Here is a 56,316-nt window from a genome sequence, read left to right on the forward strand (position 1 = left end):
GGGTCCGCTTCGGCCTCTGAAAGGTCCGCTGTCCTACACGGGCACCCTCGTGTAGGACAGCGGATGACGCTCTTTGAACCCGCCGGCTACCTGATCGCGAAACGGCGCATTGGACTAACCTTAGCCTAACCTTCCGCGTCGGTGTATTACAGGCCCCGCCCCTCGCGCCCTGCAAGATCAACGACATACTGCCAGGCTACCCGGCCCGACCGGCTCCCCCGCCGGGTCGCCCACTGCACCGCATCGGCGGCGTCGAATGGCAGCCCGTGCGCCTCGGCATAGCCACGCACGATCGCCAGATACCCGTCCTGATCGAGCACGTGGAAGCCCAGGCTCAACCCGAACCGGTCCGCCAGTGCGAGATGATCGTCGACCGCATCGCGCGCGTTGATCGCACTCTCCTGCTCGGCGATATCGCGTGGTTGCAGGTGGCGGCGATTGGCCGTCACGGCGAGGCGGACATTGCCCGGCCGCGGCTCCGCCCCGCCCTCCAGCATCGAACGCAGCGCCCGCGCCTCGCCCGGCTGATCGACGCCCAGATCGTCGATGAACACCACGAACGCGCGCTCCACGGACCCCAGCCGGGCGAACAACGCCGGCAATCCCGCCATCTCGCCCGCCGACACCAGCGCCAGCGCGCCGCCCTCCGCCTGCACCGCTGCGACCGCGCTCTTCACCAGCGCCGACTTGCCGGTACCGCGCGCACCCCACAGCAGCACGTCCTGCGCCGCGAATCCCTTCGCCAGCCGCCGCAGATTGCCAAGCAGCGAAACCTTCTGCCGCTCGATGCCCAGCAGCCGGTCCAGCGGCAAAGGTGCGAACCCCCGCGCCGCGACCAGCACCCCGCCCTCCCAGCGATAGGCGGGATGCGCCAGCGGGTCGGCGGGCTCCCCCGGCGGCGGTGAAAGGCGCTCCAGCGCCGCGGCGATCCGTTCCAGCGGGTCCATCCCGCCGCTCTGGCGACTGGCCCGGTTTGGCGCAAGGCTCAGCCGAGCTGCCGGCGATGGTCCGCGATCACGGCATCCCCCGGCGCCAGTACCACCGCCTTGTCGAGCAGTTGGCGCGCCGCATCGATCCGCCCCGCCGCCGCCAGCGCGACGCCGTACGCATCGGCCGCCCCCGCATGCATCGGCTGGGCCACGTACGCCGCCCGCCCGTAACGCACCGCGACGTCGCCATCGCCATCGCCGGCATAGGCCAGCGCCAGATCGCACAGCAGCGCGACCTCCCCCGATCCGACCCGGCGTCGAACGCCCTCCAGCGTCTCGATCGCCGCATCCCACTGCCCGGCCGCGACCTGAAGATGCCCCAGCAGCCGCTGCCCCGCGACGCTCTGCGGGTTTTGCGCCAGATACAACGAAAGTGTCGCCGCCGCCGCTTCCGCCTGCCCACTCCGGCTACGGGCATCGATCAGCCGCAGCATCGCCGGCTCGTCGAACTGCAGGTCCGCGGCCCGCGCATAGGCGGCATCCGGCCGCTGCCCGACCAGCGCCAGCACGTCGCCATACGCGGTCTGCGCCGCCGGCGTCCCTGCGCCGTCTTCGACCAACGCCCGCGCCTGCCCCAGCGCCCGACTCAGATCGCCGCTACCGATCAGCCCCCGAATCACGCCGACCGCATAGGTCGGATCGCCCGGAGCCGCCGCCGCTCCGGCCTGCAACGTCGCCAGCGCATCGTCGGTCGCGAACGCCGCCGAGCCGCCGCGCCCCACCGCCGCCGCCCGGTCGAGGAACATCGCCGCCGACACCCGGTCGCCGGTGGCCTCGAACGCCCGCGCCGTCAGCGTCAGTGCATAGGCATCCGCATCGCCCCGCACCGCCAGCGGCCGCAGCACCGCCAGCGCCCCTTGCGCATCGCCCGATCGCAACAGCGCCGCCGCCAGCAACCGTCGCGCCGTCAGGTTCATCGGCTGGTTCTCGCTCAGCGCCCGCCACGATGCCGCCGCCCGCTCCCACTGTCCGCCGGCATAGTCGATCGCCCCGCGCAACAACTGCGCACCCGGCAAGCCCGACACCGCGCCGTTCCGCTCCAGCAACGATCCCGCCAGTTCCAGCTTCCCCGCCCGTGCCGCCAGCACGGCGTACAGGTACAGCACCCGCGCATCGCCCGGCCGCGCCTCCGCCGCCCGTCGCAGCGACGCCAGCATGTCCGCGTTCCGCCCTGCCTCACCCAGCGTCGCGGCATAATCGATCAGGGTCGGCATCGCATAGGCGTCGCGCCGCAACGCCGCCTCGAACCAGGGCAGCGCCGCGACCAGCCCATACCGCGCTCGGACGACCTCGCCCTCCAGTGCCAGCGCGTGCGGATCACGCGGCATCAGCCGCGCCGCCGCGCCCGCCGCCTCGCTCGCACCGCCCAGATCGCCGCCGGCGAAGCGCAACCGCCCCAGGTCCAGCCACGCGCGGCCATTGCCCGGATGCTGCGCCACCAGCGTCTCCAGCGCGGTCTTCGCCGCCACGGGCTGACCCTGCACCGCCAGCGCCCGTGCCCGGATGCGCTCGGCGAAATCGAAATAGCGCGACTCCGCCTTCGCCGCTTCCGCCAACGCACCGTTCGCATCACCCTGCAACAGCCGCGCCTCGGCCCGCAGCTGATGCAGCCGCGCCGCCGGAAAGCCCACCGCCTCCGCCCGCGTCAAGGCTGCTTCCGCCGCCAGCCCGTCGCCCAGTTCCAGATAGGCGCGCGCCAGCACCGCCTGTGCCGCCCCGTATTGCGGCGCCGCCGCCGCCGCTGCCAGCGCGTTCGAACGTGCGGCGCTGTAATTGCCCGCCTCCAGCGTCACGAGCGCATTGCCCAGCAGGAGCCGCGCATCGACCGGCGCCGGCCGCAGCAACAGCTTGGCCGTGCCGCCAAGCACCAGCAGCGCGCACACCGCCAGCACCGCGATCGACCGCACCCGCGGAGATACGCCAAGTCCTCGGCGACGCCGTCGCTGCCGCATCATCGGATAGAGCATCGCCGCATCAGCCATGAAGGTGGTAGCTTTTCAAAAGGTCGTACAAGGTCGGCCGGCTGACGCCCAGCAAGCGCGACGCGCCGGAGATATTCCCCTCGGCCTGCGCCAGCGCCCGCCCGATCGCCCGCCGGTCCGCGGCCTCGCGGGCGGTGCGCAGGTTCAGCTCCACCACGCCGTTGCTGTCCCCCAGATCAAGGTCGGCGGCTGTGACCAGCTTGCCGTCGGCCATGATGACCGCCCGCTTCACCCGATTCTCCAGCTCGCGGACGTTGCCCGGCCAGCGCCATGCATCGACCGCCGCCCGCGCATCCGCCGCCAGTCCGGTGACGGCGGGGTTCAGCGCCTTGGCGTACCGCCCGACGAAATGCTTCGCGAGCAGCGCCGCATCGCCCGTCCGCTCCGCCAGCGCCGGGATTTTCACCACGATCTCCGCCAGCCGGTAATACAGGTCTTCGCGAAACCGCCCCTCGGCGACCATCGCATCGACATCCTGATGCGTCGCGCAGACGACGCGCGTATCGACCGGGATCGCCTTGCGCCCGCCGATCCGCTCCACCACACGTTCCTGCAGGAACCGCAACAGCTTCACTTGCAACGGCAGCGGCACGTCGCCGATCTCGTCGAGGAACAGCGTGCCGCCCGCGGCCTGCTCGATCTTGCCCTCGGTCGTCTTCACCGCGCCCGTGAACGCGCCCTTTTCATACCCGAACAGTTCCGCTTCCAGCAGCGTCTCCGGGATCGCGGCGCAATTGATCGCGACGAAACTGCCCTTCCGCCGCGGGCCCGCCTCGTGGATACCCCGCGCCAGCAATTCCTTGCCCGTCCCGCTCGCACCCAGCAGCATCACCGATACGTCGGCCGGCGCAACCCGCTCCAACTGGCGCGCGACGCGGCCCATCTCGGGCGATGCGTAGAGCAGCCCGCCGAACGCACCCGGCACGACCTTCGCCTGCAACCGCCGGTTCTCCGCCTCCAGCGCATGGACGTGAAAGGCGCGCGACACGATCAGGCCGAGCGCATCGATATCGATCGGCTTCTGATAGAAATCCCATGCTCCGTCGCCGATCGCCGCCAGCGCACTTTCCCGCGCGCCGTGCCCCGATGCGACGATCACCTTCGTCGTCGGCGCCATCGCCAGCATGGCGTGCAGCGTCGCAAAACCTTCGGCGGTGCCGTCCGGATCGGGCGGTAAGCCCAGGTCGAGCGTCACGACCGCCGGCTCGTGCAATCGCAGCGCGTCCAGCGCCGCGGCCCGGTCTCCGACCACGACGACCTCATACGCCTCGTACGTCCAGCGCAATTGCCGCGCCAGACCGGCATCGTCCTCGACGACCAGCAACACCGGACGACTCATGCCGCAACCTCCAATGCAGGGGCGACGGGCAGCACGATCCGGAACCGCGTGCCCTCCCCGACACGGCTCTCCACCGTCAGTTGTCCGCCCATTCCCACCACCAATTGTCGCGCCTCATAGGCGCCGATTCCGAACCCGCCCGGCTTGGTCGACACGAACGGCCGGAACAGCTCGTCACGCACGAAGTCGGCGGACATGCCGCTCCCCCGGTCTGCGACGACGATCGCCACGTCGTCTTCCGTCCGCTCGATTGCGATCGTCACCGGCCGATCGGTCGCGCTCGCTTCGACCGCATTCTGGATCAGATGGCTCAGCACCTGCTCCAGCCGCAACGGCTGCGCGAGCACGAGCGGCGCGGTCGCGAGATCCGACGTGACGGGATGCTGTGCACGCCGCGCCGCGACGACGCGGCCGATCAAAGTCGCCACATCGACGGGCTGCGTTGGCTCCGGCCGCGCGCCATCATGCTGGCCCAGTCGCGACAGCAACGTCGCCATGCGGCCAGACGAATCCTTCAGCGTCGCGACCATGTCGGACCGGAACTCGGCATTGTCCGCGTGCCGCTCGGCGTTGCGTGCCACCAGCGTCAACTGGCTCGCGACGTTCTTGATGTCATGCAGCAGGAACGCGAACCGGCGATTGAACTCGTCGAACCGTCGCGCCTCGTCCAGTGCGGTGCGCAGCCGATCCTCCGCCAGAAAGCTCGCCGCCTGACGCCCCGCCACGCGGAGCAGATCGAAATCCTCCCAGTCCAGCGCCCGCTCCACCGGCGGCCTCGCCAGCACGATCGCGCCGACCAGCGCCTCGGCATGCAGCAACGGCAGCACGAACCACGCATCGGCGTTGGTCGTCAGCCATTCGGGCACGCCGGCCGCGACGACATCCATGACGTCGTCGACCACCACCAGCCGACCCGTGTCGCGAAGGTAGCGGGTCATCGTCTCGCCCCCCTCGCCGCTCGCCTCCGCCCAGTTCCAGTCGCCGCCCGGCACCAGCCCGCCGTCCTGCGCCCTCAGCAACAGTCCTGCGGGCGCATCGACCAGATCGGCCAGCGCCTTGATCGTTCGCGTCGCCAGCGGCGCGGTACCCTCGCCGGACGCGCCGAGCGTCGCCGTCACCCGCTGCCACTCGACGCGGTAGTCGTACCGGTGCGTAAACAGATGCTTGGCGACCTTCACGCGGAACCACGCGCGCAGCCAGGGTGTCGACATCAGCGTCAGCAGCGCCGTCGTCGCCCCGATCACGATCGCGGTCTGGACGATGCGGGCATGATCCGGAGCCAGCAGGCCGGCGACATGCGCCCCGAACGCGGTCAGGCCGGCATAGAGCACCAGTGCGATGCCGCCGATCGCCCGAACCGCGACGCTGCGCGACAGCGTCGGCTCCCCCGCGCCAAGGCGATTGGTGGAAAGCAGCATCGCCACCCCGACCATCGCCAGCCCGCGCGCCAGGAACAATCCCGGACCCATCGCGGCATCCGCCATCTCGCCCAGCGCGACGATCAGGTCGCTCGTCCACATCGCGGACAGCGCGATGACGATCACGCGGGCGCTGCCTGTCTTCGGGCTGCGCGGATCGCGCACGATCTGGTGCAGCAGGACCAGCGCGCCGGCCGCGCCCATCATCGCGAACACCGACCGCGCATCGCCCAGCGCGCGCGCTGCCTCCGGGACGTCGACTGCGGCACCGGCAATCGCGACCAGCGCCGTCCCGGCCATCACCGCCGCGACGATCACGTACAGCGCGGCCAGCGATCCGTGGCCGCTGCCCGACCGGCGGACCGATACCGCCATCATGCCCAGCCACGCCAGGTTGCGAATCGCCGCCGCCAGGTCTGGGCCGACCTCGTGCGCGTCGATCCCCGCGACCGTCAGCGCCCACAGGCTTGTCAGCAACAGCGTGCCCGCCATCATCCGTTGCAGCGCGCCGCCACGCCGCCACGTTGCCAGCGCCGCCATGCCGAACAGCAAGGCAGCCAGCGCATAGGTCCACAGAACCAGCGCGCCGGCGATGGTATTGGTCATGGTCGTACGTTCATCGGAACGATGGGAATCACCGCGCGCCCGACGGCCACAGCACGACCTTCAGCGTCTGGAGCAGGATCAGCAGGTCGAGGAAAGGCGAGTAATTCTTCGCGTAATACAGGTCGTATTCCAGCTTGTGGCGGGCGTCGTCGACCGATGCGCCGTACGGGTAGTTGATCTGCGCCCAGCCGGTGATGCCCGGCTTCACCATGTGCCGTTCGGCATAGTATGGGACCTGCTGCTCCAGGTCGGCGACGAATTGCGGTCGCTCCGGTCGCGGTCCGACGAAGCTCATCTCGCCCTTCAGCACGGTCCACGTCTGCGGCAGCTCGTCGATCCGCAACTTCCGGATCAGCCGGCCCACGCGCGTGATGCGCGGGTCCCGCTCCGCTGCCCACACCGCCTGCCCGGCGATTTCCGCATCCTGCCGCATCGATCGCAGCTTCAGGATCTCGAACGACTGGTTGTACAGCCCGACGCGGTGCTGCCGGTAGAAAGCCGGTCCCCGCGACTCCAGCTTGATCGCGATCGCGGTCACGATGACGATCGGCAGCGTCAGGATCAGCAGCATCAGGCTGGCGACGATGTCGAACGCGCGCTTGGCCGCACTCGACAGCGCCCGCCCGGATGCGAACCCGTCGGAAAAGATCAGCCAGCTCGGATTGACGCTGTTCAGGTCGATCCGGCCCGTCTCCCGTTCCAGGAAGGTGGAGATATCGCTGACGGCCACGCCGGTCGTCTTCACCCGCAATAAATCCTGCAAAGGCAGCGCGTTGCGCCGTTCCTCCAGCGCCAGCACGACCTCGCTCGCGCGACAGTCGACGACGTGTCCGGCCAGATTGGCGATGGCGCCCCGCTCGACCGCATCGGGCATGACGACCTTCGGCTCGTTCATCGCGACATAGCCTGCAACGACGAAATTGGCACCGGGCTTGGCCGCCAAGGCGCTGATCCGTGCCGCGCGTGCACCCGCGCCGAGGACAACGATCCGCCGCTTGAATGTCTCGCCGCCCAGTATCCCGCCCAGCAGAGCGCGGGTACCGACCAGCAGCACGGCCGCGATCACCATCGCGTACAGCAGGTTGGACCGCCACAGCGTCAGGCCGGGCACCAGAAAGTACAGCAGCGACAGGAACAGCACGCCCAGCCCGATCGCGACCGCCAGCCGCGCCGCCGCGAACCGCAGCGAGACGAACGATCCGACGCCATAGGCGCCGACCGCCACCAGCGACACCTGCAACGCCGCCGCGAAGCTGATCAGCTGCGGCAGGCGATTGGTGGCCGCGTCGACCGCCATGTCGATCTGGTGCGCGCGGACGATCCACGCGATCTCCGCCGACGCCATCAACAGCACGGCATCGACCAGCCCCAGCAGCAGGACGACGTGCGGCACGTAATGCTTGAACAGCCGGATCATGGCCAGAACTACTCCGCCGGGCAGGTGTGAAAGTGCCCGACCGCGACGTTTCGCAGCTTTTCCTCAACAAAGGCTGAAACCCGCATCTCGCTTGCGCGCTTGGGTGTCGTGCCGGTCCGCGCTACAGGCCGGCGCTTGCAGGAGGAAACATGAGCAGAACTATCGTCCCGGTGATCCTTTCGGGTGGCTCCGGTACACGCCTCTGGCCGATGTCGCGGCCGGAGCGGCCGAAGCAGTTCCTCGCACTGACCGCCGACGAGACGATGCTGCAACTGACTGCGAAGCGCGCTGTCGGTGCGCAGTTCGCGCCGCCGATCGTGGTGGCGAACGCCGCGCATGCGGAGGAGGTCGAGACGCAATTGGCCGCGATCGGCAGCAGCCCGGCCGCAATCATCCTGGAGCCGGCCGGCCGCAATACCGCGCCCGCGATCGCACTGGCAGCGCTGACCGCGAGCAGTGGGGAGGATGCGCTGCTGGTGATGCCGTCCGACCACGTCATCGCCGATGTGGAAGCTTTCCATGCCGCGATCGCCCGCGCTCTGCCGCTTGTGGATGACGGCTGGCTGGTGACCTTCGGCATCGCTCCCGACGCGCCGGAGACCGGCTATGGCTGGATTCAGGTCGGCGATCCGGTCGTGGACGGCGTTCACCGCGTCGTGCGCTTCGTGGAAAAGCCGCCGCTCGACCGGGCGGAGGCGATGCTGGCGTCGGGCGATCACGCCTGGAACGGCGGTATCTTCCTGTTCCGCGCGGACCGCTATCTGGCGGCGCTCCAGATCTATGCGCCGGACATCGTCTCATCGACGAAGGCGGCTATGGATGCGGCGCGGCACGACGGCGTGCGGGTCTACCCCGACGCGGAGGCGTTCGCCGCGTCGCCATCGGAGTCGATCGATTATGCCGTCATGGAAAAGGCGGAGCGCGTCGCGGTCGCGCCGGTGTCGATGGGGTGGAGCGACGTCGGCAGCTGGGACGCGCTGCACGCGGTCAGCGGGCGCGACGCCGATGAGAACAGCCATCGGGGCGAGGTGCTGGCGATCGATACCCGCAATTGCCTTGTCCAGAGCGACGGCGCCCGCGTGTCGCTGGTCGGCGTCAGCGACCTGATCGTGGTCGCCAGCGGCAACGACATCCTGATCATGCCCCGCGGCCGTAGCCAGGAGGTCAAGAAGCTGATTGAGGCGATGAAGCGCGGCTGAGGGTCAGTCGCGAGCGAATATCTCGGCGAACGGAAGGCTGAGCTTCAAGGCAGGCAAGTCGACATCGTGCGGCTGCGCGAAAAGGTCATCGCGCCACGATGTCGGCCCCAGTCGCTGAAATACGCGGCTGAGCTCATTATGCGGGTCGACCAGTACGATCGTATCGACGGTGGGGAGGCGGCGATACTCCGCCAGCTTTTCGCCTTCATCGATCTTGACCGTGGATGTTGACAGAACTTCCACGATAACGACCGGATCAGTGTAAAACCGCTGCTCTTCTCGCTCGAATGAAGCAGGGTCGCCGCAGAATACGCTGACATCCGGGTAGCGCAAATTCGATTCCGTGACCGCGACCGCCATGTCCGAATTATAGGCCCGGCAACCGGTACCCCGTAACTTGTTCGCCAAGTAGACGAGAATGTTTGTGGCCACGCGTGAGTGAGCCGGCGTGCCGCCGGTCATCATCCGGATTACGCCGTCAACCAGCTCGTACTTGCGACCGTCAGGAAACTCGATGTCCAAGAACTGACCGACCGTGATCGGCTGGTATAGAGGATCGTGGCGCATGGACACTGCATATCACGGCCAGCGAAACGGACAAAGGGCCGGGGGATCGCTCCCCCGGCCCTTCGTTTCGAAACGGACAGCGATTCCGATTCCATATCGGGCGGAGCCATCGGCTCCGCCCGACCGAAATCAGAAGTCCATGCCGCCCATGCCGCCCATGCCGCCGCCGCCGGGCATGCTCGGAGCCTTGTCCTCCGGCAGTTCCGACACGGTCGCTTCCGTGGTGATCAGCAGGCCGGCCACCGAAGCGGCGTTCTGCAGCGCGGTGCGGACGACCTTGGTCGGGTCGATCACGCCGGCGGTCACCAGGTTTTCATACGTGTCGGTCGACGCGTTGAAACCGAACGACGTGTCGTTCTGGTCGAGCAGCTTGCCCGACACGACGGCACCGTCATGACCGGCGTTCTGCGCGATCTGGCGAACCAGAGCAGTCAGCGACTTGCGGACAATGTCGATACCGCGGGTCTGGTCCTCGTTGACGCCCTTCAGGCCGTCGAGCGACTTGGTCGCGTACAGCAGCGCCGTACCGCCACCGGGGACAATGCCTTCTTCGACGGCTGCACGGGTCGCGTGCAGTGCGTCGTCGACGCGGTCCTTGCGCTCCTTCACCTCGACCTCGGTCGAACCACCGACCTTGATCACGGCAACGCCGCCGGCGAGCTTGGCGAGACGCTCCTGGAGCTTCTCACGGTCGTAGTCGCTGGTGGTGTTCTCGATCTGCGCACGGATCGCCTCGGTACGTGCCTTGATCGAGTCGGCTTCACCCGCACCGTCGATGATGGTGGTGTTGTCCTTGTCGATCGTGACGCGCTTGGCGGTGCCGAGCATGCCGACGGTCACGTTCTCGAGCTTGATGCCGAGGTCTTCCGAGATCATCTCGCCCTTGGTCAGGATCGCGATGTCTTCCAGCATCGCCTTGCGACGATCACCGAAGCCCGGAGCCTTGACCGCTGCGACCTTCAGGCCACCGCGCAGCTTGTTGACGACGAGCGTGGCCAGAGCCTCGCCCTCGATGTCCTCGGCGATGATCAGCAGCGGGCGACCCGACTGGACGACGGCTTCCAGGATCGGGAGCATCGCCTGCAGGTTCGACAGCTTCTTCTCGTGGATCAGGATGTACGGATCGTTCAGCTCGACCGTCATCTTCTCCGGGTTGGTGATGAAGTACGGCGACAGGTAGCCGCGGTCGAACTGCATGCCCTCGACGACGTCGAGCTCGAAATCGAGACCCTTCGCTTCCTCGACGGTGATCACGCCTTCCTTGCCGACCTTCTCCATCGCTTCCGCGATCTTCTCGCCGACTTCACGGTCGCCGTTGGCCGAGATGATGCCGACCTGGGCGATCTCGCTGGTGCCGGCGACGGGCTTGGAGCGCGCCTTGATGTCCTCGACGACCTTCAGGACGGCGATGTCGATGCCGCGCTTCAGATCCATCGGGTTCATGCCGGCCGCGACCGACTTCATGCCCTCGCGGACGATCGCCTGGGCCAGAACGGTCGCGGTGGTCGTGCCGTCACCGGCGATGTCGTTGGTCTTCGAGGCCACTTCGCGCACCATCTGCGCGCCCATGTTCTCGAACTTGTCCTTCAGCTCGATCTCCTTGGCGACGGTGACGCCGTCCTTGGTGATGCGGGGAGCGCCGAAGCTCTTGTCGATCACGACGTTGCGGCCCTTCGGACCCAACGTCACCTTCACCGCGTCGGCGAGGATATCGACGCCGCGCAAGATGCGCTCACGCGCGTCGCGGCCGAATTTTACGTCTTTGGCTGCCATGGTGGCTACCCTTTCAAACTATCGAAGTGGAGGAAGTGGAGGCGATCGGACGGATCAGGCGACAATACCCAGAATGTCCGATTCCTTCATGATGAGCAGGTCTTCGCCGTTCACCTTGACCTCGGTGCCCGACCACTTGCCGAACAAAATGCGGTCGCCCGCCTTCACGTCGAGCGGGGTGATCGTGCCATTGTCGGCGCGCGTGCCGGTGCCGGCGGCGACGACCTCGCCCTCCTGCGGCTTTTCCTTGGCGGTGTCGGGAATGATGATCCCGCCGGCCGTCTTCTCTTCAGCCTCGACGCGGCGGACGAGAACGCGGTCGTGCAACGGACGAAAGTTCATCGCTGAGCCCTCTTTTCAGTGTGTGTGACAGATTTCTGGCACTCACCGGGGGCGAGTGCCAACGCCGGGGATATGTGCCCGACATGATGAGTCGTCAACGGGGGAGTTGGAACTATTTCCGGTGGACCGGTGCCGGAGTCAGACCGAACCCGTCGCGCGCCGCCCACCGCCACAGCAGCAGCCCGGCGACCGCCGCCAACCCGCTCGCCAGCCCGATCCAGATGCCGACGCCGCGCAGGTCCGTGTAGAAGCCGAGCAGGATCGCGACGCCGAACCCGACGATCCAATACCCGCCCGCCGCCACCAGCATCGGCACGCGCGTATCCTGAAGTCCGCGCAACGCGCCCGCCGCGACGACCTGCGCCCCGTCGAACAGCTGGAACAGCGCCGCGATCGCGAGGAAGCGGATCGCCAGCGGCACCACCGCCGCGTTCTCCGGTGCATGCAGGTCGAGATAGGCGGACACCACCAGCCGTGGCGCGATCCACAATCCGACCGTGGTCAGTGCCATGAAACCGATGCCCAGCACCAGCGCCGCCGCCCCCGCCCGTCCGATCCAGACCCGGTCGAGCGCGCCATAGGCCATGCCGACGCGGATCGTCGCGGCCTGCGCGATCCCCAGTGGCACCTGAAACGACACCGCCGCGATCTGGAGCGCGACCGCATGCGCGGCAACGTCAACGACGCCGATCAGCCCCATCAGGAATGCCGCGCCGCCGAACAGAGCGCCCTCGAACGTCATCGTCAGGGCGACCGGCACGCCGATCCGCACGATCTCCGCCATCCGCGACCATTCCGTCCGCCACCAGCGGCCGAACAGCCGATAGCGGCGCAACTTCGGATCGAACGTCAGGATGGCCGCGTAAGCACCGGCCATCGCGCATGTCGTGACGACGCTGGCGATCGCCGATCCTTCCAGCCCCAGTGCGGGAAAGCCGGCATGACCGAACACCAGCAACCAGTTGCCGAGGATACCCAGCCCTAGCGCCATCGCCGTGACCGCCATCGCCCAGCCCGGCCGCCCCAATGCGGAGGCGGCGTTGCGCATCACCACGGACACGGTGAACGGGACCATCGCGAACAGCAGGATGTCGAGGAACGCGCCTGCACGAACCGCGACCGCAGGGTCCTGATGCGCCAGCCGGAACAGCGTTTCCCCGTTCGCCAGCAACAGCATGAACGGCACGCTCGCCGCGACCGCCAGCCATATCGCCATCCGGAACGTCCGCCGTACCTCCCGCACCGCATGGCGGCGGCGACCGAGTTCCGCCGCCATGACCGGGGCCGCCGCCCCGACCAGACCCAAAAGCGCGAACGAGATGATGCTGTAGAGGTAAACGCCCAGCGTCGCCGCCGCGAACTCCACCGTGCCAAGCCGCGCGACGAAGATCACGTCGACGGCGTAGACGCCCATCTGCAACAGGTTGGCCGCCACCAGCGGCGCGGCGAGCCCCAGCGTCGCGCGCATCTCCCCCGCCCACGTCGCGGGGGCGGCAGTCGTGGGGCGGGTGACGGGCGCGTGCATGATGGCGGCTGTAGGGCGATGGGCCGTCCAACGCCATGCCGCCCGGCCCCGCGGTGTCCAAGGAGCCGTCCCGTGAAGGCCGGCCGGCTGCTATGTTTGTCGTCATGCCGAGCGTGTCCCGCCATTTACCGTGGCGATGAACCCTCCAATGTCTCGTCGTGCGGAGACGTGAATGCCGGAACGAGCCCGGCCCAACAGCGTGAGGTTCTGCCGGCTCGGACCTCGCTTGCCGCGTGATCCCGAATCCGTTGCCAGCCTCTTGCGCATCCTCTAGCCGTATTAGTCATGACAGACACCACCGCGCCGCAGCCGTCCTTTTCCGATGGCCGCCCTTCGTTCACCGACGGTCAGCCACGCCGGCGGCGCGGCGGCTGGCGGCTGGTGCGCGGCGCGTGGAAGCTGCTGGTGGCGGTCAAGGACCTGCTGGTCCTGATCCTGGTGCTGTTGTTCTTCGCAGTCCTGTTCGCGGCGCTGACCGCCCGGCCGGGTACGAAGGCGATCGGCAGCGGTGCGTTGCTGCTCGACCTCGACGGATCGGTCGTGGAGCAGCCAGAGGAGCCGGCGGCGTTCGCGGCCCTGTCCGGTCAGGCGACCACCCGCCAGTTCCGCCTGCGCGACGTGCTGCGCGCGATCGACACAGCCCGTACCGACACGCGGGTGAAGGCCGTCGTGCTCGACCTCGACCAGTTTTCAGGTGCCTATCCTGCCGCGCTCGGCGAGATGGCGGATGCGCTCGTGCGCGTGCGCCAGTCGGGCAAGCCGGTACTGGCTTATGCGACCGCCTATACCGACGGCAGCTACCGTCTGGCGGCGGCCGCGAGCGAAGTGTGGGTCGATCCGATGGGCGGCGCACTGTTCCAGGGCGCAGGCGGAACCCAGCTCTATTACAAGGGCCTGATCGACAAACTCGGCGTCAACACGCATGTCTACCGGGTTGGGCGCTACAAATCGTTCGTCGAGCCTTACACCCGCGCCGACCAGAGCCCCGACGCTCGCGCCGCTTCGCAGGCGCTGTACGGATCGCTGATGGAGCAATGGGTGCAGGGCGTGACGCGTGTCCGGCCCAAGGCGCAGGTTGCGCGCTTCCTTGCGGACCCGCAGGCGGCGGTCCTCGCGACCGGTGGCGATGTCGCGAAGGCGAACGTGGCGATGGGCCTTGTCGACCGGCTCGGCGACCGGATCGCGTTCAACAAGCGCGTCGCGGCGTTGGTCGGCGGTGACAGCACCAAACCCGCGATCGGCTTCGCCAATATCGGGTACGACGCGTGGGTTGCGGCCAACCCGATGTCGACGACGGGTGATGCGATCGGCATCCTGACCGTCGCGGGTAACATCGTCGACGGCGAGGGCGGCCCCGGTACGGCGGCGGGCGACACGATCGCCAAGGCGATGCTCGACGGACTCGCCACGAACAAACTGAAGGCGGTCGTGCTGCGCGTCGACTCGCCCGGCGGGTCGGCGCTGGCGTCGGAGCGCATCCGACTGGCGGTGCTGGAGGCGAAGAAGCGCGGCCTTCCAATCGTGGTATCGATGGGCGGTCTGGCGGCATCCGGCGGCTATTGGGTCTCGACTGCGGGCGACACGATTTTCGCCGAGCCGAACACGATCACGGGGTCGATCGGCATCTTCGGCATCATCCCGACCTTCGAGGCGACGCTGGCGAAGATCGGCGTCACCACCGACGGCGTCCGCACCACACCGCTGTCCGGGCAGCCGGACGTATTTGCCGGCACGACGCCGATGCTCGACACGATCCTTCAGGCCGGCATCGAGCATGGCTATCGCGAGTTCATCGGTCGCGTCGCGAGCGCGCGTCGCATGACGCCGGCTCGCGTCGACGAGATCGGTCAGGGTCGCGTCTGGGACGGCGGCACCGCTCGCCAGCTCGGGCTGGTCGACCGCTTCGGCGGCCTGGGCGATGCGGTGGCCGAAGCCGCCCGCCGTGCGAAGCTCGACCCCGCGAAGGTCCACACCGTGTATCTGGAGAAGCAGCCGAGCTGGGCGGCGCAGCTGGCGCAGGCGTGGAACGACAGCGAGCGCGACGACGAGACCGGCGGCGGCGACGCCTTCGCGCGCATCGCCCTGCAACAGCGGGCGATCGTCGGGCAGGTGCTCGGCGACATGAAGCGGCTGGCGAGCGGCGGCTCGATCCAGGCCCGCTGCCTGGAGTGCGGCGGCCTCGGCCCTAGCACGGGTGCGGTCAGCGATGCCAAGCTGTTCGATCTGGTGCTGGCGCGGTTCGGCCTGTGATCGCGATTCGCGCGGCGACGGCGGCGGACGCGGGCGCGATCGCCGCGATCTATGCGCCGCACGTGCTGGTCGGCACCGCCTCGTTCGAGGAGGAAGCGCCCGACGGCCGGACGATGGCGCGGCGGATCGCGGCCAGCGACGGCTTGTATCCTTGGCTCGTCGCGACGCAGGGGCCGGAAGGGACCGGCATTCTCGCCTATGCTTATGCCACCGCGTTCCATCCGCGGGCGGCCTATCGCTGGGCGGTGGAGACGACGATCTACGTCGCCGACGCGGCGCAGCGGCAGGGCGCGGGAAGGCTGCTGTACGAAGCCTTGGTCGATACGCTCGCGGCGCAGGGCTTCACGCAGGCGATCGCCCGCATCGCCCTCCCCAACACAGCCTCGATCGGCCTGCACGAGGCGACGGGCTTTCGCCGCGCGGGCGTGCAGCGCGAGGTCGGGTACAAACACGGGCAGTGGATGGACGTGGGCCTCTGGCAGCGCGAACTCGCCCAGCCCACCAAGCCTCCAGCCGAGCCGCGGCCGTTCGCGGATGTCGGCGTGGTGCGGGTCTAACCGCCGCCGTGCGTCCGCGAAGGCGGGAGCCCGGTATATCTTCGATCAGCCGCAGTCCGCTGGGCTACGGGGTTCCCGCCTGCGCGGAAACAAACACGAAGAGGTCACGGCGCTAAATCGATAGATCCGTCGTGTCCGCTCCCACCTCGACCACCAGCTTCCCGATCGCACCGCGAGCGGCCATCTTTGCGATCGCGTCTCCGCCACGCGCCAAGGGAAACGTCTCGGTCACGCGGGGCGAAATGCGGCCCTCTCCCCACAGCTGGAACAGCGTCGCGACATGCGCCGCATTGGCGGCCGGATCGCGCGCGGCGAACGCGCCCCAGAACACGCCGCACACGTCGCAGCTCTTCAGCAGCGTCAGGTTCAGCGGCAATTTAGGGATGCCCGCGGGGAAGCCGACGACCAGATACCGCCCCTCCCACGCGATCGACCGCAACGCCGGTTCGGCATAGTCGCCGCCGACCGGATCGTAGATCACGTCCGCGCCATCCTTGCCCACTGCCGCCTTGAACTGCTCCGCCAATGCCTTCGACTGATCCTTGTCGAACGGCGCGCGCGGATAGATCAGCACCTCGTCGGCACCGGCCGTCCGCGCGGCCTCCGCCTTCTCCTCCGACGAAACCGCCGCGACGACCCGTGCCCCGAACGCTTTGCCCAGTTCGATCGCCGCCAGCCCGACGCCGCCCGCGGCCCCCAGCACCAGCAGGGTCTGACCCGCTTGCAACCGGCCCCGATCGAGCAAGGCATGGATCGTCGTTGCATAGGTGAGCAGCAGCGCCGACCCCTCCGCGAAGCTCCGTCCCTCGGGCAAGCGATACAGGCGCGCGACATCGACGACCGCCTTCTCCGCCAGCCCGCCATTGCCGATCATCGCCAGCGCGCGATCGCCGACCTGCCAGTCGCCAGCGGCATCGCCCACCCCTGAGATCGTACCAGCGATTTCGCCGCCGGGCGCGAAGGGGCGCTGAGGTTTGAACTGGTACTTGTCCTCGATCACCAGAACGTCGGGATAGTTGATCGCGCAGGCGCGGATATCGATCACGACCTGCCCCGGACCCGCCACTGGATCGGGCGCCTCGGCCAGTTCCAGAGTTTCAGGTCCGCCCGGCGCCCGCGACAGCAATGCCTTCATAACCGCGTTTTCCCTCTACCCAGGGGCGCGTGCTCGCCGCAGCGCCTTCGAAATTCGAAATCTGGGTATCTCTTGCCAGTGTCAGGCCGATCTCGTCCAGCCCCTCCATCAGGCAGCGGCGACGGAACGGGTCGAGGTCGAAGGAAAAGCGATCCTGATACGGCGTGGTGACGGTCATCGTCTCCAGATCGACGGTCACGTCCTGATCGACGGCGGTCTCCAGCAGGCGATCGATCGCCTCTTGCGGCAGCACCACCGGCACGATGCCGTTCTTGACCGCGTTGCCCGAAAAGATGTCCGAGAAACTGGGCGCGATCACGGCTGTAACGCCCATGTCGGCCAAGGCCCACGCCGCATGCTCGCGGCTGGACCCGCAGCCGAAATTGTCGCCGGCGATCAGGATCGGGGCGCCGGCATAACGCGGATCATCGAACAGATTGCCCGGCTGCGCGCGCACCGTCTCGAACGCGCCACGGCCGAGCCCGACGCGCGAGATGGTCTTCAACCAGTGCGCCGGGATGATGACGTCGGTGTCGACGTTCTTCGCACCCCAAGGATAGGCGCGCCCCGAAACGCTGGTGACCGCCTGCATCAGCGGTCGCGCTGCGCCGCTGCGGGGCGAGCGATGCTGGCACCATAGGCGGCGAAGCCGCTGACCAGCGTGCCGACGACCAATAATACGAGAACCTTCTTCATGACATCACTCCCCCGAAATCATTGTTATCACGCGGCATCAGGTCGCGCACGTCCGCCAATCGCCCCGTGACCGCCGCCGCCGCCGCCATCGCCGGCGACAACAGATGGGTGCGCGCACCCGGCCCCTGCCGCCCGACGAAATTGCGGTTGGAGGTCGAGGCGCAGCGTTCGCCCGGCGGCACCTTGTCCGGGTTCATCGCCAGGCACATCGAACAGCCCGGCTCCCGCCACTCGAACCCCGCGCCGACGAAGATCCGGTCGAGGCCCTCGGCCTCCGCCTGACGCTTGACCAGACCGGACCCCGGCACAACCATCGCGCGGACGCCGTCCGCGACGCGGCGCCCCTGCGCGACGGCGGCGGCGGCGCGCAGATCCTCGATCCGGCTGTTGGTGCAGCTGCCGATGAAGACGTGCTGGACGCCGACGTCCTGCATCGCCGTACCGGGTGCGAGACCCATATAATGGAGCGACTTGCGCGCCGCATCGCGCTTGGCCGGGTCGGCGAAGCTGTCCGGATCGGGGACGATCCCGGTGATCGCGACGACATCCTCGGGACTGGTGCCCCAAGTCAGCGACGGTGCGATATTGGTCGCGTCCAGTGTCACGGTTCGGTCATACGCTGCGCCCGGATCGGACGGCAGCGTCCGCCACCACGCGACCGCCTTGTCCCAATCCGCACCCTCGGGCGCCATCGGCCGCCCCTTCAGATAGGCGAAGGTCGTCTCGTCCGGCGCGACGAGGCCGGCGCGCGCGCCACCCTCGATCGACATATTGGCCATCGTCAGCCTGCCCTCGATCGACATCGCACGCACGACCTCGCCGGTATATTCGACGACATAGCCGGTGCCGCCCGCCGCGCCGATGCGGCCGATGATGGCGAGGATCACGTCCTTGGGACTGACGCCGAAGCCAAGCGAGCCGTCGACGCGGATTTCCATCGTCTTCGATTGTTGCAGCAGCAGCGTCTGCGTGGCGAGCACATGCTCCACCTCCGACGTGCCGATCCCGAACGCCAGCGCACCGAGCGCCCCGTGCGCGGAGGTGTGACTGTCGCCGCACACCAGCGTCGTACCGGGCAGCGTAAAGCCCATTTCGGGCCCGACGACGTGGACGATCCCCTGCTCCGCCGCGGTCGCGTCGATATAGTCGATGCCGAATTCCGCGGTGTTGCGGCGCAAGGCGTCCAGTTGCTGCGCGCTTTCGGGATCGGCGATCGGCAACAGACGCCCATCCGGCCCGATGCGCGGCGTCGTCGGCAGATTATGGTCTGGCACCGCCAGCGTCAGTTCCGGCCGGCGCACGCGGCGACCAGCGACGCGAAGCCCCTCGAACGCCTGCGGGCTGGTGACCTCGTGAACGAGGTGACGGTCGATATAAATCAGACACGTGCCGTCGTCGCGCCGTTCGACGACATGCGCGGCCCAGATCTTCTCGTACAAAGTGAGCGGACGGCTGGCCATGATCGCGCGGCGTTAACGCAAACCGGCCGGGTCGCCAAGGCCGATGCAGTTTAGTTGTCCCTCGTCACCATCAACAGCAACTTTCATGAAGAAGCGTCGTTGCCGCCGACATATCCCTCCATCAGGCGACCGACCCGATGACCACGATGGCAGTCGCCCATCCCTCCGGCCGCGAGGGTGGCGGACGCAAGGACGGACAGGATCGTAACGGTCGCGCGCTGGACGCGATGAACCTGTTCCTGGCCGACGTTCGCGACGGGCTGGGTCCTTACCTCGCCATCTATCTCGTCGCGGTGCGCGGACCGACGCATGGCTGGAACGAAGCGACGGCCGGGCTGGTCATGACGATCGCCGGGATCGCCGGCCTGCTCGCGACCACCCCTGCGGGTGCGCTGATCGACCGCGTCCACGCGAAACGCGCCGTGCTGGTGACGGCGGCGGTGCTGGTGACGCTGGCGTCGGTGTCGCTGCCGTTCGTCGGCGGCTTCGCAGCCGTCACGGCGACGCAGTCGCTGGCGGCCGCCGCGGCGGCGGTCTTCGCGCCCGGCATCGCGGCCGTGTCGCTCGGCATCGTCGGTCCCCGCGCCTTCACCCGGCGCGTCGGCCGTAACGAAGCTTTCAATCACGCCGGCAATGCCGTCGCCGCCGCGCTGGCTGGTCTGCTGGCGTGGAAGTTCGGGCCGGTCGTCGTGTTCTGGCTGATGGGCGGACTCGCGGCGCTCAGCATCGCGGCGATCCTGCGGCTCGACGGCACCGCGATCGACCACGCCGCCGCCCGTGGGTGCGGGGATGACGAGGTTCAGGACGACGCGCGGCCGCCGCAGTCGCTCCGCCAGTTGCTGATCGGCACACCCGCGCTGGGCATCTTCGCGATCACGTGTTTCCTGTTCCACCTGTCGAACGCGGCGATGCTGCCCTCGGTCGGACAGTTGCTGGCCCGCGAAGTCGGCAGCGCGCAGGCGACGTCGCTGGTCGCGGCCTGCATCGTCGGCGCGCAATTGGTGATGGTGCCGGTCGCGATCCTGATGGGGAAGTTCGCCGACCGTTGGGGACATCGACCCGTGCTGCTCGTCGGGCTGGCGGTGCTGGCGCTGCGCGGCGTGCTCTACACGCTGTCAAATGCGCCGGGGTGGCTGTTGTTCGTGCAGTTGCTGGACGGCGTCGGTGCCGGTATTTTCGGCGCATTGCTGCCCGTCATAGTTGCGGCGATCACCCGCGGGACCGGGCGGTTCAACGTCGCACAGGGCGCGGTTGCGACCGTGCAGGGCCTCGGCGGCGCGTTCAGCACTACGCTGGCGGGTGCGGTGATCGTGTGGGGCGGATACTCCGCCGCCTTCCTGACGCTGGCGGTGATCGCCGCCGGGGGCCTCGCGCTGGTAGCGCTGAAGATGCCGGAGACGAGCGAAGGGTTAGGGCCTCAGCCGGTGCGGTGATCCTCGGTCACCGTACCGCACGCATGCAGCTCCGCCTCGTGCCCGGCTTCTCGCCAGCTTTCGGCCAGGGCCGCGGCCTCCCATTCGCGCGCAGCGGGGTGATCGAGCAGGCGCTCCACCCACGCCTGCCCCGCAGCACCGACATCGATGCCATAGGTGCGGACGCGGTAGGCAACCGGCGCGTAGAACGCGTCCGCGGCGGTGAACGCCGGCCCTGCCAGCCACGGCCCGCTGAACCGCGACAGCCCCTCGGCCCAGAGCTCGACAATGCGTGCCACATCCCGCGTCAGCGCCGCCGATCCCGGTATCGCCGCGACGCGGACGCCGACGTTCATCGTCCGCTCGTTGCGCAACGCCGAGAACCCGCCGTGCATCTCCGCCACCGCGCTCATCGCCCACGCGCGGGCAGCTTCGTCACGCGGCCAGACGCCCTCGTGCCGCTCCGCCAGATACAGGACGATACCAAGCGAGTCCCACACCGTCCGCTCGCCGTCGATCAGCACCGGCACCCGACCGGTCGGCGAAAAGGCGCGGAACGCCGCGTAGTTCTCCGGTGCCCCGAACTGCTCGATCCGATCCGCGAACGGAATGTCGAGAGCACGCATCAGCAGCCACGGGCGCAGCGACCAGCTCGAATAATTCCGGTTCGCGGTAACGAGCGTGTAGCTCACGCCGTGTACGCTGCCGTAGTCTTCGTCCGTACCTCGTCGGCGGTGACGCCCGGCGCACACTCGATCAAGCGGAACGGATTATCGTGGTCCGGACGCTGGAACACCGCGAGATCGGTGACGATCATGTCGACGACGTTCTTCCCCGTCAGCGGCAGCGTGCAGGCCGGGATGAACTTCGGATCGCCGTTCTTCGACGTATGCTCCATCACGACGATGATCTTCTTCACGCCCGCGACGAGGTCCATCGCCCCGCCCATGCCCTTGATCATCTTACCGGGGATCATCCAGTTGGCGATGTCGCCGTCCTGGCTGACCTCCATCGCGCCCAGCACGGTCAGGTCGATATGGCCGCCGCGGATCATCGCGAAGCTGTCGGCGCTGCTGAAATAGACCGACGACGGCAATTCGCTGATCGTCTGCTTGCCGGCGTTGATGAGGTCCGGGTCCTCCTCGCCCTCGTACGGAAACGGACCGATGCCGAGCATCCCGTTCTCCGACTGGAGCGTCACCGTCATGCCGGGCGGAATGTTGTTCGCGACCAGCGTGGGGATGCCGATCCCGAGATTGACGTAGAACCCGTCCTCCAACTCCTGCGCAGCGCGGGCAGCCATCTGGTCGCGGGTCCAGCCCTTCACGTCCTCGGACATCAGTTCAGCTTCCCTTCCTGGATGGTTTCGATCTCGCCGAACTGCTCGCGCAACTGCCGCCCCAGCCCGTCGACGATTGCCTGTAGCGCGGCATCCTCGCCGATCGCCCACGTGCCGGCATAGGCACGCGCGGCGTGGCGGATCGTGTCCGCCATCAGATATCCGAACACGGTCGGGTCCTCCAGCAGATGCGCGGCGATCCACACGCTCGCGCCGCCATTGTTCGTGATCCAGATGCGCGCCACCTCCGCGGCGTCGGCGGTCAGCACATCGCCCTCGTCCAGCGAGATTTCGCCGGCATGCGCGGGCGTACTCACGCTGCCTCGCGCGGGCGGGTCAGGCGGAACTCGATCTTCTTGTCGTAGGGTGCGCCGACGATCATCCGCTTCACATAGATGCCCGGCAGGTGGATCGCATCGGGATCAAGCGAGCCGACCGGCACCACCTCCTCGACCTCCGCGACGCAGATGCGGCCGGCGGTGGCCATCGGGTGATTGAAGTTGCGCGCGGTCTTGCGGAAGATGAGGTTGCCCGTCTCGTCCGCCTTCCACCCCTTGATGATCGACAGGTCGGCGCGGATGCCGCGTTCCAGGATGTAATCCTGGCCGTCGAACGTCTTGACCTCCTTGCCCTCGGCGACCTGCGTGCCGACGCCGGTCTTGGTGTAGAAGCCCGGGATGCCCGCGCCGCCCGCGCGACACCGCTCCGCCAGCGTCCCTTGCGGGCAGAATTCCACCTCCAGCTCGCCGCTCAGATACTGGCGCTCGAACTCCTTGTTCTCGCCGACATAACTGGAGATCATCTTCTTCACCTGCCGCGATCGCAGCAGCTTGCCGAGACCCTCATTGTCGATCCCGGCATTGTTGCTGGCGATCGTCAGGTCCTTCACGCCCGACGCCTGGATCGCGTCGATCAGCCGTTCGGGGATACCGCACAGGCCGAACCCGCCGGCGCAGATCGTCATGCCGTCGTGGAGCAATCCCTCCAGCGCCGCGCCCGCATCCGGATAAAGCTTCCGCATCCCGCAATCCTCCTGATCCTGGGCGGGAGCGATAGGCGGCACCCCCGCCGCTGGTCAACGCGGGATGGCGCATTGACTTTGGCCCGCAAACCGTTAGTGGCACCCCCGCATCCGGCAGGTTCGCCCGCCGGATTCCGTCCTAGACAGCAGGTGCCGGGGATTTGCCCGGCTTAATGCCCTGCCGAGACGGGGATAGGTTTTTTCCTGCCGCTTTTCCATGCGGCCGGTCCCCCATTCCCTCGTCGACTGGACAAGCCGGTGCGCGTCGCGTGCCGGTGGTAACCGGACATGGCCCTCGGGGCATGTCCAAACGTGGAGAATGGCATGGATCGGACTGAAAAGGCCGCGGCCGTCGCCGAGTTGAACCGTAACTTTGCCGAAGTCGGCGTGGTCGTCGTGACCCGCAACCTCGGCATGACCGTCGCACAGTCCACTGTGTTGCGGAACAAGATGCGGGACGCCGGCGCGACCTACAAGGTCTCGAAGAACAAGCTTGCCAGGATCGCGCTCGACGGGACCGACTATGGATCGATCGGCGATATGCTGACCGGCCCCGTCGCTCTCGCTTCCTCGATCGACCCGGTCGCCGCAGCCAAGGTTGCGGTCGACTTCGCGAAGACGAACGACAAGTTCGAAATCGTGGGCGGTGCGATGGGCTCGACGCCCCTCGACCTCGCGGGCGTTCAGGCACTCGCCACGCTGCCGTCGCTGGACGAACTGCGTGCCAAGATCGTCGGCCTCATCGTGGCACCCGCCACGAAGCTGGCAACGATCACGCAGGCTCCCGCGGCACAGATCGCACGCGTGCTGTCCGCCTATGCGGAGAAGGAGGCGGCGTAAGCCGTCGACGCATTTCCTGGTTTCAATCGTACTTTGGGGGCCGATGCCCCCGCATGGAGAATACACATGGCAGACCTGAACGCGCTTGTTGAGAGCCTGAGCGAACTGACCGTCCTGGAAGCAGCCGAGCTGTCGAAGCTGCTCGAAGAGAAGTGGGGCGTTTCGGCCGCAGCAGCGGTCGCAGCACCGGCAGCAGCCGGCGGCGCAGCCGCACCGGCCGCTGAAGAGCAGACCGAGTTCGACGTGATCCTGACCGGCGACGGTGGCAAGAAGATCAACGTCATCAAGGAAGTCCGCGCGATCACCGGCCTGGGCCTGACCGAAGCGAAGGCTCTCGTCGAGGGCGCGCCGAAGGCCGTCAAGGAAGGCGTGAACAAGGACGAGGCCGCGAAGCTGAAGGCTCAGCTCGAGGCCGCCGGCGCGACCGTCGACGTCAAGTAAGCCGCACAGCGGGGTGGCGTACTGCCGCCCCGTTCGAGGCCGGCCGGCGGCACACAACGCTGTCAGACGACATGGGCTTCGCCCATGTCGACCACCGGCCCAGCGACTGACAAAAGGGGCGGCTCCGCAAGGGGCCGCCCCTTTTCGTTGTAGCGATCGGACGTTCTGACACCCACTGCGCAAACCAAATCGTCCGCCGGGCTGTCGTGCAGCCGGACTACCCCCTCAACCCAGAATGCCGGCTTCCGTCGAGATGACGGTGGATCATCACCCCCTTCACTCGCAAAACTGCCTAACGTACGCAGCAATGGCCCGGACAAGCCCTTCCTTCCTACCGGCACCGCTGCTATCGCCGCCCCAAACCCATCGTACAGTCCCCGCGCCCGCGGCTTCGCCGCCTTCGCTCCGCGCCGGGACGACAGGCAAAGGACGCTTATGACCGCCATCGGCCAGGACACGCTGAACACCCGCTCCACGCTCACCGCCGGCGGCAAGTCCTATGATTATTACAGCCTGTCCAAGGCCGCGGAGCAGCTCGGCGACATCAGCCGCCTGCCCTTCTCGATGCGCGTGCTGCTGGAGAACCTGCTGCGTTTCGAAGACGGCGTGACCGTCACCCGCGACGACATCCAGGCGATCGTGGACTGGCAGCAGGAGCGTCGCAGCGATCGCGAGATCCAGTATCGCCCGGCGCGCGTGCTGATGCAGGATTTCACGGGCGTGCCCTGCGTCGTTGATCTCGCCGCCATGCGCGACGCGATGACCGCGCTTGGCGGCAATCCGGAAAAGATCAATCCGCTGGTCCCCGTCCACCTCGTCATCGACCACTCGGTGATGGTCGACGAGTTCGGCACACCGCAGGCGTTCGGCGAGAACGTCGATCTCGAATATCAGCGCAACGGCGAGCGCTACGAGTTCCTGAAGTGGGGATCGAAGGCGCTCGACAATTTTAAGGTCGTCCCCCCGGGCACCGGCATCTGCCATCAGGTGAACCTGGAATACATCGGCCAGGCGATCTGGTCCTCGCAGGAGGTCGGCGACCACGCGAAAGACAGCGCGATGATCGCCTATCCCGATACGCTGGTCGGCACCGACAGCCACACCACGATGATCAACGGTCTGGGCGTCCTCGGCTGGGGCGTCGGCGGGATCGAAGCGGAGGCGGCGATGCTCGGCCAGCCCGTGTCGATGCTGATCCCCGAAGTCGTCGGTTTCAAGCTGACCGGCGAACTCGGCGAAGGCATCACCGCCACCGACCTCGTCCTGACCGTCACGCAGTTGCTCCGCGCCAAGGGTGTGGTCGGGCGCTTCGTGGAGTTCTACGGCCCCGGACTGTCGACGATGACGCTGGCGGACCGTGCAACGATCGCCAACATGGCCCCCGAGTACGGCGCGACCTGCGGCTTCTTCCCGATCGACGAGAAGACCATGGAGTATATGCGCCTGACCGCACGCTCCGAGGACAACATCGCGCTGGTGGAGGCCTATGCGAAGGCGAACGGCTTCTGGCGCGACGCGGATGCGCCGGACCCCGTCTTCACCGACACGCTGGAGTTGGACATGGGCACTGTCGTGCCGTCGCTCGCCGGCCCCAAGCGCCCGCAGGACAAGGTCGCGCTGACCAAGGTCGACGAAGTGTTCAACGGTGACCTGTTCAAGATCTACCACAAGGAACAGCCGCAGCGCGTGGCGGTGGCGGATCGCGACCACGACATCGGCGACGGCGACGTCGTGATCGCCGCGATCACCAGCTGCACCAACACCTCCAACCCCTCCGTCCTCGTCGCCGCCGGCCTCGTCGCGCGCAAGGCGCGCGCGCTGGGGCTGAAGCCGAAGCCGTGGGTCAAGACCTCGCTCGCCCCCGGATCGCAGGTCGTCACCGATTACCTGAACAAGGCGGGCCTTACCGAGGACCTCGACGCGATGGGGTTCAACCTCGTCGGCTATGGCTGCACGACCTGCATCGGCAATTCCGGCCCGCTCGCCGCACCGATCTCCGCCGCCATCAACGAGAATGATCTGGTCGCCGCCTCGGTTTTGTCGGGCAACCGCAACTTTGAGGGCCGCGTATCGCCGGACGTCCGCGCGAACTTCCTCGCCTCGCCGCCGCTGGTCGTCGCCTATGCCCTGAAGGGCACCGTCACGCAGGATATGCGCGAGACGCCGATCGGTCAGGGCACGGACGGCAATGACGTGTATCTGAAGGATATCTGGCCGACGAACGCCGAAGTCTCGTCGCTGATGACCGCCAATATCGACGACGAGATGTTCCGCTCCCGCTACGGCAACGTCTATGCCGGCGACGAGAAATGGTCGTCGATCGACGTCACCGGGTCGGACACCTATCAGTGGCGCGCCGGCTCCACCTATGTCGCCAACCCGCCCTATTTCGAGGGCATGTCGATGACGCCCGCTCCCACGGCGGACATCATCGAGGCGAAGCCGCTGGCGATCCTGGGCGACTCGATCACCACCGACCACATCAGCCCGGCCGGCAGCATCAAGGCGGACAGCCCGGCGGGCAAGTACCTTCAGGAGCATCAGGTCAGCCGCGCCGACTTCAACAGCTACGGCGCGCGCCGCGGCAACCACGAAGTCATGATGCGCGGCACCTTCGCCAACATCCGCATCCGCAACGAAATGGTGCCGGGCGTCGAGGGCGGCATGTCGAAGTATAACGGCGAGATCATGCCGATCTACGACGCGGCCATGCGCTACAAGGCGGACGGCACGCCGCTCGTCGTCATTGCGGGCAAGGAATACGGCACCGGTTCGTCGCGCGACTGGGCGGCAAAGGGCACCAACCTGCTCGGCGTGCGCGCGGTGATCGCGGAAAGCTTCGAGCGTATCCACCGCTCCAACCTCGTCGGCATGGGCGTGCTGCCGCTCCAGTTCGCCGAGGGACTGGATCGCCAGACGCTGAAGCTGGACGGGACGGAGACGTTCACGATCCACAACGTCGCCGGCCTGCGCCCGCGTCAGGACGTGGAGGTCACGCTGACCCGGGCGGACGGGAGCAGCGAGACGTTCATGACCCGCTGCCGGATCGATACGGTCAACGAGCTGGAGTATTTCTTGAACGGCGGCATCCTGCAGTACGTGCTGAGAAAGCTGGCGGCGTAAGGATTTGGCGGGGTCGAGGACTCGGGCCTTCGACCCCGCTCAGGCCGAATGGGCGGGGAGACTGGCGCCCTTGCCCTCTACTCGTCGTCACCCGCCACTGCCCATCCGTCACCCTAGCGAAAGCTGGGGTCCTTCCCAGGCCAGCGGTCCAGCGCCATCACTCAAGATCCCAGCTTTCGCGAGGTGACGGACGGGGGTGATGACGCACAGTTGATCAGGCCTGAGCGCCACCCTCACCCAAAACCCGGCCCGCCACCGCATCCAGCTTGGCCGCAAGTCCAGCATCCCGCGCGCCCGGCGCGGTGATGATCGCGGCATCCAGCACTGTATCGATCGGGGACGCGGGCCGCTCCTCCGGCAGCCCCTCCAGCAAGCGACTCACCGTCTCTCGCGCCAGAACTCCGTTCGCACCGACTTGCGAGAGTACGGCAGCGACATCGACCGCGGCCTCCCCCTCGCGCCACGCGTCGTAATCCGTCACCATCGCAACCAGCGCGTACGGCAGCTCGGCCTCGCGCGCGAGCTTCGCCTCCGGCATCGCAGTCATGCCGATCACGTCCGCGCCCCAGCTTCGGTACAAACGGCTTTCCACGCGCGTCGAGAATGCGGGGCCTTCCATCGCCAAATAGGTGCCGCCCGCGTCGACGCACGCGCCGACATCCCGTGCGGCCTTCGCCACTATTGTGGACAGGCGCGGACAGACCGGCTCCGCCATCGGCACGTGCGCCACCAGCCCCGTTCCGAAGAAACTGTTCGCGCGCGACGTGGTGCGGTCGATGAACTGGTCGACGATCGTGAAGCTGCCCGGCGGCCGATCCTCACGCAGCGACCCGACCGACGAGATCGCGAGCAGGTCGGTGACGCCCAAGCGCTTCAACGCATCAATGTTGGCGCGGGCATTGATCTCGCCCGGCGCGATGCGGTGGCCGCGACCGTGGCGGGGCAGGAACGCGACTCGGGCATGGCCGATCCGCCCCGTCAGGATCGCATCGGACGGTTCACCCCAGGGGCTGTCGACCCGCTGCCACTGCGCATCCTGCAAGCCGTCGATCGCGTAGAGCCCCGATCCACCGAGGATACCGATCGTCCAGCCGCTCATCAGACGGTGAAGCTCTCACCGCAGCCGCACGCGCCCTTGGCGTTCGGGTTCTGGAACACGAAGCCGGCGGTGAAGTCGTCTTCCACCCAGTCCATCGTCGATCCGATCAGGTACAGGATCGATCCGCCGTCGACGAACAGCGTCCCACCGGGCGTGTCGATCCGCTCGTCGAACGGCTTCGCCTCCGTCACGTAATCGACCGAATAGGCGAGGCCGGAGCAGCCGCGCTTGGGCGTCGACAGCTTGACGCCGATTGCGTCCGCCGGTGCGCGGCCCATCAGGTCGGCGATCCGCGCCTCGGCGGATGGCGTCAGGTTCAACGCGGCGGGCCGCGCGCGCAGCGTGGTGGCCATTACAGCATCCCCAGTTCGAGCTTGGCGTCGTCGGACATCTTCTGCGGGTCCCAGGGCGGGTCCCAGACGAGGTTGACGTCGGCGATCGAGATGCCCGGCACGGCTGCAACGCGCATCTCCACTTCGGCCGGCATCGATTCCGCGACCGGACAATGCGGCGTCGTCAGCGTCATCGTCACCGTCGCCTCGCCATTCTCGGTCACGTCGACGCCGTAGATCAGGCCCAGGTCATAGATGTTCACGGGAATTTCGGGGTCGAAGATGTCCTTCAACGCGTCGATCACGGCTTCGTACAGCGCACCGCCCGGCTCGCCAGCCGCATCACCCTGCGGCTTCTGCGCGAGGAACCCGGACAAATAGTCGCGCTCGCGCGGCGCTGACACTGTCGACCCTAGCGCGGCGTCATCGACCCGCGCCTTGGGCGGCGGTGCGACGCCGTCTACCTGTTCGACCTGATAGTCGCTCATCCGAAAATCCTCGTCACTCGCTCGACGCCCTTCACCAGCGCATCCACGTCGGCAGGGCCATTATAGACGCCGAAGCTGGCCCGCGCCGTCGCCTCCACGCCCAGCGCCTCCATCAGCGGTTGCGCGCAATGGTGACCGGCGCGGATCGCCACCCGGCTCTCGTCCAAGATGGTGCCGATGTCGTGCGGATGCACCCCCTCGACCGTGAAACTGACGATGCCGGCGGAGTCCGCCGGCCCGAGCAGCCGCACGCTGTTGAGGCTGCCCAGCCCATCGCGCGCCTGCGCAACCAGCGCGGTTTCATGAGCGTGGATTGCCGGCAGACCGATCGCGTCGACGTAGTCGATCGCCGCGTGCAGCCCGAGCGCGCCAACGATGTGCGGCGTCCCCGCCTCGAACCGGCCCGGCGGCGCGGCATAGGTCGTCTTTGCGAACGTCACGCGGTCGATCATCGATCCGCCGCCCTGCCAAGGCGGCATCGCCTCGAGCAGTTCCGGCCGCCCCCACAGCACGCCGATGCCGGTCGGGCCGTAAAGCTTGTGCGCGGAAAACACGTAGAAATCGCAGCCGAGCGCGGTCACGTCGACCGGCATCCGCGGCACCGACTGGCATCCGTCGATCAGGATCTTCGCCCCGACGCCGTGCGCGAGCGACACCGCCCGCTCCACGTCCAGCACGGAGCCGAGGACGTTGGAGACATGCGCCAGCGCGACGAGCTTGTGTCGCTCGGTCAGCATCGCCGCCATCGCGTCGAGATCGATACGACCGTCGCTGGTCAGCGGCGCGACGTCGATCGCCGCGCCCACGCGCTCCGCCGCCATCTGCCACGGCACGATGTTGCTGTGATGCTCCAGCATCGACAGCATGATCCGATCGCCGGCCTTGAGCTGCTGCGCGGCCCAGCATTGCGCGACAAGGTTGATCCCCTCCGTCGCGCCGCGGACGAACACACATTCGTCCGGGGAGCCGGCACCGATGAACGTAGCGACGCGGCGGCGTGCGGCCTCGTACGCAACGGTCATGTCTGCCGACCGCTGGTACACGCCGCGATGCACGGTCGCGTAGGTCTCGCCATAGGCACGCGTGATCGCTTCGACCACGACCTGCGGCTTCTGGGCCGTGGCCGCGGTGTCGAGATAGGCCCAACCTGCCGGGATGGCGGGGAAATCGGCGAGCGTGTCGAGCGGGGCCGCACTGCTCATGCCGCAGTCTCCAACGCGAAGTGGAGGAAGTGGAGGCGCTGGGCGCTTCTTCTCCCCTCCCTTTGAGGGAGGGGGCGGGGGTGGGTGGAGCCTTGGCGACATACGGCGGTCGCGCGCTGACGGAGCCGTATCGCCAGCACGCTACCCACCCCCGACCCCTCCCTTATAGGGAGGGGAGAAGCAGGGGCACTCTCCCCAGGAGGGAGAAGCGTAACAGCAGTCCCGCTCACAACGCACGCTCCAGCCAGGCATCGGCATCCGCCACGAATGCATCCCGCACCACCGCATCGCCGATCCGGTCCAACGCATCGACTACGAACGCATGCGTCAGCAACGCCTGCGCCCGCGCCGGAGAGATGCCGCGGCTCTGCATGTAGAACAGCGCCCGCGCATCCAGTTCGCCGACCGTCGCACCGTGCGCGCACTTCACGTCGTCGGCGAAGATCTCCAGCTCTGGCTTCAAATTCACTGTGGCGGTGCGTTGCAGCAACAAGCCCCGCAGCGACTGCTCGCCGTCGGTCTTCTGCGCATGCCGTGCGACCTCGACGGCGGCGGCGAGGCTGGCGGCGGAACGGTCGGCCGCAACCGCACGCCAGACCTGCTTGCTCTGCCCGTTGGGTTCGGCATGATGGATACGGACGAAGCATTCCTGCCGCTGCTCGCCAGCGGTCAGCAGCGCGCCGCCGTAATCGGCATAGGCCCCTTCGCCCGCGACGATCCGCGCGTCGATGCGCGTGCCCGCCACACCGGCGCCGAGAAATACCGTGATCAGGCTGGCCCCTGTCCCGAGCGTGGCTTCCTCCCTCAACGAGGTGAAGCCTGCCTCCTGCACCAGCCGCACCGACCGCATCAGCCGTGCGGCGCTACCCAGTGTCGTGCGCGTGAACCGGTTGGCCCAGCCGCTGCCGATATAGGTTTCGACGACCTGTGCGACGGCGTTGTCGCCCAGCACGATCTCGGCCGGCAGATGGTTGGCCGCGCCGGTCGCGACATGGACGATCTGCACCGGATCGGCGGCGGCATCGGCGTCCAGATGCAGCGCCCAGCCGGGGCCGGACGTGCGCGCGGCGAGGGCATGGTCGTCAGCATCGACCTGCCGAAGCACGACGCGGCCGAGATTGCTGACCGCCTGATCCACGACGCCGTCGACCACGACGATCCGCGCGCCGGGCAGGTCGAGGAACCAGCCATCCGTTTCGACGCCCGCAATCTGCGGCAGCGCCGCGGCGGCGGCGATTCCGGCCGTATCCGCCCAGCGCCACGCTTCCTCGCGGGTGGAGGGGAGTTCCATGACGCTCATGCCGGCAACCTCGATGCTCGTGGCGACCGGATCACGCGGTCACCTGCGAATAGCCCGCCCGCTCCAGCTCATGCGCCAGTTCCGGCCCACCCGTGCGGGTGATCACGCCGCCATCGAGCACGTGGACGAAGTCAGGCTTCACGTAATCGAGCAGCCGCTGATAGTGCGTGATCAGCAACACCGCCTTGTCGGGCGCGCGCATGATGCGGTTGATACCGTCGCCGACGATCCGCAGCGCGTCGATGTCGAGGCCGGAATCCGTCTCGTCGAGGATCGCGAACTTCGGATCGACGATCCCCATCTGCACCATCTCGTTGCGCTTCTTCTCGCCACCCGAGAAACCGACATTGACCGGGCGCTTGAGCATCTCCGCATCCATGTCGAGCTTGCGCGCTTCCTCGCGCGCCAGCTTCAGGAATTCCGCGCCCGACAGCGGCTTCTCGTCGCGCTGCCCACGCTGCGCGTTCAGCGCCTCGCGCAGGAACTGCACGTTCGACACGCCGGGGATCTCGACCGGATACTGGAAGCCGAGGAACAGGCCGGCAACGGCGCGCTCATGCGGTGCGAGTTCGAGCAGGTCGATCCATTCGCACTCCCCCGCTCGTCCTGAGCTTGTCGAAGGGCCGGACGCGAGCGCGCCCTCTGTGGCGTGTGCTTCGACAGGCTCGGCACGAACGGAGGAGAGGAAACGCACGCTGCCCGCCGTCACCTCGTAACCGGGACGACCGCCGAGCACGTAGCCGAGCGTCGACTTGCCCGCGCCGTTCGGCCCCATGATCGCATGGACCTCGCCCGCGTTCACGGTCAGCGAAAGACCCTTGAGGATTTCCTTGCCGTCGATCTCGGCGTGGAGGTTTTCGATGTTCAGCATTGTCATCTCTCTAGCCCCTCCCCTTCAGGGGAGGGGTTGGGGTGGGGCGTTCGCCGGTCGGGCAACGCTCGTAGTTCATCCAGAAGCCGTGCCAGCACGCCCTCGATATTCTGCATGACGTCGGTGTTCGTGAACCGCACCGTTCGGAAGCCGAGTACGGCCAGCGCAGCATCGCGACGCTCGTAACTGGCGGCATCGCTGTGCGTATGCCCATCAACCTCGACGATCATCCCTTTCTGCGGGCACAGAAAGTCTACGATGACCATGCCGATCGTCGCCTGCCGCCGAAACTTGAAACCGCCGAGTTGCGATTGCGACAGACGCGACCATAGCCGCTTCTCCGGCTCCGTCGGATTATGGCGCATAGCGGAGGCGTGACCGTGCATACGGTCGATCGTGCTCGCGGAGAGGCCCCACCCCCTGCCCCTCCCCTGAAGGGGAGGGGAGTCAAGGCGACGATCGTCGTCGCGGGGTGTCATCCCACAGATCCTTCAAGGCTGATCCCCAGCAACTTCTGCGCCTCGACCGCGAACTCCATCGGCAGTTGCTGCAGCACCTCGCGTGCGAAGCCGTTGACGATCAGCGCGACCGCCGCTTCCTGATCCAGACCGCGCGACATGGCGTAGAACAACTGGTCCTCGCTGATCTTCGACGTCGTCGCCTCATGCTCGATCTGCGCGGAGGGGTTGCGGACCTCGATATACGGGATCGTGTGCGCGCCGCACTGGTCGCCCAGCAACAGGCTGTCGCACTGGGTGAAGTTGCGGACGTTCTCCGCCGTCGGGCCGACGCGGACGAGGCCGCGATAGGTGTTGTCCGAACGCCCTGCCGAAATCCCCTTCGACACGATGGTCGAGCGGGTATTCTTGCCGAGATGGATCATCTTGGTGCCGGTATCCGCCTGCTGACGGTTGTTGGTCACCGCCACCGAGTAGAACTCGCCGACCGATCCGTCGCCCGACAGCACGCAGGACGGATATTTCCACGTCACCGCGCTGCCGGTTTCGACCTGCGTCCACGACACCTTGCTGTTCTTGCCCTGACACAATGCGCGCTTGGTGACGAAATTGTAGATGCCGCCAAGGCCGTTCTCGTCGCCCGGATACCAGTTCTGGACGGTCGAATATTTGATCTCGGCATCGTCCAGCGCGACCAGCTCGACCACCGCGGCGTGCAACTGGTTCTCGTCGCGCATCGGCGCGGTGCAGCCCTCCAGGTAGCTGACATAGCTGCCCTTGTCGGCGACGATCAGCGTGCGTTCGAACTGGCCGGTATTCTCCGCGTTGATGCGAAAATAGGTGGACAGCTCCATCGGGCAGCGGACGCCCTCCGGAATGTAGACGAACGTGCCGTCGCTGAAGACCGCGCTGTTGAGCGTTGCGAAGAAATTGTCGCGCTGCGGCACGACCTTGCCCAGCCATTTGCGGACGAGATCGGGATATTCGCGGATCGCCTCGCTGATCGAGCGGAAGATGACGCCCGCCGCCTCCAGCTCCTTGCGGAACGTGGTCGCCACCGACACGCTGTCGAACACCGCGTCGACCGCCACACGCCGCGGCGGCTCCGCGCCCTCGACGTTCGCGAGCAGCTTCTGCTCCTCGATCGGAATGCCGAGCTTTTCATAGGTGCGGCGGATTTCGGGATCGAGTTCGTCCAGCGACGCGATCGTCGCCTTCGCCTTCGGTTCGGCGTAGTAGAACGCGTCCTGATAATCGATCGGCGGGACGTTGAGCTTCGCCCAGTCCGGCGCCTCCATCGTCAGCCACAGGCGGAACGCTTTCAGCCGCCAATCGAGCATCCATTCGGGCTCGTTCTTTTTGGCGCTAATGTAGCGAACCGTATCCTCCGACAGCCCCTTGGGCGCGAAGTCCTGTTCGATGTCGGTGGCGAAACCCCACTCGTACTTCTTCGATACGGCCGCATAGGCCTCGGCGTTCTTCATCACGCTTGCTCCAACACCGACAGGCTGGCGAGCGAAACACCCGCCAGCGCGCCGCGCACCGCGCCGTTGACGACGCTCCAGTGCGGCTTGACCCGACAACTTCCGTCGATCGCGCAATCGTCCCGCGTCCCGGAGACGCAGGACGTCAGCGCGATCGGCCCTTCGACCGCCTCGATCACATCCGCCAGGCTGATCGCCGAGGGCGGGCGCGACAGGCGGAACCCGCCACCCGTACCGCGCGCACTTTCCAGCAGGCCCGCCGCGGCAAGGCGGCTGACCAGCTTCTGCGCGGTCGGCAGCGGTACGCCCGTCTCCTCCGCGAGCAGGGTCGCGTTCAGCCGACCCACGCCGCCGCAGTGGCGCGCGGCGGCGGCCATCAGGACGACCGCATAATCGGCTAGAGAAGAGAGGCGCATCGTTCCAATCGGATCGTTTCCGTCCGATTGCAGATGGTGCAGTGCAACGCCGCGATCAACCGCTATCTTTGCAAACGACTCGCAGGGGTGCGATGAGCGTGGCCATGTCCTGGTACCACCCTGCCCTGTTCGCGCTCGATGCGGAGCGCGCCCACGCCCTGACGCTCAGGATGCTGTCGCTCTGGGGCGGCGCGGGAACGCCGCTGGCACGGGACGGGGCAAGCTATCCGCGGCTGGCGACGAGCGTCGCGGGCGTGACCTTCGCCAACCCGGTCGGGCTGGCCGCGGGCGTCGACAAGAACGGCGAAGCGATCTCTGGCTTCTTCGGGCTGGGCTTCGGATCGGTGGAGATCGGTACGCTGACGCCGCGCCCGCAGGCGGGAAATGCGAAGCCGCGTCTGTTCCGCTTGCCGGAGGATCGCGCGGTGGTGAACCGCTACGGCTTCAACAACCACGGTTTCAACGCCGGCCTCGCCAATGCGCGCTCGGCGAAGCGGCGCGGTACGCTCGGCATCAACGTCGGCGCGAACAAGGATTCGGAGGACCGGATCGCCGATTATTCTAAAGGCGTAGCCGCCGCCGCGCCGCTGGCCGATTACGTGACGATCAACATCAGCTCGCCCAACACGCCCGGCCTGCGCGACCTGCAATCCGGACAGGCGCTGCGCGACCTGCTGGCGGCATCCGTCGCGGCGAAGGGCACGACGCCGCTGTTCCTGAAGGTCGCCCCCGACCTCGACCCCGCCGGCGTCGACGACATCGCCCGCGCGGTGATCGAGGCGAAGGTCGATGCCCTGATCGTCGGCAATACCACCATAACGCGACCGGGCCTGCGCTCCTCTAACGGCGCGGAGACGGGCGGCCTGTCGGGTGCGCCGCTCGCACCGCTGGCACGTGCACGGCTGGCGGATTTCCGCACGGCGACAGGCGGCGCGGTGCCGCTGGTCGCGGTCGGCGGCATCGGTTCGGCAGAGGAGGCCTATGCCCGTATCCGCGCCGGGGCGAGCCTCGTGCAAGTCTACACCGCGCTGGTCTATGAGGGGCCGGGGTTAGCGGCGCGGATGCTCGCGGGACTGGACGCACTGCTGGCGCGCGACGGGTTTGCGAACGTGGCGGATGCCGTGGGGGCCTAGCGCGGGATCAACGCGCACGCATCTCCCCTCCCCTTCGGGGGTCGCGGATGGGGCGGTGCCGCAAACCAATCGCTGGTGGAGAGGCCCCACCCAGCCCTACCCTGAAGGGGAGAGAGCCGAAGAATAGACCTGGAACCTTCAGGTTCCAGCATCTCCGACCCGTGCTCCCGCGGATGCCCCCGCGCGGGGGCACCACACAGCCCCTCACCGCACCGGCGCGTCCTCGATCATCACCCTGCCTTCGCGCCGCGGATCGTAACCGCCGTCGAGCATCCCATTCCGCACGATCACACCGTGCACGCCAGAATCCTCCCCCTGCCCCGCCCGCACGTCGACGCCGCGCGCCAGCAACCCGGCGCGCACCGCGGAGGAGAACCGGTCCGCCTCCCCCTGAAAACTCCCGCCGCGCGCGATCAGGTTGGGCAGCGCGATCGCCTGCTGCATCGGCAGTTTCCAGTCGATCGCCGCGACCAGCGACTTGCCGACATAGGCGAGGATGGCATTGCCCCCCGCCGACCCGATCGCGCCCGCGAACCGCCGGTCGGCGTCGAGCAGGATCAGCGGCGTCATCGACGATCGCGGTCGCTTCCCCGCCGCGACGGCATTCGCGGCCGGACGCCCGGCGGCATCGCGCGGCGAAAACGCGAAGTCGGTCATCTGGTTGTTGAGGAAGAACCCGTCGACCATCCGCCCCGACCCGAAGATCGATTCGACCGTCGTCGTCATCGACACGACATTGCCCTGCGCATCGCCGACGATGAAGTGCGACGTACCGACCGGCTCCACCTGCCGGTCGTTCGCCGCGACCGGCGCTCCCGGGGGCGTGCCGGCTTCGGGCGGCGGCCCGGCAGTCGCGCCGATCAGGCGCGCACGGCTGGCGACATAGGTGGGATCGATCAGCCCCGTGACGGGCACCTGCACGAAAGCAGGATCGCCGAAATAGCGGTCGCGATCGGCGTACATCAGCCGGCTAGCGGCGGCGAACAGGTACCACGCCTGCGCATCGTCGGGACCGCGTTCGGCGATGTCGGTCCGCTCCAGCAGCATCAGCAATTGCAGCATGCCCACCCCGCTGGCGGGCGGCGGCGGCACGCACACGGCATACACGCGGTACCGCCCGCACACCGCCTCGCGTTCGCTAGGCGTATACCGGGCGAGGTCGGCGAGCGTCATCGTACCCGCCAGCGGCCCAGCTTGGACGCGCGCTACGATCCGTCGCGCCGTCTCGCCTGCATACAGCGCGTCGGTCCCCTGCGCCGCCAGCCGCCCGAGGAACGTCGCATAGGCGGGGTTGCGCAACCGGTCGCCCGGTCCGACCAGCCCTCCGCCGGGCTTGGCGAAATAGGCCAGCACGTCGGGCGCGTTCGACTCCGGAAACGCGCCGCTCGCCAGGAACTTGCCCAGTCGCGGCGATACCACGAAGCCCTCGCGCGCGGTCCGCTCCGCATCCGTGAACAGCGTCCTCCACGGCAGCGCGCCATGCCGCTGCTGGACGAGCGCGAGCATCTTCACCGCCCCCGGCACGCCCGTCGCACGCCCGCTCAGCACCGCATCGCGGAACGGCAGCGGCTTACCGTTGTCATCGAGGAACATGTCCGGCGTCGCACCCGCCGGTGCCGTCTCGCGCCCGTCATAGACGACGACCTTGCGCGAGGCGGCGTCGTAATAGCTCATGAAGCCGCCGCCGCCGACGCCGGAGCTTTGTGGCTCCACCAGCGACAGCATCGCCTGCACCGCCACCGACGCGTCCGCCGCGCTGCCACCGCGCCGCAGGACAGCCATGCCGGCCTCCGTCGCCAGCGGGTTGGCGGCGATCACGAAGATCTTCGCCTTCGCGATCGGAGCGGCAGGCTGTGCGGCGGTGGCCGCCATTTGACGGTCGGCCGCGCAACCGGACAGGACCAGCGCGGCAGCGACCGCGATCGAACGCAATATCGATGTCATCGGACTGTCCTTAGGTGATCCGATCGCCGATGCGAATGCCCCTGTTAGCGCGGCGAGCGCCGGGATAGATGACGTCCCAAAGCCCCTCCCCTGACGAGGAGCGGATACCGCGCAGGAAAGGATGGCGATGAGCCGCACGCTGGAACACTTCCCCAACCTCGTGACGATGTTCTTCACGCGGGCGCGGGAGAAGGGCGATGCGCCGTTCCTGTGGGCCAAGAAAGGCGGCAAGTGGACCTCGACCAGCTGGGCGGAAGCGGCGCGTCAGGTCGCCAGCCTCGCCGCGGGACTGAACGCGATCGGGCTGAACCGCGGCGATCGCGTGATGCTGGTCAGCGAAAACCGACCCGAATGGTGCATCGCCGATCTCGCGATCATGGCCGCCGGCTGCATCACCGTGCCGACCTACACCACCAACACCGAACGCGATCACCTCCACATCCTCGAAAACAGCGGCGCGTGCGGCATCATCGTGTCGACCGCAAAGCTGGCCAAGGTGCTGCTCCCCGCCGTGCTCCGCTCCAATCAGGGGCAGACCGTGATCGGGATGGAGGAGATGCGCGCACCGGCCGGCTCGATCGACTTCCACCTCTGGCACGACCTGATCGCGAAGCATCCCGCCGATGTCGCGAAGGCAGAGGCGGCGGCGGACTTCCAGCGCGGCGACCTGGCCTGCATCATCTACACCAGCGGCACCGGCGGCGCGCCGCGCGGGGTGATGCAGCATCACGGCGCCATCCTGCACAACGCCAAGGGCTGCGCGACCGTGATCTCGGAGGATTTCGGCTGGGGGGACGAGGTGTTCCTGTCCTTCCTGCCGCTGTCGCACGCCTATGAGCATACCGGCGGCCAGCATTTCCCGATCGGCCTCGGTGGGCAGATCTATTACGCCGAAAGCCTCGACAAGCTCGCCGCCAATATCGAGGAGGTGCGCCCGACGATCATGTTCGTCGTGCCCCGCCTGTTCGAGGTGCTGCGCACGCGGATCGGCAAGGCGATCGAGAAACAGGGCGGCATGTCGTCCTATCTGCTCAGCAAAGCGCTCGACATCGGTGCGAAGGAGAGCGAGGGGCGCATGCGGCTGCTCGATCGGCCCGCGCAGTTGCTGGTGCGGACCTTGTTCAAGCCGAAGATTGCGAAGAAGTTCGGTGGGCGGATGAAGGCGATGGTGTCCGGCGGTGCGCCTTTGACGCCGGAGGTCGGGCTGTTCTTCCAGTCGCTCGGCGTCACGTTTCTACAAGGATACGGCCAGACCGAAGCCGCACCCGTCATCTCCTGCAACCGCCCCTCGGCCGGCATCCGCATGGACTCGGTCGGCCCCGCGTTGATCGACACCGAGGTGCGGATCGCGGAGGACGGCGAAATTCTGGTGCGCGGCGAACTGGTGATGCACGGTTACTGGCGAAACGAGGCGGAAACGGCCCGCGTCCTGAAGGACGGGTGGCTCCACACCGGCGATATCGGCGAGATCGACGATCGCGGCCGGATCAGGATCACCGATCGCAAGAAGGACCTCATCATCAACGACAAGGGCGACAATATCGCCCCCCAGAAGGTCGAGGGCATGCTGACTCTCCAGCCCGAGATCGGTCAGGCGATGATCGCCGGCGACCGGCGGCCCTACATGGTCGCGCTGATCGTGCCAGACCCCGACTGGACGCAGGAATGGTGCGCCAAGGGCGGCGGCACCTGCGACTTCCAGCGCTTGGCGGAAAACCCGGAATACCGCGCCGCGCTGATGGCGGCGGTAGAGCGGGTGAACAAGGACCTGTCGGTCACCGAACGCGTCCGCCGCTTCATCCTGGCGGACGGTCCCTTCACCATCGAGAACGAACAACTGACGCCCAGCATGAAGACGCGGCGACATGTACTGAAGCAGGTATACGGGGAACGGCTGGACGCGTTGTACAAGGGGTAGGCTGGCGCGTCGTGCAGTGCTGGCTTACTCAAAAACCATCCCACTTCGGCCTGCCGCGGCGAAGGCCGGGGCTCGGTTTCGGTGAGGCCAATGAGTGCCACCACGTGAGCGGCAGATAGGCCTCCCCCCAGGGGGAGGTAGCTGTGGGACGCACCGGGCGACAATGATAGGTGCTCCCGCGAAGGCGGGAGCCCAGTCACTGGGTCACCCCCTTCGCGGGGAAACATCAATCCGCCGTGCGGCTGGGTGCAACAGACACCGGAGGCGTTGGAGCAGCAACCACCCCGCCCCCCTTCGGCACCACCGCCAGCGTCCAATCCCGGTCCGGCCTCAGGTACCGCGCCGCGACCGATTGCAGGTCGGCCGGCGTCGCCTGCACCAGATCGGCCAACACCGTCCGCACCGCCGATATCCGCCGCGGATCATACGCGCCGCCACCCATCTGCGAGAGCCAGAACTGGCTCGACGTGGACGCCCGCATCAATTGCTGCTTCATCGGACCGACGATCCGTTCTAGCTCGTCCGCGGCGATCGGCGTTTTCACCAGATCGGCCGCGATCTCGCGCGACAGGCGGAAGAACAGGTCGACCTTGTCCGGCTCCACCTGCCCGATCGCCATGATCCGGCCGCCGGTCAGCCTGCCGACCGGCCATTGGCTCTGCACCGATGGGCTGTAGCTCGCGCCCGCCGTCTGCCGCAGCCGTTCGAACAACCGGTCGCCGAACACCTGCGCCAGAATGTCGAGTTGCCGGCTGGTGCGGACCTCCGCGATTCCGCCCCCCGTCGGCCACGCGATCACCGCCGCCGCCTGCGTCGCCGGGCCGTCATGCGTCAGCGTCACGGGCGTCGCGACATGCGCGGGGAAGCGTACCGGCGGTTTCTCCAGCGGCACCGGCTGGCGCGGCTTCATCGCGCCGAAACTCGCCTGCGCCGCGGCGATCACCTCGTCGACCTTCACGTCGCCGAACACCGACAGCTCGATCGCCCCCGACTTCATCAACGGCTTCCACAGCTTGCGGAACTTGCGCCGCGTCAGGGCATCGATCTGCTCCGGCGTCGGCGTCGCCCAGCGCGGGTCGCCGTCGCGCAACAACCCCTCCAGATCGCGCTGGAGCACCCCCGTGGGCGACGAACTCGCGGTCGCCTGCGCCGCCAGCGCTCCGGCCTTTGCACGCAGGATCGGCGCGCGGTCCCACCGCGGATATTCCAGCTTCGCCGCCATCAGCCGCAATTCGTCCTTGTAGTCGGCGGGCGAGGTCATCGCCGCCAGCAGGAATGCATCCTCATCGATCCCGAAGTCGAGGCCGATCCGCCGGCCCGCCGACAATTGCTCCAGATCGCCCTGATCCAGCTTGCCGACGCCCATCGCAACCAGCGCGAGGTCGGCCGCCCAGGCGTTGCTCGGCCGGTCGGTCGGCAGCGCGGCATAGCCGCTGCCGAACCGCGTGCGGACATAGACGCGGCCCGTCTCACCAGTGTTGGCGAAGATCAGCAGCCGCACGCCGTTGGCGAAATCGACCTGCTCCAGCCCCAGCTTCTCGATCGTCCGGCGCGACACGATCGCGGACGGCGCACCCAGCTTGGGCAGATCGTCGAAGGTCACCGCCGCCTGCACGCGCCGCTTGCCGATCAGGCCCGACACGTCCGCCTTCAACGCCGCGTCCAGCCGCGCGGTCGATCCGCCATCGGCGGTCGGCGTCGTCACGATCGCACGCGTGGCGTCGCCCTGAAAGATGCGGCGGGTCGACGCCAGCACGGTTTCGGGCGTGAACATCGTCTTGGCACGCGCATCCTTGAAGATCGCGTAGCTCGTCTCCGGCGACGTCGTCGTCTCGCGGATGTCGAGCGCGGACGCCATGTCGTCCGCCTGCTTCGCCCCCGCCTCGACCCGCGACGTCTCGACGATCGTCCGCATGACGGTATCGTAGTCGGCGAGTTCGCGGTCGATCTCGACCTGCGTCGGCGCGGTCGCCATCGCGTCGGCGATCACCGCGCGCACGTCCTTCAGCGCCGCTTCCCATTGTCCGGTGACGGGTACGATCTGGGTCGAGGTGACGTTGGCGGAGCGTGACTCGTCGTCGACCGACACCTGCGCCTGAAGAAAGCTGCCGCCGAAGCGCGCGCGCTGCTCCAGCCGCCGGCTGACGAGCCGCGCGGCAACGGTGTCGACCATCCGCTTCTGGTTGAACAGAATCGTGTCGTCCTGATATTTCCACGGCCGCAGCACTGCCGTCGCGACGATCGCGGGCATCCCCGGCTCGACCAGCGACGAGGTCGCCGGCTTCGTCGGATCGGGCTTGCCGAAATCGGGCGCCGGCACATCCGGGCCGATCGGCTGCCAGCCCGCGAAGTTCTTGACGATCAGGCGCGCGAACAGCGCCGGGTCCATGTCGCCCGAGACGATGACGACGGCGCGGCTCGGCCGGTACCAGCGGTCGTGGAACGCCTTCACCGTCGCGCCGGTCGCCGCGCCCAGCGTCTTCTCGGTGCCGATCGGGGAGCGTTCCGCCAGCGGTTGGCCCGCATAGAAGGTTTCGCGCAGCGCGTCGGCGAACTTCACCTGCGGCCCCGGCTGCTCGCGCCGCTCCGCCAGCACCACCGGCCGCTCGGCGGCGACGGAGGCGTCGCTCAGCACCGGCGCGGCCATCATGCCCGACAGAATGTGAAGCGACTCGTCCAGCCCCTGCTCGGTCGCGGCGGGCAGATCGAGCTTGTACAGCGTCTGCGTCGGCGTCGTCGTCGCGTTCGAATCCGATCCGAACGTCGCGCCCAGCCGCTGCCACACCCGCTTCGCTTCGCCGTCCGGCACATAGGCCGAACTGCGGAACGATAGATGCTCGATGAAATGCGCGAAGCCGCGCTCGCTGTCGGTTTCGTAGAGCGAGCCGACATCCATCGCCACGCGCACCGCGACCTGCCCCGGCGGCACCCCGTTCTTCCGAACTGCGTAGCGCAAGCCGTTGGGCAAGGTGCCGAACGACCAGGCCGGGTCCGGCGCGATGTCGCTGCCCTTGTAGAGCCACGCCGCAGTATCGACAGGCACCGCGGGGGTCGAAGGGTTGACCGCTGCGGGCGCCGCGGTGGGTGCCTTCTGCTGAGCCGAAAGGGGAGCCGTCAGGAATGCGACGGCCAGAGCGGAGACGCGGAACACGCGCGTGGGGAACGCCATGCCGGGTCCTTTAGCGATCGACGGTCCGCCCGCCAAACAACTAATCCTTCATTGCTCCCCACGAGCGGGGAGGATTTAAGACGCGCGCCGCTTGATCCCCCGCCCCGCGCGCGCCACATGCCGCGCATGTTGATCGAGACCGAAGCCACGCCCAACCCGGCGACGCTCAAGTTCCTGCCCGGCCGCATCGTCATGGATGCTGGCACGCGCGATTTCGCCACCCCCGAAGAAGCGGAGGTGAGCCCGCTGGCTGACGCCCTGTTCGGCCTCGGCGACGTGTCCGGCGTGTTCTTCGGCCGTGACTTCGTGTCGGTGACGCTTGCGCCCGGCGCCGACTGGCGCGACGCGAAGCCCGACGTACTCGGCCTGCTGCTCGATCATTTCTCGGCCGCGATGCCGCTGTTCCGTCAGGGCAGTGCCGGCTTCTCCGTGCCCCCCGCCGACACCGACTTCGCCGAAGACCCCGCCGATGCGGAGATCGTCGCACAGATCCGCGAACTAATCGAAACGCGCGTGCGCCCGGCGGTGGCGAACGACGGCGGCGACATCGTCTATCGCGGCTTCGACAAGGGCAAGGTCTTCCTGCAATTGCAGGGTGCCTGTTCCGGCTGCCCCTCGTCCAGCGCCACGCTGAAGCAGGGCATCGAGCAGCTGCTGCGCCATTATGTCCCCGAAGTCACCGAAGTGAGGGCGATCTGATGCCGGCGATCGACGACACGGCGCTCGACCAGCTCTTCCGCGAGGCGCGGACGTTCAATCACTACACCGACGAACCCGTGCCCGAGTCCGATCTTCACGCGATCTGGGACCTGATGAAGATGGGGCCGACCTCGGCGAATCAGCTTCCCGCGCGCCTCGTCTGGTGCGTCAGCGCGGAGGCGAAGGAGAAGCTCGCCGCCGCCGCCAGCGACACCAACGCCGACAAGATCCGCAAGGCACCGGTCAGCGTCATCGTCGGCATGGACAGCGAATTCCACGAGCATCTGCCCGAGCTGTTCCCGCACGCCGATGCGAAAAGCTGGTTCGATGGCAATGCCGAACTGCGTCAGGCCTCGGCGTTCCGCAACTCGTCGCTGCAGGGCGGCTATCTGATCCTCGCGGCCCGCGCGCTCGGGCTCGATGTCGGGCCGATGTCGGGCTTCGACGGCGGTGCCGTCGACAAGGCGTTCTTCCACGATACGCCGGCGGTGAAGACCAACTTCATCGCCACGCTCGGCCACGGCGACCGTTCCACGCTGCACGACCGCTCGCCACGCCCGGTGTTCGAGCGCTTCAACCGGATCGCGTGAGCGGCGAATCCGCGGCGCGTACGCTCGTCATCGAGACCGCCACCGCCGCCTGCTCCGTCGCGCTGATTGAGGATGGCCGCGTCGTCGCCGCGCGCCATGAAGTGGTCGGACGTGGCCATGCCGAACGGCTGGTGCCGATGATCGCCGAACTGCCGGACGGTGGCCGCGCGGCGCGCATCCTCGTCGATGTCGGCCCCGGCAGTTTTACCGGCGTCCGCGTCGGCATCGCCGCGGCGCGTGGCCTTGGACTTGGCTGGGATGCGACGGTGCGCGGCTTCTCCTCGCTCGCGATCGTCGCTGCCGCCGCATTGAAAGCCCAGCCGCGTCAACGGATTGCGGCGGTGCTGGAGGCGGGGCATGGTGAGGTCTTCATGCAGAGCTTCGCCGCCGACTTGACCCCGCTCGACGCGCCCGTGTCGCTGCCCCCGCTGGATGCGGCGGCGGTGCTCGGCGAAACGTTCGCGATCGGCAGCGGCACGTATCGCCTGCCCGATCACGTCACCGCCCGTGCCGATGCGCTGCCCGATGCGTCGGACCTGCTCCTGCTGCCGCCCGCGCTGGCCGACCTTGACCCCCGCCCGCTCTACGGCCGCGCCCCCGACGCCAAGCTGCCGACGAAGAAGGTCGTCGGGTAATGGCGACGCGCATCCTCTCGCTTCGCCACGGAGACGCGCGCGATGTCGCGACCGTCGATGCGCTGATGACCGCCGCCTTCGACCCCCGCTATGGCGAGGCATGGACGCGCAGCCAGTGCCTCGGCGTGCTGGCGATGCCCGGCGTTGTGCTGACGCTCGCCAGCTATGACGACGAACCCGCGGGCTTCGCGATGGTGCGTGCGGTCGCCGACGAGGCCGAATTGCTGCTGCTCGCGGTCGCGCCGAACCACCGGCACCGCGGCGTCGGCGGCACATTGCTGCGGTCGGTCGTCGCGGAAGCGCAGGGCCGCGGCGTCGTGACGATGCATCTGGAGGTGCGCGCAAACAACGACGCCGTCCGCCTCTACACCGCGAACGGCTTCGCGAAAGTGGGCGAGCGGCGCGGCTATTATCGGGGCGCGGACGGGCGACACCACGACGCCCATACCTATTCGCGCCCGCTTTAGCTTATTGCGAGTCGCTATCCCTTTTCGCAACAAGCGATAGGGTCTACATGACGGCCTCGTCCGAGAGGTTCTAAAAGTCATGGCGCGCAAGATCGATCTGGAAGCTCTCTGCAACGAGAAGGGCCTGCGCATCACCGAACAGCGGCGCATCATCGCGCGCGTCCTGTCGGAGGCGGAGGACCATCCGGACGTCGAAAAGGTGTACGAGCGCGCCTCCGCGATCGACAAGGGCATCTCGATCGCGACCGTCTATCGCACCGTGCGCCTGTTCGAGGAGGCCGGCATCCTCGACCGCCACGATTTCGGCGACGGCCGCGCTCGCTACGAACCCTCGCCCGAAGCGCATCACGATCACCTGATCGACGTTGAAACCGGCCGCGTGCTGGAGTTCGTCGATCCCGAACTGGAACTGCTGCAAAAGGCGATCGCCGAGCGCATGGGCTTCCGGTTGGTCGACCACCGCATGGAATTGTACGGCGTCAGCCTCGACAGGAAGGTCTGACCCGATCCCTGAACGAGCGAGGGAAGCGGGCGAGCGAATGAGCGGCGAGAACACATGAACACCCTCCGCCTCGCGCTCCGCCTCATTGCCCTCATCGCCGCACTGCTCGTCGCCCTCCCGCTGCACGGTATGTGGCGACTGTTCCGCGCCCGCTCGCCGTGGCCGCGCCGCTTTCTCGGCTGGTGCGCGCGCATCGTCGGCGCGAGGGCGCATGTCGTCGGCACCCCACTCGAACGCGACGCGGTGATCCTCGCCAACCACCTGAGCTGGATTGATATCCTCCTGCTCGCCGGCGCCACCGGCACAGCATTTGTGGCCAAGGGCGAACTCGAATCCGTGCCCTTGATAGGCTGGCTGTCCTCGCTCAACCACACCGTCTTCGTGGCACGCGGCCAGCGAATGGCCGTCGCAGAACAGGTCGAGCAACTCCGCCGAGCGCTCGCCGCGCCCTGGCCGGTGACGATCTTTCCGGAGGGGACGACGGGCGACGGCACCACGCTGCTGCCGTTCAAGCCCGCGCTGCTGGCCGCGCTCGATCCCCCGCCGCCGGGCCTGCGCGTCCAGCCGGTGCGGATCGATTACGGCGACGCCACATCCGACTGCGTGTGGGGCGACGAGTCCGGACAGGTGCACGCGCTCCGCGTCCTGCGCCGCCGCGGCAGCTTCATCGCGACGCTGAACTTCGCCGAACCCTTCGCCCCGGACGGCGGCCGCAAAATCGTCGCCGCCGAAGCGAGACGCCGGATCGAAGCCCTCTAGATCCTCTCTGGCACGGGGAGGTGGTGCGCCGCAGGCGTGACGGAGGGGCAGCCACGAGCCATCCCGCCCGCGGCCGCCCCTCCACCGCTTTGCGGTCCCCCTCCCCGTTTCGGGGAGGACCTGTTATGGGCCGCCGCATGAAGACCCCGCCCAAGACCTTCCACGTCAAGTCGTTCGGTTGCCAGATGAACGTCTATGACGGCGAGCGCATGGCCGAGTTGATGACCGCGCAGGGCATGACCGCCGCCGCCGATGCGAACGACGCCGACCTCGTCGTGCTCAACACCTGCCACATCCGCGAAAAGGCGACCGAGAAGGTCTATTCCGACATCGGCCGCATCCGCAAAACCGCCGGCAAGAGCGGCGGCGATCCGATGATCGCCATCGCCGGCTGCGTCGCGCAGGCGGAGGGCGAGGAGATCGTCCGCCGCGCCAAGGTCGATGTCGTGGTCGGTCCGCAGGCGTATCACAATTTGCCCGCCCTCGTGGCGCAGGCGGCGGCCGGCACCGCCGCGCTCGACACCGATATGCCGCTGGCATCCAAGTTCGGCCACCTGCCGGCGCGCCGCCGCGTCGGCCCGTCCGCCTTTCTGACGGTGCAGGAGGGATGCGACAAGTTCTGCACCTATTGCGTCGTTCCGTACACGCGCGGGGCGGAGGTCAGCCGGCCGTTCGCGGCGATCGTCGACGAGGCGAAGGCGCTGGTCGATGCCGGCGCGCGGGAGATCACGCTGCTCGGGCAGAACGTCAACGCCTGGGTCGATGCGGACGGCCGCGGCCTGCACGACCTGATCCGCACGCTCGACCGCATCCCCGGCCTCGCGCGTATCCGCTACACGACCAGCCATCCCAACGACATGGCGCAGGGTCTGATCGACGCGCACGGCGATGTCGAAAGCCTGATGCCGTTCCTGCATCTGCCGGTGCAGTCGGGATCGACCCGCATCCTGAAGGCGATGAACCGCAGCCACGGCCGCGACGATTATCTGCGCCTGCTCGACCGCGTCCGCGCGGTGCGCCCCGACATCGCGCTGTCGGGCGACTTCATCGTCGGCTTCCCGGGAGAGACGGAGGCGGACTTCGCCGACACGCTGAGCCTTGTCGATGCGGTCGGCTATGCGCAGGCGTTCAGCTTTAAATACAGCCCGCGTCCCGGCACCCCCGCCGCGACGATGACCGACGAGATCGCGGCGGACGTGATGGACGAACGCCTCCAGCGGCTTCAGGCGTCGCTCGGCCGCGACCAGCGCGCCTTCAACGAGGCGAGCGTCGGCCGCACCTGCCACGTGCTGGTCGAACGCGTCGGCAAGCTGCCCGGCCAGTGGCTCGGCAAGTCGCCCTGGCTGCAATCGGTCCATTTGATCGGCGATCACGCGATCGGCGACATGGTCACGGTCGAGCTCACCGGCGCGACCCAATCGTCGCTGTCCGGCTGCGTCCCGCACGCGCAGCCGCGTGAAATGTTAAACGTTCTTCATAATGTATTAACCGTGTAACAGACCGCGCCCACAGGCTTCCCAGACGATAAAACGGGGAGAAATCAATGCGATCCTTCATGTCCGCGGCTCTGTTCGCGGTCGCCGCCCTGCCTGGTGGCGCGGCGTCGGCCGACACGATCGAGGTCGTGTCCGGCCAGCAGCGTTCGTTCCAGCTCGCGGCCTTCGGACCGACCGGCCAGAGCTTCGTCGCGATCGACAGCAACCTGACCTCGTTCGGGTTCCAGTTCAACGCGCTCAACCCCGGCTCCGCCAACCTGCCCTTCACCTTCACCCTGCGGGAGGGAGCTGGCTTCGGCGGCGCGGTCGTGTCCACGTTCGACTTCACGCTGCCGACGTCGATCGATAGCCGCACGCCCACCTGGTTCGACTTCGACGTGACGGGCACCGATGTCACGATCGGCAATACCTACACCGCCATCCTGTCGAGCGGCTCGGCGCGCAACGGCGTCGTGATGGGACCCGACATCAACATCTTTACCGGCCAGGAACTGTCGGGCGACGCCTATCTGCCCGGCCGCGCCTTCTTCACCACGCCGGTTTATCCGAACTGCGCGATCACCGGCCATTGCGACCTCAACTTCCGCGTCACTGGCGTCACCTCCGTTGGCGCGGTGCCGGAACCCGCAAGCTGGGCGCTGATGATCGCCGGCTCCGGCCTCGCCGGCGGCGCGCTGCGCCGTCGCCGCGCCCCCGCATTCGCCTGAACCCCACCACCACCGACTGTAAAGGAACTCTCATGCGCTACACGATCGCTCTCGTCCTCGCCGCCCTGCCGTCCGTCGCCGGCGCGCAGGTGTTTCCGGTGCCCAACACGACCTTCGCGCTGAACAGCACGACCTACACGCAGGATTTCAATACACTCGCCGCCACCGGCGCGACGGGCACCGCCCTGCCGACCGGCTTCCAGGTCGCCGAAACCGGCAGCAACGCCAACACCAGCTACGGCGTCGGCACCGGCAGCAGCAACACCGGCAACAGCTACAGCTTCGGCAGCACGGGTAGCAGCGACCGCGCGCTGGGCAGCGTCGGCAGCGGCAGCATCACGCAGGTGCTGTTCGGCGGCGTCTTCACCAACGCGCTGGGTGCGACGATCACCGACCTCGCCTTCGGCTACACCGGTGAGCAGTGGCGCCTGTCCAACTCGCGCGACGACGGCCTGACGTTCCAGTATCTGATCGGCGCGACTGGCATCACCGGCAATGGCTGGACGACCATCACCGGCCTGAACTTCGCACCGCTGTTCGACAACGGCACGGCGACCGGCTCGGCGCTCAACGGCAACCTCGCCGTGAACCAGCGCGATCTGGCGGCGACGCTCAGCGGCCTGACGCTGCTCGACGGCCAGGCGTTCGGGTTCCGCTGGGTCGACGTCAATTCGACCAGCAGCGATCAGGGCCTCGCCGTCGACGACCTGTCGATCACCGCGACGACGCTGGCGGGCGCGGTGCCGGAGCCGGCGACGTGGGCGATGATGATCGGCGGCGTCGGGATGGCCGGTGGCGCGCTGCGCCGCCGTCGCCGCGCCGCGGTCTCCTTCGCCTGATCGTTTTCGGGCTCACGCCCAGCACGGGACCCGTCCGGCCACGCCGGGCGGGTCCTTTGCGTTAACCCCGATCAGGACAGGCGATCTTGCCGCTGTCCTAACCGCTCCCCATCTGCCAGTCTTGCCCAGCATGCCGAATCTCCCCTGCCCCGCCAGTCCGTTGCGCGTTCTGCGCCCGGGCGGTTCGCGGCGAAGTGTAGGCAGCCTCTCCATCGCCTCCACTTCCTCCACTTCGCGTCTCGAAAGGACCGCATGAGCCGTAAGCCAGTCCCCGCCCAATCGGGTGAGCGTGCCCGTGTCGAGGTGATGTTCGATCGCCCCCAGGCGCTGGCGCAACTGTTCGGACAATATGACCAGAACCTCGTCGCGCTGGAAAACCGGCTGGGCGTCTACATCACCGCGCGCGGCAACCGCGTCGGGCTGGAGGGGACTGCCGAACAGGTCGCCATCGCCCGCGACGTGTTGCAGGACCTGTATCAGCGGATCGCCCGCGGCGAGCAGATCGACACCGGCCTCGTCGACGCGTCGATCGCGATGGTCGCCGAACCGACGCTGGCCGGCATCGTGTCGGCCGAGCGCACCGGTGGGCCCGGCATCATGATCCGCACGCGCAAGAAGACGATCGTGCCGCGCACCCCGGCACAGGCGCATTACATGCGCGATCTCGTCGGCAACGACATGATCTTCGCGCTCGGGCCGGCGGGCACCGGCAAGACCTATCTGGCGGTCGCGCAGGCGGTGGCGCAGCTCATCACGGGCTCCGTTCAACGGCTGATCCTGTCGCGCCCGGCGGTGGAGGCAGGCGAGCGGCTCGGCTTCCTGCCCGGCGACATGAAGGAAAAGGTCGATCCCTATCTGCGTCCACTCTACGACGCGCTCTACGACTGCCTCCCTGCCGAACAGGTCGAACGCCGCATCGCATCGGGGGAGATCGAGATCGCACCGATCGCCTTCATGCGCGGACGTACGCTCGGCGACGCGTTCGTGATCCTCGACGAGGCGCAGAACACCACCCCCGCACAGATGAAGATGTTCCTGACCCGCTTCGGCCAGAACAGCCGGATGGTGATCTGCGGCGATCCCAATCAGGTCGATATCCCCGGCGGGCCTGCCGCCAGCGGCCTCGGCGATGCCGTCCGCCGGCTCGAAGGCCTCGAAGGGATCGCCATGAGCCGCTTCACCGCCGCCGACGTCGTCCGCCACCCCATCGTCGGCCGCATCGTCGAGGCGTATGAGGGGGCCGGTTGACGGTCGGGATATCCCGTCTTAACTTGAGGATATCCAAGGAGGACGCATGGGCGCGCTGTACGTGAAGGATGACGATGCGCGGGTTATGGCCGAGAAGCTCGCCGATCGCCGCGGCCTGACCAAGGTGGCTGCGGTCAAACTCGCGTTGGCGAACGAACTGGCGCGGGACGAGCCGAAGCAATCCTTGCACGATATCGTCGCGGAACTGCGCCGCACGTCGAAGTTGCGAATCGACCCAGACGTTGTGATCGACAAGGCGTTCTACGACTCGCTGAACGATGAGGACGACGATTGACCATCTTCGTCGATGCTTCGGCGATCGTCGCCATCGTTCGGGGCGAGCCCGGATCGGATGACATCGAGTCGACGCTCGGCGCGCACGTGGACCGGCGCACCAGCGGGGTGGCGATGTGGGAAGCGGCACGCGCCCTTGGCCGGGAGAGCGATGAGGGTACGGAGGGCGGCTTGTTCGAAGTTACACGCTTCTGCACCGCTCTGGGGATCACGACCGTGCCGATCGGTTCTGCGGAGACGGCAGAAGCCGTGATTGCGCATCGGCGTTACGGCAAAGGCCATCATCCCGCCCGCCTGAACATGGGCGATTGCTTCGCCTACGCCTGCGCCCGGACGAACAACGCGCGCCTGCTCTACAAAGGCGATGATTTCTCCCATACGGACCTCGCATGATCCAGATCGAACTCTCCCGCGAAGATCCCTGGCCCGAGGGCGAGTGGGAGGCGATCGCGCGGCGCGCGGCGGAGGCGGCGATCGGGCGGACGCCGAAGGGGCCGCTGCTGACGACGGAGGCGCTGGTGGAGATCAGCGTCCGGCTGACCACCGATGACGAAGTGCACGCGCTCAACAAGCAGTATCGCGGCAAGGACAAGCCGACCAACGTCCTGTCCTTCCCGATGGTGCAGCCCGATCTGCTCGATACCGTCAGCCAGAACTCCGACGATGGCGAGCTGCTGCTCGGCGATATCGTGCTCGCCTACGGCGTTTGCGCGGCGGAGGCGGCGGAGCGCGGCATATCGACCGCGGATCACGCCACGCATTTGCTGGTTCATGGCACGCTGCACCTGCTAGGCTATGACCACATGACCGACGACGAGGCGGAATCGATGGAGGAGATCGAGCGACAGGCGCTCGCCTCCCTCGGCATCGCCGACCCCTATCTGATACGCGAGGACTGACTTGGCCGACGATCGAAGTAGCACCGCCGATAGCGACAGTATCTGGCGGGGTTTGAAATCGTTCATCTTCGGACAGGACACCGAGGAACGGCTGCGCGATCAGCTCGAAGACGCGATCGATCGTCACGAGGACGATCCCGCTCCCGATGCCAAGGGCGACCTTTCGCCGCTGGAACGGCAGATGGTCCGCAACCTGCTGCATTTCGGCGAGCGCGATGCCGGCGATGTCGGCGTGCCCCGCGCCGACATCGTCGCGGTCGAGGAGAAGACCAGCTTCGATAACCTCGTCCAGATCTTCGCGGAGGCCGGGCACAGCCGCCTGCCCGTCTATCGCGAAAAGCTGGATACGATCGTCGGCATGATCCACGTCAAGGACGTGTTCCGCATTCTCGCAACCGGCGCACCGCACCCCGCCGACCTGTCGGGCCTGATCCGCGAGCCGCTCTACGTCCCCATGTCGCGCGGGACGCTCGACGTCCTGGCCGACATGCGTCAGCGCCGCGTCCATCTGGCGATCGTGCTCGACGAATATTCGGGCACCGAGGGCCTGATAACGATCGAGGATCTGATCGAGGAGATCGTCGGCGAGATCGAGGACGAGCACGACGAGGCGCCAGAGGCGCTCCTGATCCCGCTCGACGGAGGCGCATGGGATGCCGACGCGCGGGTCGAGTTGGAGGATGTCGGCACCGCCGTCGATCCGCGGCTGGCGGAGACCGAGGACGATGTCGACACGCTCGGCGGCCTCGCCGCAGTGCTCGCCGGGCGCGTGCCGCAGGTCGGCGAATGCGTCGATCACCCGTCGGGTTGGAAGCTGGAGGTGACCGATTCCGACGAGCGCCGCGTCAACCGCCTGCGCCTGCACCCGCCCGTCGAGCCCGAGCCAGCCGAGGCTGACTGATCGCTTTTCCCACTATAGATCGCCGAGCCACTGGAGCAGATCAGTGACGAGAGCGACGAGGAGTTCCTCGGTACCGATCGCCACACGCACGAGCAGCGCTGGACCGCGTCACGCACCGATCTGGTGTTCGGCTCCAACTCCCAGCTGCGCGCGCTGTCGGAAGTCTATGCGGCGTCCGATGCAGGCGAGATGTTCGTGTCGCACTTCGTCAAGGCGTGGACGAAGGTGATGAACGCCGATCGGTACGACCTGACGGTGTAATCATCCCAAATCGTCCCCGCTCGCGGGGAGGTGGCGCGCCGAAGGCGTGACGGAGGGGCAGCCACGGGCGACAGCGCCCGTGGCTGCCCCTTCCCACATTTGGCACGAAGAAGAGGACCGAGTCCGGCCGTTGCGGCAAACGACCACACCTCCTAGGTTCACACCATGCTCAAACACGTCCTGCGCGTCCTCGCGATCGTCGTCGTCATCGTCATCGGAGTGGTGGTGTATCTCGCCTGGCCCGATACCGCGAAGCTGTCGGTCGCGCAGGTCGCCGGCGCGCGGCCCGACATCACCGCCCCGCGCGTCCAGACGCTGCCGACCGTCGGGGTCGCCGACGTCGTCGGCTGGCAGGGCAACCGCAAGCCGGTCGCGGCGCAGGGCCTCCAGGTCGCCGCCTTCGCCAGCGGCCTCGACCACCCCCGCTGGCTCTATCGCCTGCCCAATGGCGACGTGCTGGTCGCCGAGACCAATTCGCCCAAGCGCGAGGGTGGTGGCATCCAGGGCTGGGTGATGGGGCTGCTGATGAGCAAGGCCGGCGCCGGTGTGCCCTCGGCGAACCGCATCACCCTGCTGCGCGATGCCGATGGCGACGGCGTGGCAGAGGTGAAGACCGCTTTCATGACGGGGTTGAACTCGCCGTTCGGCATGGCGCTGATGGATGGCCAACTCTACATCGGCAATACTGACGCGCTGGTCCGCGTGCCATACAAGGACGGCCAGACCACGATCACTGCCACGCCGGAGACGATCGTCAAGCTCAATCCCGGCGGCAATCACTGGGCGCGCAACGTCATCGCGGCGGCGGACGGCAAGACGCTCTACGTCTCGGTCGGCTCCGCCAGCAACATCGCCGAAGGCGGCATGGCTGCGGAAAAATACCGCGCCAACATCCTTCAGGTCTGGCCGGACAAGCAGTGGCGCGTGTTCGGCGCGGGCATCCGCAACGCCAACGGCATGGCGATCAACCCCGTCACCAAGCAGCTCTGGACCGTCGTCAACGAGCGCGACATGCTCGGCTCCGACCTCGCGCCCGATTACCTGACGCAGGTGGAATTCGGCGACCATTTCGGCTGGCCCTGGTATTATTGGGGCGGCTATCCGGATACCCGCGTCGAACCGAAGAACCCCTCGCTTCAGGAATATAGCAAGCGCCCGGACTATGCGCTGGGGCCGCACGTCGCGGCGCTCGGCCTGACCTTCTCCACCGACACCAAGCTGGGCGATCGCTGGGCCTCTGGGGCGTTCGTCGGCGAGCATGGCTCGTGGAACCGCAAGCCGGTGTCGGGGTACAAGGTCGTGTACGTCCCGTTCGCCGCCAACGGCTACCCCGCGCCGGGCGCGAAGCCGGTCGAAGTGCTGACCGGCTTCCTCGACAAGGACGGCAAGGCGCAGGGCCGCCCGGTCGGCGTCATCACCGACAAGGCGGGCGCGCTGCTGGTGGCGGACGATGTCGGCAACCGCATCTGGCGGGTCAGCGCACCGACTGCGACCGCGGCGCGCTGACGGGGCTGGCGTGCGTGGCGATCGATCGCCACGCCGCCTCCGCTACTTCAACAGCTTGGGTGCTTCCTTCTCGATCGCCGCCTTCACCTGACTGGCGAACAGCCCTAGGAACGCGGGCAGGTCGACCACCGCGTGCACCTTGTCGGCGAACACCGTCGCCGTGGAGGCGATCGTCTGGCCCATTGCGGATACGGTGAAATGCATCGTGTCGCCCTCCCAACGGTGCTGGACCAGTCCGCCTCCGGGGATCTTCTCGGTGATCCGCTGAATGCCGCCGTCGAGCCGCTGGCGCACCGCCTCCTTGCCGAGCGAATGGGGAATATCGAGTGCGATCGGGGTGCCCATCACTTAATCCTTGGCAAACAGCATGGCGTCGTCCGCGAACGCCTTGAACTCCAGTGCGTTGCCGCTGGGGTCGCGAAAGAACATCGTCGATTGCTCGCCCGCCTGGCCCGCGAACCGTGTGTAGGGCGCGATCCCGAAGCGCACGCCCGCCGCCTTCACCCGGTCGGCCAGCGCGCGCCAGTCGGTGGGGGTCAGCACGACGCCGAAATGCGGCACCGGCACCGCGTGCCCGTCGACCGCATTCTCGACCGCGACCGGCTGCGCCGCGGGATCGAGATGCGCGACGATTTGGTGACCGAACAGGTCGAAGTCGATCCAGTGATCGCTCGACCGCCCTTCGGTACAGCCGAGGACACCGGCATAGAAGGCGCGCGCGGCGGCGAGATCGTGGACCGGAAAGGCGAGGTGGAACGGGCGTAGTGTCATGGCCGCGTGATACACCAGCCGATCGCGCGCGTCAGCCCCGCACGACGCGCACCCCGCAACCCCTTGTTAGGCAGGCGGTGCCGGGCCAAGTGGCGCGCGTGACCTTCCTCCGATCCCCTGCCGTCCTGTCGCTGCTGCTCGGCGCTGCCGCCGCCTGCGGGTTCGCGCCGCTCGAACTATGGCCGCTCGCGCTCGCCTGCTTCGCGGCATGGCTGGTGCTGGTGCACGGGGCACCGACATTCCGGGCGGCGCTGTGGCGTGGCTGGCTGTTCGGGCTCGGGCATTTCACCGTCAACAACAACTGGTTCCAGCACGCGTTCGACTTTCAGGACGCGATGCCGCCGGTACTGGGCTATTTCGCCGCGGTCGGACTGGCCTTGTATCTGGCCGTCTATCCGATGGTGGCCGCGGGCATCGCATGGCGATTCCGGCGCGAGCGACCGGACGCTGCGTTCGTCCTGATCTTCGCGGCGGCGTGGATCGCGACGGAATATCTG

55 protein-coding genes and 1 pseudogene (2 of these 56 only partly in view) are annotated in these 56,316 nt (G+C 67.6%); 27 read left to right on the forward strand and 29 right to left on the reverse strand.

Annotated features, from left to right (window positions below):
* Positions 1-20, forward strand: partial view of a TorF family putative porin gene (locus ILT43_RS03835; RefSeq protein WP_204195020.1) — the 3' portion only. Its footprint begins 718 nt before the window's first position; 20 of the gene's 738 nt are visible here — the last part of the coding sequence; its start codon lies beyond the left edge, outside the window; it ends in the stop codon at positions 18-20.
* A gap of 126 nt (positions 21-146) precedes the next feature.
* Here the strand turns inward: ILT43_RS03835 and ILT43_RS03840 are convergent, their stop codons facing one another.
* Genes ILT43_RS03840 through ILT43_RS03860 form a run of 5 tightly spaced genes read right to left on the reverse strand, consistent with a single transcriptional unit; the run spans position 147 to position 7,751 of the window.
* Positions 147-947 carry an ATP-binding protein gene (locus ILT43_RS03840; protein WP_204195021.1) on the reverse strand — a complete coding sequence of 267 codons (801 nt, stop codon included), beginning with the start codon at positions 945-947 and terminating at the stop codon, positions 147-149.
* Between the two features lie 38 nt (positions 948-985).
* Positions 986-2,971 carry a tetratricopeptide repeat protein gene (locus ILT43_RS03845; protein WP_204195022.1) on the reverse strand — a complete coding sequence of 662 codons (1,986 nt, stop codon included), beginning with the start codon at positions 2,969-2,971 and terminating at the stop codon, positions 986-988.
* Positions 2,964-4,310 carry a PEP-CTERM-box response regulator transcription factor gene (gene prsR, locus ILT43_RS03850; RefSeq protein ID WP_204195023.1) on the reverse strand — a complete coding sequence of 449 codons (1,347 nt, stop codon included), beginning with the start codon at positions 4,308-4,310 and terminating at the stop codon, positions 2,964-2,966. Before prsR ends, ILT43_RS03845 begins: the two co-directional genes overlap by 8 nt.
* Entirely contained in the window at positions 4,307-6,334 is a 2,028-nt protein-coding gene (gene prsK / locus ILT43_RS03855; protein ID WP_204195024.1) for an XrtA/PEP-CTERM system histidine kinase PrsK, read from the reverse strand. The genes prsR and prsK overlap by 4 nt, the downstream gene beginning before the upstream one ends.
* 28 nt (positions 6,335-6,362) lie before the next feature.
* Complete coding sequence (locus tag ILT43_RS03860) at positions 6,363-7,751, reverse strand: TIGR03013 family XrtA/PEP-CTERM system glycosyltransferase (protein ID WP_204195025.1); 1,389 nt, start codon at positions 7,749-7,751, stop codon at positions 6,363-6,365.
* 149 nt (positions 7,752-7,900) lie between these two features.
* Here ILT43_RS03860 and ILT43_RS03865 point away from each other — a divergent pair, with 149 nt between their 5' ends.
* Positions 7,901-8,950, forward strand: a complete 1,050-nt coding sequence (locus ILT43_RS03865; protein ID WP_204195026.1) for a mannose-1-phosphate guanylyltransferase/mannose-6-phosphate isomerase — start codon at positions 7,901-7,903, stop codon at positions 8,948-8,950.
* Between the two features lie 3 nt (positions 8,951-8,953).
* Here the strand turns inward: ILT43_RS03865 and ILT43_RS03870 are convergent, their stop codons facing one another.
* The 4 genes from ILT43_RS03870 to ILT43_RS03885 form a co-directional block, all read right to left on the reverse strand.
* Positions 8,954-9,517, reverse strand: a complete 564-nt coding sequence (locus ILT43_RS03870) for a Uma2 family endonuclease (protein ID WP_204195027.1) — start codon at positions 9,515-9,517, stop codon at positions 8,954-8,956.
* A gap of 129 nt (positions 9,518-9,646) precedes the next feature.
* On the reverse strand, positions 9,647-11,290 hold the full coding sequence (groL, locus tag ILT43_RS03875; protein WP_204195028.1) for a chaperonin GroEL: 1,644 nt from the start codon (positions 11,288-11,290) through the stop codon (positions 9,647-9,649).
* A gap of 54 nt (positions 11,291-11,344) precedes the next feature.
* Positions 11,345-11,632, reverse strand: coding sequence for a co-chaperone GroES (groES, locus tag ILT43_RS03880; RefSeq protein ID WP_055842436.1), 288 nt, complete (start codon positions 11,630-11,632; stop codon positions 11,345-11,347).
* A 112-nt stretch (positions 11,633-11,744) separates the two neighbouring features.
* Positions 11,745-13,157, reverse strand: coding sequence for an MATE family efflux transporter (locus ILT43_RS03885; RefSeq protein WP_204195029.1), 1,413 nt, complete (start codon positions 13,155-13,157; stop codon positions 11,745-11,747).
* A gap of 285 nt (positions 13,158-13,442) precedes the next feature.
* Between ILT43_RS03885 and sppA the strand changes: the two genes are divergently transcribed.
* A complete protein-coding gene (gene sppA / locus ILT43_RS03890) occupies positions 13,443-15,407 on the forward strand; it encodes a signal peptide peptidase SppA (RefSeq protein ID WP_204195030.1) in 1,965 nt (654 codons plus the stop codon).
* Positions 15,404-15,964 (forward strand): GNAT family N-acetyltransferase, encoded by a 561-nt coding sequence (locus tag ILT43_RS03895; RefSeq protein WP_204195031.1) that lies wholly within the window; start codon positions 15,404-15,406, stop codon positions 15,962-15,964. The genes sppA and ILT43_RS03895 overlap by 4 nt, the downstream gene beginning before the upstream one ends.
* 112 nt (positions 15,965-16,076) lie before the next feature.
* Here the strand turns inward: ILT43_RS03895 and ILT43_RS03900 are convergent, their stop codons facing one another.
* The 3 genes from ILT43_RS03900 to leuC all read right to left on the reverse strand — a co-directional run bounded on the left by ILT43_RS03900 (position 16,077) and on the right by leuC (position 19,255).
* Positions 16,077-17,099 (reverse strand): NADPH:quinone oxidoreductase family protein, encoded by a 1,023-nt coding sequence (locus tag ILT43_RS03900; protein WP_204195032.1) that lies wholly within the window; start codon positions 17,097-17,099, stop codon positions 16,077-16,079.
* Complete coding sequence (leuD, locus tag ILT43_RS03905) at positions 17,062-17,691, reverse strand: 3-isopropylmalate dehydratase small subunit (RefSeq protein WP_204195033.1); 630 nt, start codon at positions 17,689-17,691, stop codon at positions 17,062-17,064. Before leuD ends, ILT43_RS03900 begins: the two co-directional genes overlap by 38 nt.
* Before the next feature lie 100 nt (positions 17,692-17,791).
* On the reverse strand, positions 17,792-19,255 hold the full coding sequence (leuC, locus tag ILT43_RS03910; RefSeq protein WP_204195034.1) for a 3-isopropylmalate dehydratase large subunit: 1,464 nt from the start codon (positions 19,253-19,255) through the stop codon (positions 17,792-17,794).
* A 137-nt stretch (positions 19,256-19,392) separates the two neighbouring features.
* Here leuC and ILT43_RS03915 point away from each other — a divergent pair, with 137 nt between their 5' ends.
* Positions 19,393-20,688: an MFS transporter gene (locus ILT43_RS03915; RefSeq protein WP_204195035.1), complete on the forward strand. Its 1,296-nt coding sequence runs from the start codon at positions 19,393-19,395 to the stop codon at positions 20,686-20,688.
* On the opposite strand, the gene ILT43_RS03920 is transcribed toward ILT43_RS03915, so the two are convergent.
* Genes ILT43_RS03920 through ILT43_RS03935 form a run of 4 tightly spaced genes read right to left on the reverse strand, consistent with a single transcriptional unit; the run spans position 20,673 to position 23,027 of the window.
* On the reverse strand, positions 20,673-21,359 hold the full coding sequence (locus ILT43_RS03920; RefSeq protein ID WP_204195036.1) for a glutathione S-transferase N-terminal domain-containing protein: 687 nt from the start codon (positions 21,357-21,359) through the stop codon (positions 20,673-20,675). The genes ILT43_RS03915 and ILT43_RS03920 overlap by 16 nt on opposite strands.
* Complete coding sequence (locus ILT43_RS03925) at positions 21,356-22,006, reverse strand: CoA transferase subunit B (protein WP_204195037.1); 651 nt, start codon at positions 22,004-22,006, stop codon at positions 21,356-21,358. Before ILT43_RS03925 ends, ILT43_RS03920 begins: the two co-directional genes overlap by 4 nt.
* Entirely contained in the window at positions 22,006-22,323 is a 318-nt protein-coding gene (locus ILT43_RS03930; RefSeq protein ID WP_204195038.1) for a DUF5076 domain-containing protein, read from the reverse strand. Before ILT43_RS03930 ends, ILT43_RS03925 begins: the two co-directional genes overlap by 1 nt.
* Positions 22,320-23,027, reverse strand: coding sequence for a CoA transferase subunit A (locus tag ILT43_RS03935; RefSeq protein WP_204195039.1), 708 nt, complete (start codon positions 23,025-23,027; stop codon positions 22,320-22,322). The genes ILT43_RS03930 and ILT43_RS03935 overlap by 4 nt, the downstream gene beginning before the upstream one ends.
* A 324-nt stretch (positions 23,028-23,351) precedes the next feature.
* Between ILT43_RS03935 and rplJ the strand changes: the two genes are divergently transcribed.
* From rplJ to acnA, 3 genes are all read left to right on the forward strand, one after another.
* Positions 23,352-23,867, forward strand: a complete 516-nt coding sequence (gene rplJ / locus ILT43_RS03940) for a 50S ribosomal protein L10 (protein ID WP_204195040.1) — start codon at positions 23,352-23,354, stop codon at positions 23,865-23,867.
* A gap of 66 nt (positions 23,868-23,933) precedes the next feature.
* The gene (gene rplL / locus ILT43_RS03945) at positions 23,934-24,308 is read left to right on the forward strand and encodes a 50S ribosomal protein L7/L12 (RefSeq protein ID WP_204195041.1); all 375 of its coding nucleotides are present in this window, start codon (positions 23,934-23,936) and stop codon (positions 24,306-24,308) included.
* Between the two features lie 435 nt (positions 24,309-24,743).
* A complete protein-coding gene (gene acnA / locus ILT43_RS03950) occupies positions 24,744-27,431 on the forward strand; it encodes an aconitate hydratase AcnA (protein ID WP_204195042.1) in 2,688 nt (895 codons plus the stop codon).
* 214 nt (positions 27,432-27,645) lie between these two features.
* Here the strand turns inward: acnA and mtnP are convergent, their stop codons facing one another.
* From mtnP to ILT43_RS03995, 9 genes are all read right to left on the reverse strand, one after another.
* On the reverse strand, positions 27,646-28,530 hold the full coding sequence (mtnP, locus tag ILT43_RS03955) for an S-methyl-5'-thioadenosine phosphorylase (RefSeq protein ID WP_204195043.1): 885 nt from the start codon (positions 28,528-28,530) through the stop codon (positions 27,646-27,648).
* Positions 28,530-28,883, reverse strand: coding sequence for a HesB/IscA family protein (locus ILT43_RS03960; protein ID WP_204195044.1), 354 nt, complete (start codon positions 28,881-28,883; stop codon positions 28,530-28,532). The genes mtnP and ILT43_RS03960 overlap by 1 nt, the downstream gene beginning before the upstream one ends.
* A complete protein-coding gene (locus ILT43_RS03965; protein WP_204195045.1) occupies positions 28,883-29,350 on the reverse strand; it encodes an SUF system Fe-S cluster assembly protein in 468 nt (155 codons plus the stop codon). The genes ILT43_RS03960 and ILT43_RS03965 overlap by 1 nt, the downstream gene beginning before the upstream one ends.
* A complete protein-coding gene (locus ILT43_RS03970; RefSeq protein WP_204195046.1) occupies positions 29,347-30,552 on the reverse strand; it encodes an aminotransferase class V-fold PLP-dependent enzyme in 1,206 nt (401 codons plus the stop codon). The genes ILT43_RS03965 and ILT43_RS03970 overlap by 4 nt, the downstream gene beginning before the upstream one ends.
* A gap of 226 nt (positions 30,553-30,778) precedes the next feature.
* Positions 30,779-31,852 carry a SufD family Fe-S cluster assembly protein gene (locus tag ILT43_RS03975; RefSeq protein ID WP_204195047.1) on the reverse strand — a complete coding sequence of 358 codons (1,074 nt, stop codon included), beginning with the start codon at positions 31,850-31,852 and terminating at the stop codon, positions 30,779-30,781.
* A 31-nt stretch (positions 31,853-31,883) separates the two neighbouring features.
* Complete coding sequence (gene sufC, locus ILT43_RS03980) at positions 31,884-32,723, reverse strand: Fe-S cluster assembly ATPase SufC (protein WP_211534352.1); 840 nt, start codon at positions 32,721-32,723, stop codon at positions 31,884-31,886.
* A 2-nt stretch (positions 32,724-32,725) separates the two neighbouring features.
* Complete coding sequence (locus ILT43_RS03985; protein WP_275431425.1) at positions 32,726-33,109, reverse strand: endonuclease domain-containing protein; 384 nt, start codon at positions 33,107-33,109, stop codon at positions 32,726-32,728.
* Between the two features lie 89 nt (positions 33,110-33,198).
* Positions 33,199-34,665 (reverse strand): Fe-S cluster assembly protein SufB, encoded by a 1,467-nt coding sequence (gene sufB, locus ILT43_RS03990; protein ID WP_204195050.1) that lies wholly within the window; start codon positions 34,663-34,665, stop codon positions 33,199-33,201.
* A complete protein-coding gene (locus ILT43_RS03995; RefSeq protein ID WP_204195051.1) occupies positions 34,665-35,081 on the reverse strand; it encodes an SUF system Fe-S cluster assembly regulator in 417 nt (138 codons plus the stop codon). The genes sufB and ILT43_RS03995 overlap by 1 nt, the downstream gene beginning before the upstream one ends.
* A 104-nt stretch (positions 35,082-35,185) precedes the next feature.
* Between ILT43_RS03995 and ILT43_RS04000 the strand changes: the two genes are divergently transcribed.
* Positions 35,186-36,214, forward strand: coding sequence for a quinone-dependent dihydroorotate dehydrogenase (locus ILT43_RS04000; protein ID WP_204195052.1), 1,029 nt, complete (start codon positions 35,186-35,188; stop codon positions 36,212-36,214).
* A gap of 204 nt (positions 36,215-36,418) precedes the next feature.
* Here the strand turns inward: ILT43_RS04000 and ILT43_RS04005 are convergent, their stop codons facing one another.
* A complete protein-coding gene (locus tag ILT43_RS04005) occupies positions 36,419-38,158 on the reverse strand; it encodes a gamma-glutamyltransferase family protein (RefSeq protein ID WP_204195053.1) in 1,740 nt (579 codons plus the stop codon).
* A gap of 127 nt (positions 38,159-38,285) precedes the next feature.
* On the opposite strand from ILT43_RS04005, the gene ILT43_RS04010 reads away from it, so the two are divergent.
* A complete protein-coding gene (locus tag ILT43_RS04010; protein ID WP_204195054.1) occupies positions 38,286-40,076 on the forward strand; it encodes an AMP-dependent synthetase/ligase in 1,791 nt (596 codons plus the stop codon).
* Positions 40,077-40,302: 226 nt separating this feature from the next.
* On the opposite strand, the gene ILT43_RS04015 is transcribed toward ILT43_RS04010, so the two are convergent.
* Positions 40,303-43,245, reverse strand: a complete 2,943-nt coding sequence (locus ILT43_RS04015; RefSeq protein ID WP_204195055.1) for a M16 family metallopeptidase — start codon at positions 43,243-43,245, stop codon at positions 40,303-40,305.
* A 126-nt stretch (positions 43,246-43,371) separates the two neighbouring features.
* On the opposite strand from ILT43_RS04015, the gene ILT43_RS04020 reads away from it, so the two are divergent.
* The 16 genes and pseudogenes from ILT43_RS04020 to ILT43_RS04095 all read left to right on the forward strand — a co-directional run bounded on the left by ILT43_RS04020 (position 43,372) and on the right by ILT43_RS04095 (position 55,048).
* Entirely contained in the window at positions 43,372-43,944 is a 573-nt protein-coding gene (locus ILT43_RS04020) for a NifU family protein (protein ID WP_204195056.1), read from the forward strand.
* Positions 43,944-44,534: a malonic semialdehyde reductase gene (locus tag ILT43_RS04025; RefSeq protein ID WP_204195057.1), complete on the forward strand. Its 591-nt coding sequence runs from the start codon at positions 43,944-43,946 to the stop codon at positions 44,532-44,534. Before ILT43_RS04020 ends, ILT43_RS04025 begins: the two co-directional genes overlap by 1 nt.
* A complete protein-coding gene (gene tsaB, locus ILT43_RS04030; RefSeq protein ID WP_204195058.1) occupies positions 44,531-45,169 on the forward strand; it encodes a tRNA (adenosine(37)-N6)-threonylcarbamoyltransferase complex dimerization subunit type 1 TsaB in 639 nt (212 codons plus the stop codon). The genes ILT43_RS04025 and tsaB overlap by 4 nt, the downstream gene beginning before the upstream one ends.
* Complete coding sequence (locus ILT43_RS04035; protein WP_204195059.1) at positions 45,169-45,636, forward strand: GNAT family N-acetyltransferase; 468 nt, start codon at positions 45,169-45,171, stop codon at positions 45,634-45,636. The genes tsaB and ILT43_RS04035 overlap by 1 nt, the downstream gene beginning before the upstream one ends.
* Positions 45,637-45,715: 79 nt before the next feature.
* Positions 45,716-46,138, forward strand: coding sequence for a Fur family transcriptional regulator (locus ILT43_RS04040; RefSeq protein WP_204195060.1), 423 nt, complete (start codon positions 45,716-45,718; stop codon positions 46,136-46,138).
* 54 nt (positions 46,139-46,192) lie between these two features.
* Positions 46,193-46,897 (forward strand): lysophospholipid acyltransferase family protein, encoded by a 705-nt coding sequence (locus ILT43_RS04045; protein WP_204195061.1) that lies wholly within the window; start codon positions 46,193-46,195, stop codon positions 46,895-46,897.
* Between the two features lie 125 nt (positions 46,898-47,022).
* On the forward strand, positions 47,023-48,393 hold the full coding sequence (miaB, locus tag ILT43_RS04050; RefSeq protein ID WP_211534354.1) for a tRNA (N6-isopentenyl adenosine(37)-C2)-methylthiotransferase MiaB: 1,371 nt from the start codon (positions 47,023-47,025) through the stop codon (positions 48,391-48,393).
* Between the two features lie 47 nt (positions 48,394-48,440).
* Entirely contained in the window at positions 48,441-49,100 is a 660-nt protein-coding gene (locus ILT43_RS04055) for a PEPxxWA-CTERM sorting domain-containing protein (protein WP_204195063.1), read from the forward strand.
* A gap of 32 nt (positions 49,101-49,132) precedes the next feature.
* Positions 49,133-49,939: a PEPxxWA-CTERM sorting domain-containing protein gene (locus tag ILT43_RS04060; protein ID WP_204195064.1), complete on the forward strand. Its 807-nt coding sequence runs from the start codon at positions 49,133-49,135 to the stop codon at positions 49,937-49,939.
* A gap of 252 nt (positions 49,940-50,191) precedes the next feature.
* Positions 50,192-51,187 carry a PhoH family protein gene (locus ILT43_RS04065; protein WP_204195065.1) on the forward strand — a complete coding sequence of 332 codons (996 nt, stop codon included), beginning with the start codon at positions 50,192-50,194 and terminating at the stop codon, positions 51,185-51,187.
* Between the two features lie 46 nt (positions 51,188-51,233).
* Positions 51,234-51,482 (forward strand): type II toxin-antitoxin system VapB family antitoxin, encoded by a 249-nt coding sequence (locus ILT43_RS04070; protein WP_204195066.1) that lies wholly within the window; start codon positions 51,234-51,236, stop codon positions 51,480-51,482.
* Positions 51,479-51,874, forward strand: coding sequence for a type II toxin-antitoxin system VapC family toxin (locus ILT43_RS04075; protein WP_204195067.1), 396 nt, complete (start codon positions 51,479-51,481; stop codon positions 51,872-51,874). Before ILT43_RS04070 ends, ILT43_RS04075 begins: the two co-directional genes overlap by 4 nt.
* Complete coding sequence (ybeY, locus tag ILT43_RS04080; RefSeq protein WP_204195068.1) at positions 51,871-52,380, forward strand: rRNA maturation RNase YbeY; 510 nt, start codon at positions 51,871-51,873, stop codon at positions 52,378-52,380. The genes ILT43_RS04075 and ybeY overlap by 4 nt, the downstream gene beginning before the upstream one ends.
* 1 nt (position 52,381) lies before the next feature.
* The gene (locus tag ILT43_RS04085) at positions 52,382-53,281 is read left to right on the forward strand and encodes a hemolysin family protein (protein ID WP_239473869.1); all 900 of its coding nucleotides are present in this window, start codon (positions 52,382-52,384) and stop codon (positions 53,279-53,281) included.
* Between the two features lie 33 nt (positions 53,282-53,314).
* A pseudogene (locus ILT43_RS19440) lies at positions 53,315-53,542 on the forward strand (catalase/peroxidase HPI); the annotation flags it as partial.
* 165 nt (positions 53,543-53,707) lie between these two features.
* Positions 53,708-55,048, forward strand: coding sequence for a PQQ-dependent sugar dehydrogenase (locus tag ILT43_RS04095; protein ID WP_204195071.1), 1,341 nt, complete (start codon positions 53,708-53,710; stop codon positions 55,046-55,048).
* Between the two features lie 42 nt (positions 55,049-55,090).
* Here the strand turns inward: ILT43_RS04095 and ILT43_RS04100 are convergent, their stop codons facing one another.
* Together ILT43_RS04100 and ILT43_RS04105 are read right to left on the reverse strand one after the other, a co-directional pair.
* A complete protein-coding gene (locus ILT43_RS04100) occupies positions 55,091-55,393 on the reverse strand; it encodes a polyhydroxyalkanoic acid system family protein (protein WP_204195072.1) in 303 nt (100 codons plus the stop codon).
* 3 nt (positions 55,394-55,396) lie between these two features.
* Positions 55,397-55,819: a VOC family protein gene (locus ILT43_RS04105; protein ID WP_204195073.1), complete on the reverse strand. Its 423-nt coding sequence runs from the start codon at positions 55,817-55,819 to the stop codon at positions 55,397-55,399.
* 98 nt (positions 55,820-55,917) lie between these two features.
* On the opposite strand from ILT43_RS04105, the gene lnt reads away from it, so the two are divergent.
* On the forward strand, positions 55,918-56,316 hold the 5' end (the start) of the coding sequence (gene lnt / locus ILT43_RS04110) for an apolipoprotein N-acyltransferase (protein ID WP_204195074.1). The gene runs 1,122 nt beyond the window's last position; only the first 399 of its 1,521 coding nucleotides appear in the window; it begins with the start codon at positions 55,918-55,920; the stop codon falls past the right edge of the window.

It is taken from the genome of Sphingomonas longa (assembly GCF_016892685.1).
GTDB classification, from domain to species: domain Bacteria; phylum Pseudomonadota; class Alphaproteobacteria; order Sphingomonadales; family Sphingomonadaceae; genus Sphingomonas; species Sphingomonas longa.

Coding starts and splice junctions, on each gene's coding strand:
- ILT43_RS03840 (WP_204195021.1), bottom strand. CDS start 947: ATGGACCCGCTGGAACGGATCGCCGCGGCGCTGGAGCGCCTTTCACCG.
- ILT43_RS03845 (WP_204195022.1), bottom strand. CDS start 2,971: ATGGCTGATGCGGCGATGCTCTATCCGATGATGCGGCAGCGACGGCGT.
- prsR (WP_204195023.1), bottom strand. CDS start 4,310: ATGAGTCGTCCGGTGTTGCTGGTCGTCGAGGACGATGCCGGTCTGGCG.
- prsK (WP_204195024.1), bottom strand. CDS start 6,334: ATGACCAATACCATCGCCGGCGCGCTGGTTCTGTGGACCTATGCGCTG.
- ILT43_RS03860 (WP_204195025.1), bottom strand. CDS start 7,751: ATGATCCGGCTGTTCAAGCATTACGTGCCGCACGTCGTCCTGCTGCTG.
- ILT43_RS03865 (WP_204195026.1), top strand. CDS start 7,901: ATGAGCAGAACTATCGTCCCGGTGATCCTTTCGGGTGGCTCCGGTACA.
- ILT43_RS03870 (WP_204195027.1), bottom strand. CDS start 9,517: ATGCGCCACGATCCTCTATACCAGCCGATCACGGTCGGTCAGTTCTTG.
- groL (WP_204195028.1), bottom strand. CDS start 11,290: ATGGCAGCCAAAGACGTAAAATTCGGCCGCGACGCGCGTGAGCGCATC.
- groES (WP_055842436.1), bottom strand. CDS start 11,632: ATGAACTTTCGTCCGTTGCACGACCGCGTTCTCGTCCGCCGCGTCGAG.
- ILT43_RS03885 (WP_204195029.1), bottom strand. CDS start 13,157: ATGCACGCGCCCGTCACCCGCCCCACGACTGCCGCCCCCGCGACGTGG.
- sppA (WP_204195030.1), top strand. CDS start 13,443: ATGACAGACACCACCGCGCCGCAGCCGTCCTTTTCCGATGGCCGCCCT.
- ILT43_RS03900 (WP_204195032.1), bottom strand. CDS start 17,099: ATGAAGGCATTGCTGTCGCGGGCGCCGGGCGGACCTGAAACTCTGGAA.
- leuD (WP_204195033.1), bottom strand. CDS start 17,691: ATGCAGGCGGTCACCAGCGTTTCGGGGCGCGCCTATCCTTGGGGTGCG.
- leuC (WP_204195034.1), bottom strand. CDS start 19,255: ATGGCCAGCCGTCCGCTCACTTTGTACGAGAAGATCTGGGCCGCGCAT.
- ILT43_RS03915 (WP_204195035.1), top strand. CDS start 19,393: ATGACCACGATGGCAGTCGCCCATCCCTCCGGCCGCGAGGGTGGCGGA.
- ILT43_RS03925 (WP_204195037.1), bottom strand. CDS start 22,006: ATGTCCGAGGACGTGAAGGGCTGGACCCGCGACCAGATGGCTGCCCGC.
- ILT43_RS03935 (WP_204195039.1), bottom strand. CDS start 23,027: ATGCGGAAGCTTTATCCGGATGCGGGCGCGGCGCTGGAGGGATTGCTC.
- rplJ (WP_204195040.1), top strand. CDS start 23,352: ATGGATCGGACTGAAAAGGCCGCGGCCGTCGCCGAGTTGAACCGTAAC.
- rplL (WP_204195041.1), top strand. CDS start 23,934: ATGGCAGACCTGAACGCGCTTGTTGAGAGCCTGAGCGAACTGACCGTC.
- acnA (WP_204195042.1), top strand. CDS start 24,744: ATGACCGCCATCGGCCAGGACACGCTGAACACCCGCTCCACGCTCACC.
- mtnP (WP_204195043.1), bottom strand. CDS start 28,530: ATGAGCGGCTGGACGATCGGTATCCTCGGTGGATCGGGGCTCTACGCG.
- ILT43_RS03960 (WP_204195044.1), bottom strand. CDS start 28,883: ATGGCCACCACGCTGCGCGCGCGGCCCGCCGCGTTGAACCTGACGCCA.
- ILT43_RS03965 (WP_204195045.1), bottom strand. CDS start 29,350: ATGAGCGACTATCAGGTCGAACAGGTAGACGGCGTCGCACCGCCGCCC.
- ILT43_RS03970 (WP_204195046.1), bottom strand. CDS start 30,552: ATGAGCAGTGCGGCCCCGCTCGACACGCTCGCCGATTTCCCCGCCATC.
- ILT43_RS03975 (WP_204195047.1), bottom strand. CDS start 31,852: ATGAGCGTCATGGAACTCCCCTCCACCCGCGAGGAAGCGTGGCGCTGG.
- sufC (WP_211534352.1), bottom strand. CDS start 32,723: ATGCTGAACATCGAAAACCTCCACGCCGAGATCGACGGCAAGGAAATC.
- ILT43_RS03985 (WP_275431425.1), bottom strand. CDS start 33,109: ATGCACGGTCACGCCTCCGCTATGCGCCATAATCCGACGGAGCCGGAG.
- sufB (WP_204195050.1), bottom strand. CDS start 34,665: ATGAAGAACGCCGAGGCCTATGCGGCCGTATCGAAGAAGTACGAGTGG.
- ILT43_RS03995 (WP_204195051.1), bottom strand. CDS start 35,081: ATGCGCCTCTCTTCTCTAGCCGATTATGCGGTCGTCCTGATGGCCGCC.
- ILT43_RS04000 (WP_204195052.1), top strand. CDS start 35,186: ATGTCCTGGTACCACCCTGCCCTGTTCGCGCTCGATGCGGAGCGCGCC.
- ILT43_RS04005 (WP_204195053.1), bottom strand. CDS start 38,158: ATGACATCGATATTGCGTTCGATCGCGGTCGCTGCCGCGCTGGTCCTG.
- ILT43_RS04010 (WP_204195054.1), top strand. CDS start 38,286: ATGAGCCGCACGCTGGAACACTTCCCCAACCTCGTGACGATGTTCTTC.
- ILT43_RS04015 (WP_204195055.1), bottom strand. CDS start 43,245: ATGGCGTTCCCCACGCGCGTGTTCCGCGTCTCCGCTCTGGCCGTCGCA.
- ILT43_RS04020 (WP_204195056.1), top strand. CDS start 43,372: ATGTTGATCGAGACCGAAGCCACGCCCAACCCGGCGACGCTCAAGTTC.
- ILT43_RS04025 (WP_204195057.1), top strand. CDS start 43,944: ATGCCGGCGATCGACGACACGGCGCTCGACCAGCTCTTCCGCGAGGCG.
- ILT43_RS04035 (WP_204195059.1), top strand. CDS start 45,169: ATGGCGACGCGCATCCTCTCGCTTCGCCACGGAGACGCGCGCGATGTC.
- ILT43_RS04040 (WP_204195060.1), top strand. CDS start 45,716: ATGGCGCGCAAGATCGATCTGGAAGCTCTCTGCAACGAGAAGGGCCTG.
- ILT43_RS04045 (WP_204195061.1), top strand. CDS start 46,193: ATGAACACCCTCCGCCTCGCGCTCCGCCTCATTGCCCTCATCGCCGCA.
- miaB (WP_211534354.1), top strand. CDS start 47,023: ATGGGCCGCCGCATGAAGACCCCGCCCAAGACCTTCCACGTCAAGTCG.
- ILT43_RS04055 (WP_204195063.1), top strand. CDS start 48,441: ATGCGATCCTTCATGTCCGCGGCTCTGTTCGCGGTCGCCGCCCTGCCT.
- ILT43_RS04060 (WP_204195064.1), top strand. CDS start 49,133: ATGCGCTACACGATCGCTCTCGTCCTCGCCGCCCTGCCGTCCGTCGCC.
- ILT43_RS04065 (WP_204195065.1), top strand. CDS start 50,192: ATGAGCCGTAAGCCAGTCCCCGCCCAATCGGGTGAGCGTGCCCGTGTC.
- ILT43_RS04070 (WP_204195066.1), top strand. CDS start 51,234: ATGGGCGCGCTGTACGTGAAGGATGACGATGCGCGGGTTATGGCCGAG.
- ybeY (WP_204195068.1), top strand. CDS start 51,871: ATGATCCAGATCGAACTCTCCCGCGAAGATCCCTGGCCCGAGGGCGAG.
- ILT43_RS04095 (WP_204195071.1), top strand. CDS start 53,708: ATGCTCAAACACGTCCTGCGCGTCCTCGCGATCGTCGTCGTCATCGTC.
- ILT43_RS04100 (WP_204195072.1), bottom strand. CDS start 55,393: ATGGGCACCCCGATCGCACTCGATATTCCCCATTCGCTCGGCAAGGAG.
- ILT43_RS04105 (WP_204195073.1), bottom strand. CDS start 55,819: ATGACACTACGCCCGTTCCACCTCGCCTTTCCGGTCCACGATCTCGCC.